The sequence below is a fragment of the Auraticoccus cholistanensis genome (assembly GCF_009742705.1).
In the GTDB taxonomy this organism is placed as follows: Bacteria; Actinomycetota; Actinomycetes; order Propionibacteriales; family Propionibacteriaceae; genus Auraticoccus; species Auraticoccus cholistanensis.
Genome location: NZ_WPCU01000010.1, coordinates 200,096 through 257,766, shown reverse-complemented (window position 1 = coordinate 257,766; position 57,671 = coordinate 200,096). Strand labels below are relative to the sequence as shown.

The following is a 57,671-nucleotide window of genomic DNA, read 5'->3' as shown; positions in this document are numbered from 1 at the left end:
GGCCGTCACGGGCGTGGCCCTGGCCACCACGGCGGTGGGGGCGTCGGTGCTGTCCCGGATCGGCGAGGGTCGCCAGGAGCGGTCCTCGCTCTCGCTGCGGGCCGTCGAGCCCTACCAGCACCTGCTGCCGGTCTGGCTGCAGGACCCGTGGGTGGTGCTGTTCGGACGCGGTGCCGGCTCCTCGCAGCGGGTGGTCAGCGACCTCAGCATCAACGGGCTGCTGGTCCCCACCCCCGCCAAGCTGCTCTTCGACTACGGGCTGGTCGCCGGGGCGCTGCTGCTGGCGCTCGTCGTCGTGGCGCACCTGCGTTCCCCGGTGCCGGCGCTGGGCGCGGCTCTGGTGGTGTCGCTGCTCGGGCTGCAGGGCGCCTCGCAGCCGCTGGTGCTGTGCTCGCTGCTGACCGTGACCCTGCTGGCCCCGGCCGCGCCGCTGGGACGGGCTCCCGCTCCACAGGTCCTCCGCGAGATGGCGGGGACCCGGTGAGCGCCGTGCGCCGTGGCCGCTGGCTGGTCGTCGCCGGCTCCCCGTTCCTGCCCGCCCAGGACGGCGGCGAGCGCGAGCACCTCGGCTTCGTGCGGGCGGCGGTCGACACCGGCCGGATGGCCGGCCTGGTGGTCCCGGTCGACCCCGACCCCGCTGCCGTCGGGCGCGAGGACGACCTGGACGCGATCCGCGAGCTCGTGGCGCCGGCACCGCTGTTCACCACCGGGCGCCGCCGGGGCCTGGTCTCGGCCCTGCACCCGCGGACGCCCTACGTGGTCGCCTCCCGCCCCTGCCCGCCGGACCTGCTGCCGCGGGTGCGGGCACAGGTCCCCGACGCCGACGGCGTGGTCGTCTTCGCGCACAAGTCGACCGCCATCGGACGGGTGCTCGCCGAGGGGCTCGGGCTCCCGGCAGTGCTGCGGCAGCACAACCTCGAGGGTCCGTACCACCGGGCGCTGGCTGCCGCCGCCCGGCCGCCGCGGTCGTGGGCGGTGGCGCTCGAGGCGCTGCGGATCGACCGCGACGAGCGACGGCTGGAGCACAGCAGCTGGTTGCGGGGGATCGCCGACATCGCCGCCGACGACGCGCGGACCCGGGCGAGCCGCTCCGCGGTCCCGGTGCGCCACGTCCCCACCTTTGCGCTCGGCGCCGGCGACCTGGTCACCGACCGCCCGTGGGCGCCGGCGGGGGAGCCGGTCGTGGTCTTCGTCGGCTCCCTGCAGGTCGGCACCAACCACGACGCCCTCGCCTGGTTCGCCGAGCACGTCTGGCCCCGGGTGCGCGAGGAGCTGCCGACGGCCCGCTGGCAGGTGGTCGGCCGCGCTCCGACCGACGCGGTGCGAGCCCTCGTGGCCCGGACGCCGGGGGCGGAGCTCCACCCCGACGTCCCCGACCCGGGGGTCTACCTGCGCCGCGCCGCGGTCGCGGTGAACCCGAGCGTGTCGGGGTCGGGGGTCAACATCAAGGTCGTGGAGTACCTGGCCACGGGCATCCCCGTGGTCAGCACGGTGCGGGGGCAGGCCGGCCTCGGCACCACCCCCGGCCGCGACCTGCGGGCCAGCGACGACCCGGGCGAGTTCGCCCACCACGTCCTGGCCCTGCTGCGCTCGCCGGGGCTCGCGCGCGAGCTGGGCGCAGCCGGCCGGGCCGCCGCCCTGCGGCTGCTCGACGTCGGACCCGGCCTGGACGTCCTGGACGAGCTGCTGCACCCGGCGCCGGCCGTGCCGGCCGCCACCACCCACCACCGAGCCGGGGCGACCCGGGAAGGCAGTCGAGATGATTCCTGAGATCAGCATCCTCATGCCCACCCTCAACGAGGAGAAGAGCGTCGCCGCCGCGGTCCGCTCGGCGCTGCAGCAGGAGGGCGTCGACGTGGAGGTGCTCGTCGTCGACGGCGGCTCGGTGGACCGCACCCGCGAGATCGTCGCCGAGATCGCGGCCGAGGACCCCCGGGTGAGGCTGCTCGACAACCCGCGCTCCATCATCCCCGCCGCCCTCAACATCGGGCTGGCGGCCGCGTCGGGGGAGTTCGTGGCCCGGCTCGACGCCCACTGCTCCATCTCGCACGACTACCTGCGCCGAGGGGTCGACCGGCTCCGCTCCGACCCCGCCATGGCCTCCGTGGGGGGCTGCCGCACCGGCGTGGGGCGCGGCCCCGTCGGCCGCGCCATCGCGCTGGTGCTCTCCAGCCCCGCGGCCATCGGCGACTCCATCAACCACTTCGCCGTCACCGCCCAGCTCACCGACCACGCCTCGCAGGCGGTCACCCGGACCGCGGCGGCGCGGGCGGTCGGCGGCTGGGACGAGCAGCTGCTGGTCAACGAGGACGTGGACTTCGACCACCGGCTGATCCGTGCCGGCCACCGCATCGGCTACGACCCGCAGATGCGCGTCTCGTGGGAGGTCCGCGAGACGCTGCCGGCGCTGGCGCGCCAGTACCGGCGCTACGGCCGCGGCAAGGGGCTGATGACCCGCAAGAACGGCGTGGGGGCGCTGCGGGCCCGGCACCTGGTCCCCCCGGCGGCCGTCGTGGGCGGTGCCGGCGTGCTGCTCGCGGGGCTGCGCCGCCCCGCGCTGTGGCTGCTGGTGGCGCCCTACCTGCTGCTGGTGCTGGCCGCGAGCGTGCAGTGCTGGCGGCGGCGTCCTCGCGGCGAGCAGGTCTCGGCGCTGAGCCTGGTCCTGGGGTTCGTGGTGGTCCACGGCTGCTGGGGCCTCGGGTTCCTCGAGGGGGCCCTGCTGGGCCGCCAGCCCGTGGCCGCGAGCGGCGACGCGCGGGCGCGCCGCTCGGTCACCGCCGGCTGAGCACGGCTCAGCCGGCCGCGGCCACCTCCGCGAAGCGGCGGGCGGCGACCTCGCGGCCGCCGACGAAGGCCCTGCGGGAGAGCAGCCCACGGCAGAGCTGGAGCTGTCCCCGCAGGGTCTCGGCGTCCCGCCGGACGAGGGCCGGCACGCTGCGGGTGACCGCCCCGAGCACCATCAGCCACCGCAGCAGCAGCGACCAGCGGCGGTGGTAGCGGGTCAGGTACCAGGCGAAGGAGGCGCCCCGCAGCCGCAGCATCTCCGCGCTGGGCGCGCCCGAGCGGCCCGCGCCGTGGCTGACCGTGACGTCCTCCCGCAGCACGCACCGCCACCCCCGCCGCCGGGCCTCGCGGCCCAGGCTGACGTCCTCGGCGTAGACGTAGAAGCTCTCGTCGAAGCCGCCGAGCTCGCGGAAGACCCGGGCGCGGACCGCCATGCAGGCCCCGGTGACCCAGTCGACGTCCACGTGCTCACCCGCGGCGGGGCGGGCGAAGAGGCCACCCGTGGGCAGCCGGCGGTGCAGCCCGAGGGCGTGCACGAGCAGCCGGGGCACCGAGGGCTCCCAGCCGCCGACGCCAGCCTCGACGGCCCCCTCGGCGTCGGTCATCGTGGCGGCGTGGGCGAGCGCGGTCGGGTCCTCGGCCAGACCCCGGACCAGCGCCGCCAGGTCGTCGGCGGAGGGGCGGCAGTCGGGGTTGACGAACACCAGGTACTCCGCCTCCGACGCCCGTGCGCCGAGGTTGGCACCGCGGGCGAAGCCGACCCCGCCGCCGTCCAGGTAGCGGGTCCGGGGCCGGGCCTCCACCACGCCGCGCACCCCGTCCACGTCGGCGGAGTTGTCCACCACCGTCACCCGCAGCTCCTCGGGCCAGCTCCGCAGCAGCTCGGCCACGTGCTCCCGGCTGCGGAAGGACACCAGCACCACCTCGGCGGCGGCCAGCGTCCCCGCGGGGTGGGCGGGTGTCCTCGACGAGGGTGACGACACAGCGGCCCCTTCCACGACGTGCGGCACGTGATGTCCTCCGGCGCGTCCAGGCTAGGGGCTCACGCGGGCCGGTGAGGGCGTTTCGGGAGTTCCGCCCGTAGGGTTCGGGCATGCTGCGGATCGGGTTGACCGGGGCCATCGCCTCGGGCAAGAGCACGGCCGCGTCGGTCCTCGCCGAGCTGGGTGCCGTGGTGGTCGACGCCGACGTGCTGGCGCGCGAGGTCGTCGCCCCGGGGTCGGAGGGGCTGGCCGCGGTGCGCGAGCGCTTCGGCGACCCGGTGCTCCGGGAGGACGGCTCGCTCGACCGGCGTGCGCTGGGACGCATCGTCTTCTCCGACGCCGCGGCCCGGCGCGACCTGGAGGCGATCGTGCACCCCCGGGTGCGGGCGCTGGCCGCCCGGCGGGAGGCGGCGGCCGGTCCGGACGCCCGCGTCGTGCACGTCATCCCGCTGCTGGTCGAGACCGGGCAGCAGGACGACTTCGACGTGGTGGTGGTCGTCGACGTCGACCCCCAGACCCAGCTGCGGCGGCTGCAGCAGCGTGACGGGCTCAGCGGCGAGGAGGCCCGCGCCCGCGTGGCCGCCCAGGCCGACCGGGAGACGCGGCTGGGGGCGGCCGACGTCGTGTGGTCCAACGACGGCGACCCGGAACGGCTCCGCGAGCAGATCGTCTCCTGGTGGCAGCAGCCGTTACCGAATTGAGACCTTCCTCCCGGGTGGTCGTCCTGCCGCCGGGACCCGCGGATGCGCCACCCTTTCCCTGGCGGATCCGACCCTCCGCCGCCGCAGACCGAGGAGGTGCCGCGTGGTGTGCCCGCGCTGCCAGACCCAGCTACCTGCCGTCGCCCACTTCTGCCACCACTGCGGGAGCGACGTCCGCAGCACCGACGTGGCCCGGCGCAAGTCGTTCGCCGTCAAGCCCGACGAGCCGGTGGCGTCGTTCTCGCTGGTCTCGACGATCATGCCCCGCGGCGTGTCCGAGCACCCGCAGACCTACAAGCTGGCGCTGCTGATCTCGCTGACGCTCGCGCTGGTCACGGCCATCTTCGGCGCCCTGCCGCTGGCCGTGCTGATCGCGGCCTTCGCCATCCCGGTCGTCTACATCGTCTACCTCTACGACGTGAACCTCTGGGAGGACGAGCCGCTGCCCGTGGTGGCGCTGGCCTTCGGCCTCACCGGGCTGCTGTCGATCGCCTTCACCCTGGCCTGGACGCAGCTGCGTGGCGAGACCTTCCGGATCGGTGAGCTGGCCGGCGGGCTGGGCGGGCAGGCGCCCGGGCCCCAGGTGACCGACTTCTTGATCGCGGCCCTGCTGGTCCCGGTGGTGGGCGAGGCGCTGCGCCAGATCGGACCGCTGCTGCTGGCGCGCCGCCCCGAGTTCGACGACCTCATGGACGGGCTCACCTTCGGCATCGTCTCCGGTGTCGCCTACGCCTGCTTCGACACCGTGGTCAAGCACTGGGACCTGGTGACCGGGGGTTCGGCCGGGCTCGACGAGCCGGGCATGTGGGCCTCGCTGATCTTCCTCGAGGGCTTCGTCAAGCCCGTCGTGATGGGCACCGCCACCGGCATCGCCTGCGCCGAGTTCTCCGGGCTCGGCCGCGGCTACGACGGCTTCACCCCCCGCTACGTCCGCGGCCTGGCGGAGGCGGTGATCGCCAACGTCCTGTACGGCGCCGGCGTGTACCTGTTCAGCTTCCTGCCCGACCCGACCCTGGCCGTGCTGGTCAGCATCGTCTGGGGTCTGCTGATCGCCGCGGTGCTGGTGCTGCGGGTCCGCAACGTGCTGCACCACGGCCTGATGGAGGCCGCCCTCGAGGCGGAGGCCCGTGAGGTCGTGGGCGACGACGCGGAGCTGCACTTCTGCCGCCGCTGCGAGATGCCGCTGGCGCCGCACGCCGCCTTCTGCAACGCCTGCGGGATGGCGCTGCGGGTCCAGCACTCGCTGCACCCGGAGCGGCACGCCGTCCCGGCGGCGGCCGAGACCGCGCCGCGTCAGCCGGCGCCCGCCGAACCGGCCGGTGACGACAGCTTCTACGACCAGGAGGAGCGATGAGCCAGGGTCCCTGGGGCCAGAACCCGCCCCCGCCCGGCCAGCCGCAGGGCCAGCCCCAGCCGGGCGCGCCCCGGCCGGGGTACCCGCAGCAGGGGTACCCGCAGCAGGGGTCCCCGCAGGGCCATCCGCAGCAGGGCTACCCCCAGCAGGGGTACCCGCAGCAGGGACCGGCCCAGGGCTACCCGCAGCAGGGCTACCCGCAGGCCGGCGGCCAGCCGCCGCACGGGTACCCGCCGCAGGGGTACGGGCCCGGCTACCCGCCCGGCGGGCACGGCCCGGGGGGCGCCGGCCAGAGCCGCAGGTCACCCGCGCTGCTGATCGGCATCGTCGTCGCCGCTCTGGTGCTGGTGGGGGCGGTCGGCGGCATCATCTGGGCGCTGACCGGCAGCTCGACCCCCGCGCCGCCGACGCCGACGCCCACCGCGTCCGAGCCGGCCAGCCCCGAGCCCTCGCCCAGCGGCGAGCCCAGCCCCGAGCCGTCCCCGGAGCCCTCCGGAGAACCCAGCGAGGAGCCGTCGGAGGAGCCCAGCGAGGAGCCGGGCGGTGGCGGCGGCGCCGGTGAGGAGGTCGAGGTCGGCCACGGCGTCACGCTCACCCTGGCCGAGGGCTGGGAGGTCACCGAGAGCAGCAACGGGTTCGTCACCGTGGAGAACGGCTCGGAGATCTTCCTCGGCGAGACCGCCGAGGGGCTGCAGGGGGAGTCGGCGACCACGGTCCTCGCCTCCTACCACGAGTCGCTGGGCGAGACCTTCGCCGACATGGAGGTGCTGAGCGCGCCGGAGGACGCCGGCGTCGGCGGTGGCCTCGACTCGGCCGTGGGGGCGGTGATGCTGACCAGCTCGAGCGGGGCCGGCAGCTCCAAGATCATGCTGGTCTCGCTGCTGGCGATCAACGACGACGGCACCACGGCGGTCGGCTCGCTCGCCCTGGCCGACGACGCCAACCAGGAGCAGGCGCTGGAGGACTGGGGCGCGATGACGGTCTCCATGCTGGAGGACCTCTGAGCGACGCCGGAACTGTCGGCGGTCGGACGTAGTCTCGAGGTATGCGTCCGATCGCCGAGCTCCAGCGCCAGGTGGCCCCCTTCAAGGTCGAGAGCGACTTCGAACCCGCCGGCGACCAGCCGGCCGCCATCGCCGAGCTGGAGCGCCGGATCCGGGCCGGCGAGCAGGACGTCGTGCTGCTCGGCGCCACCGGTACCGGCAAGACCGCCACCGTGGCGTGGCTGGCCGAGCGGCTGCAGCGCCCGGTGCTGGTGATGCAGCCGAACAAGACCCTGGCGGCCCAGTTCACCAACGAGCTGCGCCACTTCTTCCCGAAGAACGCGGTCGAGTACTTCGTCTCCTACTACGACTACTACCAGCCCGAGGCCTACGTCCCGCAGACGGACACCTACATCGAGAAGGACTCCTCGCTCAACGAGGAGGTCGAGCGGCTGCGCCACTCGGCCACCAACTCGCTGCTCACCCGGCGCGACGTCATCGTGGTGGCCACGGTCTCGGCCATCTACGGCCTGGGCAGCGCCGAGGAGTACCTCAACCGGATGATCACCCTCCGGGTGGGCGACGAGATGGACCGCGACCTCCTGCTGCGCCGCCTGGTCGACATCCAGTACGCCCGCAACGACCTCGCCGGCACCCGTGGCACCTTCCGGGTCCGTGGCGACACCCTGGAGGTGTTCCCCAAGTACGAGGAGATGGCGGTCCGGGTCGAGTTCTTCGGCGACGAGATCGAGCGGCTCAGCACCATGCACCCGCTGACGGGGGAGGTGCTCTCCGAGGACGAGCAGGTCTTCCTGATGCCCGCCAGCCACTACGTCGCCGGCCCCGACCGGATGGAGGCGGCGATCCGGCGGATCGAGCACGAGCTGGAGCAGCGGCTGGCCGAGCTGGAGTCCCAGCAGAAGCTGCTGGAGGCCCAGCGGCTGCGGATGCGCACCACCTACGACATCGAGATGATGCGCCAGATCGGCACCTGCTCGGGCATCGAGAACTACTCCCAGCCCATCGACGGCCGCGAGCCCGGGTCACCGCCCAACTGCCTCCTCGACTACTTCCCCGAGGACTTCCTGCTGGTCATCGACGAGTCGCACGTCACCGTGCCGCAGATCGGCGGCATGTACGAGGGCGACATGTCCCGCAAGCGGACGCTGGTCGAGCACGGTTTCCGGCTGCCGTCGGCGATGGACAACCGCCCGCTGCGCTTCGAGGAGTTCGTCGAGCGGATCGGGCAGACGGTCTACCTCTCCGCCACCCCCGGCAACTACGAGCTGGCGCGCTCCGACGGCTTCGTCGAGCAGCTGATCCGGCCCACCGGGCTGGTCGACCCCGAGGTCGTCGTCAAGCCGACCCAGGGCCAGATCGACGACCTGATGGGCGAGATCAAGCTCCGCGCCGACCGTGACGAGCGGGTGCTGGTGACGACCCTGACCAAGAAGATGGCCGAGGACCTGACCGACTACCTGCTCGAGAACGGGGTCCGGACCCGCTACCTGCACTCCGAGGTGGACACCCTGCGCCGCGTCGAGCTGCTGCGCGAGCTGCGGATGGGCGAGTACGACGTGCTGGTCGGCATCAACCTGCTGCGTGAGGGCCTCGACCTGCCCGAGGTCTCGCTGGTGGCCATCCTGGACGCCGACAAGGAGGGCTTCCTGCGCAGCGACCGGTCGCTGATCCAGACCATCGGCCGCGCCGCCCGCAACGTGGCCGGGCAGGTGCACATGTACGCCGACAAGATCACCCCGTCGATGCAGTCGGCGATCGACGAGACGAACCGTCGCCGCGAGCTGCAGATCGCCTACAACCGCGAGCACGGGATCGACCCCCAGCCGCTGCGCAAGCGGATCGCCGACATCACCGACATGCTGGCCCGCGAGGACGCCGACACGGCCGAGGTGATGGCCCGGGCCGGCACCAGCCGCAAGCAGCAGCGCTCGCCCGTGCCGGTCGGCGAGGTCGGCACCCACAGCCGCGACCTGGCCCAGATGCCGGCCAGCGACCTGGCGGCGCTGGTGCAGGAGCTGACCACCCAGATGCACACCGCGGCCGGCGACCTGCAGTTCGAGGTCGCCGCCCGGCTCCGCGACGAGATCTCCGAGCTGAAGAAGGAGCTGCGCCAGATGATCGAGGCCCAGCGCTGAGCCGCGCCCGCCGCTGAGGTGGGGCCGGCTCAGCCGCCGACGTAGGCCGCCAGGTGCTCGCCGGTGAGGGTGGAGCGGGCGGCGACGAGGTCGGCGGGCGTCCCCTCGAACACGATCCGGCCGCCGTCGTGCCCGGCGCCCGGTCCGAGGTCGATGATCCAGTCGGCGTGCGCCATCACGGCCTGGTGGTGCTCCACCACCAGCACGGACTTGCCCGAGTCGACCAGCCGGTCCAGCAGGCCGAGCAGCTGCTCGACGTCGGCCAGGTGCAGACCCGTGGTGGGCTCGTCCAGCACGTAGACCCCGCCCGGCTCACCCATCCGGGTGGCCAGCTTGAGCCGCTGCCGCTCGCCGCCCGACAAGGTGGTGAGCGGCTGGCCCAGGCTGAGGTAGCCCAGCCCGACGTCGACGAGCCGGTGCAGCACGGCGTGCGCCGCCGGGGTCCGGGCCTCGCCGGCCCCGAAGAAGGCCTCCGCCTCGGTGACCGGCATCGCCAGCACCTCGCTGATGTCGCGCCCGCCCAGCCGGTGCTCGAGCACCGCCGGCTGGAACCGCTTGCCCTCGCAGTCCTCGCAGGTGGTGGCCACCCCGGCCATCATGCCCAGGTCGGTGTAGATCACCCCGGCGCCCTGGCAGGTGGGGCAGGCGCCCTCGGAGTTCGGGCTGAACAGCGCCGGCTTGACCCCGTTGGCCTTGGCGAAGGCCTTCCGGATGGGGTCCAGCATCCCCGTGTAGGTGGCGGGGTTGCTCCGCCTGGAGCCCTTGATCGCCGACTGGTCGACGACCACCACGCCGTCGCGGCCGGCCACCGAGCCGTGCACCAGCGAGCTCTTGCCCGAGCCCGCCACGCCCGTCACCACGCAGAGCACCCCCAGCGGGATGTCGACGTCGACGTCACGCAGGTTGTGGGTGCTGGCTCCGCGAACGGCCAGCGCCCCGGTCGGCGTCCGCACCGCCGGCTTCAGCCGGGCCCGGTCGTCCAGGTGGCGGCCGGTGAGCGTGCCGCTCGCCCGCAGTCCGGCCACGTCGCCCTCGTAGCAGATGGTGCCGCCGGCGCGCCCGGCCCCCGGGCCGAGGTCGACGACGTGGTCGGCGATCACGATGGTCTCGGGCTTGTGCTCCACCACGAGCACCGTGTTGCCCTTGTCCCGCAGCCGCAGCAGCAGGTCGTTCATCCGCTGGATGTCGTGCGGGTGCAGTCCGATGGTCGGCTCGTCGAAGACGTAGGTGACGTCGGTGAGGGAGGAGCCCAGGTGGCGGATCATCTTGGTCCGCTGCGCCTCGCCGCCGGAGAGCGTGCCCGCCGGCCGGTCCAGGCTCAGGTAGCCCAGACCGATGGCGGTGAAGGAGTCCAGCAGGTGCTGCAGGCCGGCGAGCAGCGGCGCCACCGAGGGCTCGTGCAGCCCGCGCACCCACTCGGCCAGGTCGCTGATCTGCAGGGCGCAGACGTCGGCGATGCTCCTGCCGGCGATCGTCGAGGAGCGGGCCTCGGGGCCCAGCCGGGTGCCGTCGCAGTCGGGGCAGGTGGTGAACGTCACCGCGCGCTCCACGAAGGCGCGGATGTGGGGCTGCAGCGAGTCGACGTCCTTGCTCAGGAAGGAGCGCTGGATGCTGGGCACCAGCCCCGAGTAGGTCAGGTTGATCCCGTCGACCTTGATCTTGGTCGGCTCCCGGTGCAGCAGGTCGTGCAGCTCCCGCTCGCCGTACTCGCGGATCGGCTTGTCGGGGTCGAAGTAGCCGCAGCCGCGGAAGATGCGGCCGTACCAGCCGTCCATGCTGTAGCCGGGGACCTTGAGCGCGCCCTCGTTCAGCGACAGCTGCTCGTCGTAGAGCGCCGACAGGTCGATGTCGGTGACCGAGCCCATGCCCTCGCAGCGCGGGCACATGCCGCCGAGCCGGTTGAAGGTCGCCTTCTCGGCCTTGGTCTTCCCGCCGCGCTCGACGGTGATGGCGCCGCTGGCGTGGACCGAGGGCACGTTGAAGGAGTAGGCGGCGGGCGGGCCGATCCGCGGCTCCGCCAGCCGGCTGAACAGGATGCGCAGCATGGCGTTGGCGTCGGTGGCGGTGCCCACGGTCGAGCGCGGGTTGGCGCCCATCCGCTCCTGGTCGACGATGATGGCGGTGGTCAGCCCGTCGAGCAGGTCGACGTCGGGGCGGGCCAGCGTCGGCATGAAGCCCTGCACGAAGGCGCTGTAGGTCTCGTTGATCAGCCGCTGGGACTCCGCGGCGATGGTCCCGAACACCAGCGAGCTCTTGCCCGACCCGGACACCCCGGTGAACACGGTCAGCCGGCGCTTCGGCAGCTCGATGCTGACGTCAGCCAGGTTGTTCTCGCGGGCGCCGTGCACCCGGATCAGGTCGTGGCGGTCGGCGGGGTGCCTCGTGGTGCCCGCCTCGGTGCTGGTGCTCATGGTCCTCCCGTCTCCGCGGACCAGGGTAGGGCCCGGCCGCCGCGCCGGGGAGCCCCGCGATGCGTGTCGTCCGGGCCCGCCCGCGATGCGCGCCCGGGGGGAGCGCTGCTGTAGTTTGGGGGTAGGAGGGGAGTATTCCTCGGCCTCGGCGTCGTCACCACGGTCAGCTCCCGCGCGTCGGGGCCCCCGGCGCCGTGGACCGGCGCCACGCAGGTGGCCCGGTGGAAGAGACCTCCGAGGCACCTCGACCTCCACCCGGAAGGCAATTCCTGCATGAACGTGCACCTCTACACCTGGGTCATCACCGCGGTGGTCCTGGTCGCCGTGCTGGCGATCGACATCCTCGTCATCGGACGGCGCCCCCACGAGCCGTCCATGAAGGAGGCCGGGCTCTTCGTCAGCATCTACGTGGCGCTGGCCGTGGCCTTCGGCATCGGGGTCTGGGTGGTCTCCGGGCACCAGTACGGCGCCGAGTTCTTCGCCGGCTGGCTCACCGAGTACAGCCTGTCGCTGGACAACCTGTTCATCTTCATCATCATCATGGCCTCGCTGAAGGTGCCCCGGCACCTGCAGCAGTTCGCGCTGATGGTCGGCATCGTGCTGGCCCTCGTCTTCCGCGCGATCTTCATCGCCGTGGGTGCGGTGGCCATCGAGCGGGTGTCCTGGATCTTCTACCTCTTCGGCGCCTTCCTGATCTACACCGCCGTCAAGCTGGTCATCGACTACAGCAAGCACGACGACGAGGAGGACGTCGACAACGCCCTGCTGCGCTTCGCCCGCAAGCGGCTGCCCTTCGTCGACGAGTACCACGGCACCAAGCTGGTCACCCACGCCGGCGGCCGCCGGGTGCTGACCTCGATGGCCCTGGTCATCCTGGCCCTGGGCAGCACCGACCTGCTGTTCGCCCTCGACTCGATCCCCGCGATCTACGGCCTGACCCAGGAGCCGTACCTGGTCTTCACCGCCAACGTCTTCGCGCTGATGGGTCTGCGCCAGCTGTACTTCCTGATCGGCGGCCTGCTCAAGCGGCTGGTCTACCTGTCGCTGGGGCTGTCGATCATCCTGGCCTTCATCGGCGTGAAGCTGGTGCTGCACGCCATGCACGAGTCCGGGCAGTACGCCGAGGCCCCGGTGGTCGGGCCCGCCATGGGCGCGGTCTACGACTGGGTGATCACCCTGCCGGCCGAGGGCGAGGTCCCGATCTGGCTGTCGCTGGCCGTCATCGTCGGCGTGCTGGTCGTCACCACCGTGGCCAGCCTGCTGAAGTCCCGCTACGACCGCAGCACCGCCGACGGGCAGTCCTCGCTGCAGCCCGAGGGCGACACCGACGGCACCACGATCACCGAGCAGGACGTGCTCGAGCCCCCGGCCACGCTGGAGGACGAGCGGCAGGGCGAGCGTCCGCGGCGCAACTGAGCCGACCCGCGTGCGGCGGCGGGGTCACCAGCCCCGCTGCCGCCACTCCTGCAGGTGCGGCCGCTCCCGGCCGATGGTGGTGTCGTCGCCGTGGCCTGGGTGCACCACCGTGTCGTCGGTGAAGTGGCGGAAGACCTTGTGCTCCAGGTGGTCCATCAGCTCCCGGAAGTCCTCCGGGCTCTCGGTGCGGCCGGGGCCGCCCGGGAAGAGGCTGTCGCCGGTGAAGAGGTGGTCTGGCCCGTCCTGGTAGCGGAGCCCCAGCACCACCGAGCCGGGGGTGTGCCCGGGCACCGTGAGGACGTCCAGCAGCCCCCGGCCCAGCGGCACCACGCCGCCGTCGCGCAGCGGCTGCTGCGAGGTCCCGGTGGCGGACTCGACGGCCAGCGCGTCCTCCGCGCCGCAGACCAGCCGTGCGCCGGTGGCAGCCGCCACCTCGGCCAGCGCGCCCAGGTGGTCCGCGTGGCGGTGCGTCGTGACGACCGTGGTGACCCGGCGGTCGCCGATCGTCTCCAGCAGCCGGTCGGGCTCCGCGGCGGCGTCGATCAGCACCGTCTCCCCGGCCACGGTGACCAGGTAGGCGTTGTTGTCCATCGGTCCCACCGACACCTTCACCAGCTCCACCCCCTCGGTGAGCACCAGCCGCAGCGGCGGGCCGCCGGGCTCCACGTGGTTGAGGGGCTCCTGCTCGCTCATCGGGGTCCTTCCGTCGGAGGGTGTCGCAGCCGGACGGGGTCAATGTAGACCGGCCCGTCCCGGCGGCGGTCCCGGCCGGGGCACGGAACTGTCGGAGGGGCCGCATAGCATGGTTCGAGTGAGTGACCGCCTCGTCCCCAGTGACCGTCTCGTCGTCCGCGGTGCCCGCGAGCACAACCTGCGCAACGTGTCCCTGGACCTGCCCCGGGACGCGATGATCGTGTTCACCGGGCTCTCCGGGTCGGGCAAGTCCAGCCTCGCCTTCGACACCATCTTCGCCGAGGGCCAGCGCCGCTACGTCGAGTCGCTGTCGGCCTACGCCCGCCAGTTCCTGGGGCAGATGGACAAGCCCGACGTCGACTTCATCGAGGGGCTCTCGCCCGCGGTCTCCATCGACCAGAAGTCCACCAGCCGGAACCCGCGGTCCACCGTCGGCACCATCACCGAGGTCTACGACTACCTGCGGCTGCTCTACGCCCGGGCCGGGCGCCCGCACTGCCCGGTCTGCGGCGAGCCGATCGCCCGGCAGTCCCCGCAGCAGATCGTCGACCGGCTGATGGCCCTGCCCGAGGGCACCCGGTTCCAGGTGCTGGCCCCCGTGGTCCGCGGCCGCAAGGGCGAGCACGTCGACCTCTTCCGCCAGCTGGCCACCCAGGGCTTCTCCCGGGTCCGGGTGGACGGCGAGGTGCACCAGCTGTCCACCCCGCCCACGCTGAACAAGCAGCAGAAGCACTCGGTGGACGTCATCGTCGACCGGCTGGCGGTCAAGCCCAGCGCCAAGCAGCGGCTGACCGACTCGGTCGAGACCGCGCTCGGGCTGGCCGCCGGGGTGGTCACGGTCGACTTCGTCGACCTGCCCGCCGACGACCCCGAGCGCGAGCGCCGCTACTCCGAGAAGATGGCCTGCCCCAACGAGCACGACATCAACATCGACGAGCTCGAGCCGCGCCAGTTCTCCTTCAACGCCCCCTGGGGCGCCTGCCCGGAGTGCTCCGGCATCGGCACCCGGATGGAGGTCGACCCCGAGCTGGTGGTCCCCAACGACGAGCTGAGCATCGAGGAGGGGGCGATCGCGCCGTGGCAGGGCGCCCACGTCGCCGACTACTTCCACCGGCTCATCCAGTCCCTCGCCGCCACCGAGGGCTTCGACACCTCCACCCCGTGGCGCGAGCTGCCCGCCTCGGCCGTGCAGCTGCTGCTGCTCGGCAAGGGCGAGCAGGTGCTGGTCAGCTACCGCAACCGCTACGGCCGCGAGCGTCGCTACAGCGCCAACTTCGAGGGCGTCATCCCCTACGTGCAGCGCCGCCACGCCGAGGCCGAGACCGACGCCTCGCGCGAGCGCTTCGCCGGCTACATGCGCGAGGTGCCGTGCCGGGCCTGCCGGGGGGCGCGGCTCAAGCCGTCCTCGCTGGCGGTCACCGTGGGCGGCAAGAACATCGCCGAGGTGGCCGACATGTCGATCGACCAGGCGGCCGCCTTCCTGGCCTCGCTGGAGCTCTCCCCGCGGGAGCGCCAGATCGCCGAGCGGGTGCTGAAGGAGATCAACGAGCGCCTCCGCTTCCTGCTGGACGTCGGCCTGGACTACCTGTCGCTGTCCCGCCCGGCGGGCAGCCTCTCCGGCGGCGAGGCGCAGCGGATCCGGCTGGCGACGCAGATCGGCTCCGGGCTGGTCGGCGTGCTGTACGTGCTCGACGAGCCGAGCATCGGGCTGCACCAGCGCGACAACCGCCGGCTCATCGACACCCTGATCCGGCTCCGCGACCTGGGCAACACCCTCATCGTCGTCGAGCACGACGAGGACACCATCCGGGCCTCGGACTGGGCGGTCGACATCGGTCCCGGCGCCGGCGAGCACGGCGGCCAGGTGGTGGTCTCGGGCACCGTCGAGGAGCTCTACGCCAGCGAGGAGTCGCTGACCGGGGCCTACCTGTCCGGCCGCCGCGAGATCGCGCTGCCCGCCGAGCGCCGCCCCCGCACCCCCGGCCGCGAGATCACCGTCCACCAGGCCAGCGAGAACAACCTGCGCGACGTCACCGTGTCCTTCCCGCTGGGCCAGCTCGTCACCGTCACCGGCGTCTCGGGGTCGGGCAAGTCCACGCTGGTGAACTCGATCCTGTACACCGCGCTGGCCAAGCGGATCTACAACGCCAAGGACGTCCCGGGGCGGCACCGGGCGATCACCGGGGCCGAGCACATCGACAAGATCATCCACGTCGACCAGTCGCCGATCGGCCGCACCCCGCGCTCGAACCCGGCCACCTACACCGGTGTCTTCGACAACATCCGCAAGCTCTTCGCCGACACCCCCGAGGCGAAGGTCCGCGGCTACCAGCAGGGCCGGTTCTCCTTCAACATCAAGGGCGGGCGCTGCGAGAACTGCGCCGGCGACGGCACCATCAAGATCGAGATGAACTTCCTGCCCGACGTGTACGTGCCCTGCGAGGTGTGCCACGGGGCCCGGTACAACCGGGAGACGCTGGAGGTCCACTACAAGGGCAGGACGATCGCCGAGGTCCTCGACATGCCGATCGAGGAGGCCCTGGAGTTCTTCGCCCCGATCCAGTCGATCGCCCGCCACCTGCGCACCCTGGTCGACGTCGGCCTGGGCTACGTCCGGCTGGGCCAGCCCGCACCCACCCTGTCGGGCGGGGAGGCGCAGCGGGTCAAGCTGGCCAGCGAGCTGCAGCGCCGCTCGACCGGCCGCACGCTCTACGTGCTCGACGAGCCGACCACCGGTCTGCACTTCGAGGACATCCGCCGGCTGCTGGGCGTGCTGGGCAAGCTGGTCGACGCGGGCAACTCGGTGATCGTCATCGAGCACAACCTCGACGTCATCAAGACCGCCGACTGGCTCATCGACATGGGCCCCGAGGGCGGTTCGCGCGGCGGCCAGGTGGTGGTCGAGGGGACCCCCGAGCAGGTGGCCGCCCACGAGGGCTCGCACACCGGGGCCTTCCTCAAGGAGATCCTGCACGGGCGCTCCGTGCCGGTGCGCGAGGCGCTGGTCGAGGTCGAGTCGGCCGCGGCCCAGCCCGCTCCCGGCCCGGCGGCGAAGAAGTCCGCCGCCCGCCGGTCGGGGCAGCAGGCCGGGAAGGGCGCGGCCAAGGCCCCGGCGAAGAAGACGACGCCGACGCAGAAGACCACGCCGACGCAGAAGGGCACGCCGGCCAAGACGGCGGCCAAGAAGACCGCCAGGGGGAAGACCGCCGCGGCCTGAGGGCCGCGGCGGGGGTCAGCCGACGGAGAGCTGGTCGCCCGAGCTGGTCACCGCCGCGCCCGCGAGCGGCTCCTCGGCCGGGCCCTGCAGCACCGACCCGTCCTCGATCGAGAAGGCCGAGCCGTGGCAGAAGCACACGATCTGCCCCTCGGCCACCTCGCCCACCGGGCAGCCCTGGTGGGTGCACACCTTCGAGAAGGCCCGGAACTCCCCGGGCCGCGGCTGGGTGACCACGTAGTCGGAGTCCTCGAGCACCACCCCGCCCCCCACCGGCACCTCCGCCGCGGGCAGCTGCACCGCCGCAGCCGTGCCGGACGCCGCCGGGGACGTGGCCGGTGCGGAGGGCTGCCGCTGCGACCCGGAGCAGCCCGACAGGGCGCCGCCGAGGGCCAGCGCGGCCACGCCGGTGCCCCGCAGCAGGGTGCGCCGGCTGCTCGCGAAGGCGGGGTGGGTCATCGTCGCTCCTCGGCTCGGGGATCTCCCCGGCGATCCTAGGCGTCCCCGCCACCGCCCCGCGGGTCGGGCGCGGGGGTTCGCGGACGACCCCTTGCAGAACCCCCTCGGGCTGTGATGTCATCCGATCAATCTTCGTGTGAGCGAAGCCCTTCCTGACCAACGTCGCTGCAGGAGGACGCCGATGACGGCGGTGCAGGCACCACCCGAGGGAGCAGCCGGGGTCGCGGCCGCGCCCGTCCAGCTCCCGCGCCCCAGCGGGTTCTCCCACCGGTTGCGCCGCAGCCTGCGACGGCACTGGCAGCTGTACCTGCTGATGGTCGTCCCGCTGGCCTACTTCGTCATCTTCAAGTACGTCCCGATGACCAACACGGTGGTGGCCTTCAAGAGCTACAGCGTGGTCCGGGGCGTGTGGGACAGCCCGTGGGTGGGCATGGCCAACTTCGAGCGGCTGTTCCGCAACCCGGTGTTCTGGACGCTGGTGAAGAACACCCTGCTGCTCTCGGGCTACACCGTGCTGGCCGGCTTCCCGCTGCCCATCCTGCTCGCCCTGATGCTCAACGAGGTGCGGCACCGGCTGTTCCGCAAGAGCGTGCAGATGATCACCTACGCGCCCTACTTCATCTCCACCGTGGTCGTCGTCTCGATGCTGATCCTGATGATGGCGCCCCGGCTGGGCATCGTGACCAAGACCTTCGGGCTCTTCGGGATCGCGGCACCGGACCTGCTCGGCAACCCGGACTACTTCCGGCACGTGTACGTGTGGTCGGATGTCTGGCAGACCACCGGGTACTCCGCGGTGATCTACATGGCGGCCCTGTCGGCGGTGGACCCGGCCCTGTACGAGTCCGCCAAGGTGGACGGCGCCTCCCGGCTGCGGCGGATCTGGCACGTCGACATCCCCGGCATCATGCCGACCGCGACGATCATCCTCATCCTCAGCGTCGGCAACATCATGGCCATCGGGTTCGAGAAGGCCTACCTGCTGCAGAACCCGCTCAACCTGGCCCAGTCCGAGATCATCGCCACCTACGTCTACAAGACCGGTCTGCTCAACGCGGACTTCGGGCTGGCCACGGCCGTCGGGCTGCTGAACTCGGTGGTCAACCTGTTCCTGCTGCTCGTCGTGAACTGGGTGTGCAAGCGCATCAGCGGCAGCGGGCTGTGGTGAGGCGACGATGACCACCACCGCGCTGTCCCGCCGCCGCCGCGTCCTGCCCGACCGCCCCGCCACCCGCATCCGCGAGTCCTCCGTCGACCGGGTCTTCCTGGTGGCCGTCTACCTGCTGCTCGGCGTCTTCGTGCTCGCCGTGCTGCTGCCGCTGGTCTACATCGTGGCCAGCTCCTTCTCCAGCCCGGCGGCCGTGTCCTCCGGACGGGTCTTCCTGTGGCCGGTCGACTTCACCCTGCAGGGCTACGAGGTGGTGCTGACCAACCCCGAGATCCTCACCGGCTACGTCAACTCGCTCATCTACGCCGTCGCAGGCACGTTCATCAGCACCACCCTGACCGTCGCGATCGCCTACCCGCTGTCGCGCAGGGGCCTGGTGGGCAGCAACCTGATCATGGCGCTGGTGCTGGTGACCATGCTCTTCACCGGCGGCCTGATCCCCACCTACCTGGTGGTGCAGGAGCTGGGGATGCTCAACACCCGGTGGGCGCTGCTGCTGCCGCAGGCCATCGCGGTCTGGCAGGTCATCATCGCCCGCACCTACTTCCGCTCCGCCATCCCCGACGAGCTGGCCGAGGCGGCCGAGCTCGACGGCAGCAGCGACCTGCGCTTCCTGTGGTCGGTCGTGCTGCCGCTGTCCAAGCCGATGATCGCCGTGGTGGCGCTGATGTACGCCATCACCCAGTGGAACTCCTACTTCGACGCGCTCATCTACCTCAAGGACCCCGACCTCTACCCGTTGCAGCTCGTGCTCCGCAACATCCTGATCCTCAACTCCAGCGCCGGCGGGGGCGTGGTGGACGTCGCCCTGCAGATGCAGCGGGAGCAGATGGCCGAGCTGCTCAAGTACTCCCTGATCGTGGTCGCCAGCATCCCGGTGCTGCTGATCTACCCCTTCGTCGCCCGGCACTTCACCAAGGGCGTGATGATCGGCGCCGTCAAGGGCTGACCGTCCCCCTCCCGTCCCAGCCGTCCCACCTCCCGAGAGGAACCCAGCCATGACCAACGACCGAGGCCGCCTGCGGACGGCCGCCCGCCGGGGCGGGGCGCTCACCGTCGCCGCCACCGTGGTCCTCGCCGCCGCCGCCTGCTCCGGCTCCGGCGAGCCCACCGAGGAGGAGAGCGTGGGCGGACCCGCCCAGCTCAGCGTCTTCGCCCCGCAGGGTCCCGAGCAGGACCTCGCCACCAACGTGTTCACCCAGCAGCTCAGCGAGCAGTTCGACATCGAGTTCAGCTGGCAGACCACCACCTGGGACGGCGTCCCGGCCGCGGAGAAGCGCAACATCGCGCTGGCCAGCGGCGACTACCCGGACCTGTTCCTGCTGATCCCCTGGGTGGACCAGTTCCGCCCGGCCGACGTGATGAGGCTCGGGCAGCAGGGGGTGGCGCTGCCGCTCAACGACCTGATCCGCGAGCACGCGCCGAACATCCAGGCCGCGCTGGACTCCAGCGCCGACCTGCGGGCCATGTCCACCGCGCCCGACGGCAACATCTACGGCCTGCCGCAGCTGGTGGAGTGCTACCACTGCAGCTACCAGGCCAAGCTGTGGATGAACTCGGAGTGGCTCGAGGAGCTCGGCCTGGACCAGCCCACCACCACCGAGGAGATGCGCGAGGTGCTGCGGGCGTTCAAGACCCGCGACCCCAACGGCAACGGCGAGGCCGACGAGGTGCCGCTGAGCGCCAGCGTCCGCGACGACCTCATCCCGTACTTCATGAACTCCTTCATCTACGACCCGCAGGGCACCAGCGGCAACAACCGCTCCACCCTGGTGCTGAACCAGGGCCGGGTGGACCTGCAGGCCAACAAGGAGGGCTGGCGCGAGGGCCTGCGCTACATCAAGTCGCTGTGGGACGAGGACCTCATCGACCCGGGCGCGTTCACCCAGAACCCCGACGCGCTGCAGCAGATCGGCGACAACTCCGAGGCGGTGATCCTGGGAAGCGCCACCGTGCTGCACCCGGCCATCGCGGTCACGCTCGGCCAGGAGGACGGCCGTGACAAGGACTACGACCCGGTGCCGCCGCTGACCGGTCCGACGGGGGCGGCCTACGCGGCCTACAACTTCCCCTCCGTGCCCGGGGCGACGTTCGTGCTGACCAACAAGGCCTCGGCCAACGACCAGGTGGCCGCGATCAAGATGCTCGACTACATCTACACGACCCAGGGCCAGACCGAGGGCATCCACGGCGAGAAGGGCGTGGACTGGACCGACCCGGAGGAGGGCGACATCGCCCTCGACCCGGCGGTCGAGCCGCTGTACAAGGTGCTGCCGGCCGAGGACGAGGGGACCCCTCGCAACTCCAAGTGGGAGGCGCTGGCCCAGTACAACAACACCCTGGCCTACCGCAACGCGATGGTGGTGCCCGAGGACATCTACGACCCGGCCGGCTACGAGCGCCGGCTGTTCGAGGCCACCCAGCTCTACGCCGGCAAGGAGGACAAGGCCCAGGTGTTCCCGTCCTGGGGCATCTGGGTCGACCCGGCCGACGCCACCGAGATGGCGCAGCTGCAGACCAACATCGAGAACTACGTCACCCAGAACTCGCTGGCCTTCATCACCGGCTCCAAGGACCTCGACGCCGACTGGGACGCCTACGTCCAGGGCTTCGAGGGCCTGCAGCTGGGACGATACCTGGAGCTGCAGCAGGCTGCCTACGACCAGTACCTGACCCGCTGACCACCCCGGACCCGCCAGCTCGAACCCCCTCAGCCAGACCCGCCAGCTCATCCCGCCAGCTCGACCCGCACGAGGAGCCGCACCGTGACCGCACCCCGACCCGCCCTGACCGCCCGCACCCCCGCGCTGACCTGGAACGAGGGCTACCCGCTGGGCAACGGCCGGATCGGGGTGATGGTCCACGGCGAGGCCGCCGAGACGCGCTGGGACCTCAACGACGACACCTGCTGGTCGGGCTGGCCGGGCAGCACCGCCGGCCAGCCGGCCTCCGACGAACCCTCGCCGCAGGTGGTGGAGCGGGTCCGCCGGGCCCTCTTCGACGGCGACGTCGACACCGCCGAGCGGGAGATCCGCAAGGTGCAGTACGGCCACAGCCAGTCCTACCAGCCGCTGGCCGCGCTGACCGTGGTCACCGACCCGGGGACCCGCCTGCTGCACCGCCGGCTGGACCTGTCCACCGGGGTGGCGGCCTGGGCCACCGACGGACCTGCGGGGGAGGGGCAGGTGGCGGGCTTCGTCAGCGCCCCGGCGGGGGCCGTGGTGGGCGAGCACCGCTGGCAGCGGCCCACCGACGTCCGCGTCCGGCTCACCGCCGCCCACGCCGAGTTCGGGCACTGCCGCGCCGACGCCGCGGCGGAGGGGCTGCTGACCCTGGTCAGCCGGATGCCCACCGACGCCTACCCCAGCCACGACAAGAGCGAGGAGCCGCTGCGCTTCGACCTCACCCCGGGCCGGGCGGTCACCGCCGCGGTCGCCGTCCGGGTGGTCACCGACGGGACCGTCGCCGTGCCGGCGGGGGCGGAGGCGGTGGGGCCCGTCGAGCTGGCCGTCACCGGGGCCACCCACCTCACCCTGGTCGCCACCACCAGCACCGACTTCGTGGACGCCGTGACGCCCCCGCACGGGCGGGTCGAGCAGCTGCTGGCCGACGCCGTCGCACGCGCCCGGACCCAGGCCGACCGCGACGTGGCCGAGCTGCGCGCCGAGCACGAGGCGGACCACCGGGCGCTGTTCGACCGCTTCGAGCTGGTGCTCGGTGACGGCACCGACGCCGTGGACGGAGACACCGACGAGCTGCTGGCGCGGGCCAGCCGCGGGGACGTCAGCCCCGCCCTGGTGGCGCTGGCCACCCAGTACGGCCGCTACCTGATGATCGCGGCCTCCCGCCCGGGGTCGCGGGCGACCAACCTGCAGGGGATCTGGAACCGGCTGCTGCAGCCGCCGTGGAGCAGCAACTACACGGTGAACATCAACACCGAGATGAACTACTGGCTGGCGGCGCCGGGCAACCTGCTCGACTGCGCCGAGCCGCTGTACGGGCTGGTCGAGGACATCGCCCGGACCGGCCGCGACACCGCGCGGCGGGTCTACGACCGTCCCGGCTGGGCCGCGCACCACAACGCCGACGTGTGGGGCTACTCGCTGCCCGTGGGCGACGGCGCCGCCGACCCCTGCTGGGCGGCCTGGCCGATGGCCGCCCCGTGGCTGCTGCAGCACCTGGCCGAGCACCACCGCTTCACCGGGGACACCGAGGTGCTGCTCGACCGCGGCTGGCCGCTGGTCGACGGGGCGGTGGAGTTCGTGCTGTCCTGGCTGGTCACCCTGCCGGACGGCACGCTGGGCACCGCCCCCTCCACCTCGCCGGAGAACCGCTTCCGCACCGGCTCGGGCACGGCGGCGGTCACCGTCTCCTCGACCATGGACCTGGCGCTGGCCCGCGACCTGCTGCGCACCTGGCTGCGGTGCGCCGAGCTGCTGGAGACCGAGGGCGCCGCCGGCGGCCGGCGCGCGGCGGACCCGGAGCGCCGCAGCCAGGTGGAGGCCGCGTTGGCGCAGCTGCCGCTGCCGGAGCCGACCGCCCGCGGCAGCTACCCCGAGTGGCACCTGGACCTGCCCGAGGCCGAGCCCACCCACCGGCACCAGTCGCACCTGTTCGACCTGCACCCCGGGGACGCGCTGCACCGCCACGACCCGGCGCACCTCGCCCGGTTCGAGGCCGTGGCCGAGACGCTGCGGCTGCGCGGCAGCCACTCCACCGGCTGGTCGATCGCCTGGCGGGTGGCGCTGCACGCCCGGCTGGGCAACGTCGACGGCGCGGTGGCCAGCCTGGGCCACTACTTCAACCTGGTCGACGACCCCGCCGACGACCGCCGGGGCCGGGTGCACGTGCCGGGCGGGGTCTACCGCAACCTGCTCTGCGCCCACCCGCCCTTCCAGATCGACGGCAACTTCGGGGTGGCCGCCGGGGTGCTGGAGATGCTGCTGCAGTCGCACGAGGTCGACTCCGGCCGCCCGGTGCTGGACCTGCTGCCCTGCCTGCCGCCGCAGTGGTCGTCCGGGTCGGTGCGGGGGCTGCGCGCCCGCGGCGGGCTGGTCGTCGACCTCAGCTGGCGGGACGGGGCCGTGGAGCAGCTGCGTCTCCACCCCGGGCGGGACCAGGAGGTCGTGGTGCTGGCGCCCGGGGCCGCCCCGGAGGTGCTGCGGCTGCGTGCCTCGGAGCCGGTGGTGTGGTCGCCGACGGCGGCGCCGGAGGGTGTCGCCGCCGGGACCTAAGGTGGGCGGGTGGCAGATCCTTCCTCCTACCGCCCCGCGCCCGGGTCGATCCCGCTGAACCCGGGGGTCTACCGGTTCAGCGACGCCCAGGGACGGGTGATCTACGTCGGCAAGGCCAAGAGCCTGCGGCAGCGGCTGAACTCCTACTTCGCCGACCCCGCGTCCCTGCACCAGCGCACCCAGACGATGGTGCGCACGGCGGCACGGGTCGACTGGACGGTGGTGCAGACCGAGGTCGAGGCGCTGCAGCTGGAGTTCGCCTGGATCAAGGAGTTCGACCCGCGGTTCAACGTCAAGTACCGCGACGACAAGTCCTACCCGTGGCTGGCCGTGACCTGGTCGGAGGAGTTCCCGCGGGTGTTCGTGGGCCGCGGCCCCAAGCGCAAGGGCACCCGCTACTACGGGCCGTACTCCCACGCCTGGGCGATCCGCGAGACCGTCGACCTGCTGCTGCGGGTGTTCCCGATGCGCTCCTGCACCAAGGGCGTGTTCCGCAACGCGGCGCAGACCGGGCGGCCCTGCCTGCTGGGCTACATCGACAAGTGCTCCGCGCCCTGCGTGGGCCGGGTGGACGCCGAGCAGCACCGGGCCATCGTCGACGACTTCTGCAGCTTCGTCGGCGGCCAGTCCGGGCCCCTGCTGCGCCGCCTGGAGCGCGAGATGAAGCAGGCCGCGGCCGGCATGGAGTACGAGCGGGCGGCACGGCTGCGCGACGACATCGGGGCGTTGCGGCGGGCGATGGAGAAGAACGCCATCGTGCTCGCCGACGGCACCGACGCCGACGTCATCGCGCTGGCCGAGGACCCGCTGGAGGTCGCCGTGCAGGTCTTCCACGTCCGCGGCGGCCGGGTCCGCGGCGAGCGGGGCTGGGTGGCCGACCGCAGCGACGACAGCACCACGCCGGAGCTGATCCAGGCCTTCCTGGTGCAGCTCTACGCCGACGACGAGGCCCGCACGGCCGAGACCGGGTCCTCCCCGGTGCCGCGGGAGGTGCTCGTCCCCGAGCTGCCCAGCGACCCCACCGTCACCGAGTGGCTGACCCAGCTCCGCGGCTCCAACGTCTCGGTGCGGGTGCCGCAGCGCGGCGACAAGCGCACCCTGATGGAGACGGTGGCCAAGAACGCCGCCGAGGCCCTGGTGCGGCACAAGACCAAGCGGGCCAGCGACCTGTCCACCCGCAACCGGGCGCTGGAGGAGATCCAGGAGGCCCTCGACCTGCCCGAGGTGCCGCTGCGGATCGAGTGCTACGACGTCTCGAACCTGCAGGGGACCGAGGTGGTCGCCTCGATGGTGGTCTTCGAGGACGGGCTGCCGCGCAAGGGGGAGTACCGCCGTTTCGTGATCCGCGGCGTCGACGGGCAGAACGACGTGGCCTCGATGCACGAGGTGATCACCCGGCGGTTCCGCCGGCTGCTCGAGGAGCGCCGCGAGCTCACCAACCCCGACGACCCCGACGGCCCGCTGCTGGTGGACCCCACCACCGGCGCGCCCCGCAAGTTCGCCTACACCCCGGCGCTCGTGGTGGTCGACGGCGGCCCGCCGCAGGTCGCCGCCGCCGAGCAGGCGCTGGCGGAGCTGGGGGTGACCGACGTCGCGCTGTGCGGGCTGGCCAAGCGGCTGGAGGAGGTCTGGGTGCCGGGGGAGGAGTACCCGGTGATCCTGCCCCGCACCAGCGAGGGCCTCTACCTGCTGCAGCGGATCCGCGACGAGGCGCACCGCTTCGCCATCACCCACCACCGGGGGCGGCGCAGCAGGACGATGGTGGAGTCGGCCCTGGACCAGGTGCCCGGGCTGGGCGAGATCCGCCGCAAGGCGCTGGTCGGGCACTTCGGCTCGATCAAGAAGCTGCGGCAGGCCACCCCGGAGGAGATCGCCCAGGTGCCGGGGATCGGGCCGCGGCTGGCGCACAGCATCGCCAGCACGCTGTCCGAGGCGCCGCGTCCGGAGGGCATCAACACCGCCACCGGCGAGGTGGTCGAGGGCTGAGAGCCGGCCGCCCGGCTGCTCAGGCGGTGGCCAGCCGGTAGCCGCGCTTGACCACCGTCTGGATCAGGTCGCGGCCGACGGCCTCACGGACCCGGGCGACGGCGACCTCGGCGGTGTGGGGGTCGCTGGAGTCCCCGGGCAGCACCTGCAGCAGCTCGTCGCGGGACACCACGCCGCCGCGGGCGTCGGCCAGCGCCCGCAGCACCGCCAGCCCGCTGGGGGACACCGGCAGCACGTGGCCGTCCAGCAGGGCCACCGTGCGCCGCACCTGCAACGCACCCGCCCGGGTGGCGACCGCCGTGGTGGCCGCCTGCTCGAAGTGGTGCACCAGGGTGCGCACCAGCGCACCCAGCCGGCCGCGCTCGGGGACCAGCGGGGTGATGCCGGCGTCGCGGAGCGGGCGGGCGGTGACCGGCCCCACCGCGGCGGCGACCAGACCGCCGGCGGCGCAGCGCTCCACCACCGCCGGCAGCGCCCCGGCCTGCTCGGCCGCCGACAGCCAGGCCGCCGCCCCCGGGGCCGAGGTGAACACCACCGCGTCGACCTCCCCGCGGGCCGCGGCCAGCACCGACTCGCCGACCCTGGCCGGGTCCGGCGGCGGCCCCCACCGGTAGACCACCAGGCTGCGGACCTCGGCGCCCGCCGCGGCCAGCTCGGTGTCCAGCCCGTCGGCACCGGCTCCGTGGTGCTGGACGGCGATCTTGCACCCGGTGACGCCCTCGTCCAGCAGCAGCTCCAGGATCTCGGCCGACGTCTCGGACTCCGCCACCCAGTCCGCCTGCAGCCCGGCCGCCTGGATCGCCCCCCGGGCCTTCGGTCCGCGGGCCACGATCCGCGTACGGGCCAGGGTGGCCACCAGCTGGTCGGCCAGCCCGGCCACGTCGGCGGCCTCGATCCAGCCGCGGAGCCCGATCCCGGTGGTCACCACCAGCACGTCGGGCGGGTCGGCCAGCAGGGCCCGCGTGTCGGCCAGCAGCTGCTCGTCCTCCTGGTGGGGGACGATGCTCAGCGCGGGCGCGTGCCGGACGCTGGCGCCGCGGCGGGTCAGCGCCGCGGCCAGCTCGCCGGAGCGGCGGTCGGCGGTGACCAGCACGACGCACCCGGCCATCACCTGGTTCAGCGCAGAGCTCATGCCCCATTCTCTCCCGGACCGCTGCCGTCGCCGGCCGGCGCCGCGGGGGCGAGGGCGTCGACCACCGCACCCACGACCACCACGGCCGGAGCTCCCAGCCCCGCGGACTCCACCTCGGCCACCAGCCGGCCGAGCGGCGCGGTGACCGACCGCTGCCGCGGCGTGCTGCCGTCGGAGACCAGCGCGGCCGGCGTCCGGGGGTCGGCTCCCGCGGCCAGCAGCGTGGCCACGTGGCGGGACAGGTTGGCCACCCCCATCAGCACCACCAGGGTGGCCTCGCCGGTGACCACGGCCCGCACGGCGGCACCGGTCAGCTCGGTGTGGCCGTGCTCCACGAGCACCCCGGTGCTGGTGCCGCGGTGGGTGACCGGCACCCCGGCGAGGGCGGGCACCGACAGCGCGCTGCTGACCCCCGGCACCACCTCGACCGCCACCCCCGCCCGGACGCAGGCCAGCCACTCCTCGCCGCCGCGGCCGAACAGGAACGGGTCCCCGCCCTTGAGCCGGACCACCGTCAGCCCCGCCCTCGCCCGGTCCAGGAGCACCTGGTTGATCTCGTCCTGGCTGACCTGGTGCCGGCCCGGCGTCTTGCCGACGTCGACCACCTCCACCCGGGCGGGCAGCCGGTCCAGCAGCCCGGTCGGTCCGAGCCGGTCGGCGACCACCACGTCGGCGCGGGCCAGCCACCGCTGACCCCGGACGGTGATGAGGTCCTCCGCGCCCGGTCCGCCCCCGACCAGCACGACCCGTCCGGCCGGCCCGGTGCGGGACCGGGCGGGGGAGGGCGTGGACGGCTCCTCCAGGGGCAGCAGCCGGGCGCTGCCCAGACCCCAGCCCGCCTCGTCCTCGCGCGCCCCACCCCCGCCCGGCTCGTCACCCGCCGCGGCGAGAGCCGGCCGGCGGCGCTCGGCGGCGGCCGCCAGCAGGGCCCGGTCGGTGAGCGAGCCGCCGGTCGCGGCCACCACCAGCCAGCAGTCGTCGAGGTCGGCGGCGACGGCGGGGCGCGGCGTCCAGCGGACCCGGCCGGTGCGGGCCAGCTCGGCCAGGTCCTCGCACAGCTCCTCGGCCAGCACCCGCACGTCGGCGTCCTGGTCCAGCAGCGAGGCCGCCGCGCGGGCCGCCGCGGGGCCGCCGCCGGCCACCAGCACCGCCCGCCCGGCGAGCTCCAGCGCCACCAGCGCCACGGCTCAACCCTCCCGCGGGCCGCGGGCGAGCAGCACCACGCCGTCGCGGCACCGCACCGGCCAGGTGCGCAGCCGCCGCGGCTCGCGGCCCTGGGTGTCCAGGCACTCCCCGGTGCGCAGGTCGAAGACCTGCTTGTACATCGGCGAGGCCACCGTCCAGGCCTCGCCGCGGGTGCCGACGATGCCCCGCGACATCACGTTGGCGCCGGAGTAGGGGTCGAGCTGCTGCACCGCCAGCACCTCGTCGTCGACCATCCGGAACAGCGCCACCTGCTCCCCGTCCACCAGCGCCGCCGCCCCCCGCTCGGGGACCAGGTCGGTCAGCCGGCAGACGGCCAGCAGGGACTCGGGTGCGGCATCCAGGCTCATCGGCGGACCTCCAGCTCGGCACCGGCGATCAGGACCGCGCCGCCGGTGCGCTCGGACGGGGTGGCGGGCCGGATCTGGCCGCGCTCGGGGACGTACTGCAGCGACTCGTCGACGTGGTCGGGGGCGTTGACGAAGGCGGTGAACTTGCGCAGCTGCTCGGGGTCGGCCAGCACCGCGGCCCACTCGTCGGCGTAGCCGTCGACGTGCGCGGCCATCGCCTGCTCCAGGTCGGCGCCGATGCCCAGCGCGTCCTCGACCACGACCTCGCGGACGTGGTCCAGGCCGCCGTCCAGCTCCTCCAGCCAGGCGGCGGTGCGCTGCAGCCGGTCGGCGGTGCGCACGTAGTACATGAGGAAGCGGTCCACGGTGCGGACCAGGGTGTCGTTGTCCAGGTCGGCGGCCAGCAGCTGGGCGTGGCGCGGGGTGGCGCCGCCGTTGCCGCCGACGTAGAGGTTCCAGCCCTGCTCGGTGGCGATCACGCCGACGTCCTTGCCGCGGGCCTCGGCGCACTCCCGGGCGCAGCCGGAGACCCCCAGCTTGAGCTTGTGCGGGGAGCGGAGGCCGCGGTAGCGCAGCTCGAGGGCCACCGCGAGCCCGACCGAGTCCTGCACCCCGTAGCGGCACCAGGTGGACCCGACGCAGGACTTCACCGTCCGCAGCGACTTGCCGTAGGCGTGACCGGACTCGAACCCGGCCGCGACCAGCCGCCGCCACACCGCCGGCAGCTGCTCCAGCCGGACCCCGAACAGGTCGATCCGCTGGCCGCCGGTGATCTTGGTGTACAGCCCGAAGTCGCGGGCGACCTCGCCGATGGCGATCAGGCCCTCCGCGGTGACCTCCCCGCCGGGGATGCGGGGCACCACCGAGTAGGAGCCGTCCTTCTGCAGGTTGGCCATCACGTGGTCGTTGGTGTCCTGCAGCGCCGCCTGCTCACCGGCCAGGATGTGCCCGCCCCCGAGCGAGGCCAGGACCGAGGCCACCACCGGCTTGCAGATGTCGCAGCCGCGGCCACGCCCGTGCCGGGAGATGATCTCGCTGAACGTGGTCAGCCGGGTGACCCGGACGATCTCGAACAGCTCCGCGCGGGTCTGCTCGAAGTGCTCGCAGAGCGCCCTGCTGACCGTCAGCCCCGACTTCTCCAGCTCGGTGGTCATCAGCTTCTTGACGCTCGGCAGGCACGAGCCGCAGCTGGTGCCGGCCCGGGTGCAGCCCTTCACGGCGGCGAGGTCGCAGGCGCCCTGCTCCGACACCGCGCACCGGACGGCCCCGGCGGTCACGTTGTTGCAGGAGCAGACCACCGCCTCGTCGGGGAGCTCCAGCCCGGCCGGGCCGGCCGCCGCACCCTCGGGCAGCAGGAAGGCAGCCGGGTCCACACCGAGCCGGCGTCCCACCATCGGGCGCAGGGAGGCGTAGGCGCTGGCGTCGCCGACCAGGATGCCGCCGAGCAGGACCTCGGCGTCGTCGGAGAGCACCAGCTTCTTGTAGACGCCGGCGGCCGGGTCGGCGTAGACGACCTCGAGGGCGCCGGGGGTGGCGGCGAAGGCGTCGCCGAAGGAGGCGACGTCCACGCCGAGCAGCTTGAGCTTGGTGGAGGTGTCGGCGCCGGGGAAGGTGGCCTGCCCGCCGAGCAGCCGGTCGGTCAGGATCTCGGCCATCGTGTACCCGGGGGCGACCAGACCCAGGGTGGCGCCGCGGATGCAGGCCACCTCGCCGACGGCCGACACGTGCGGGTCCTCGCTGCGGCAGGCGTCGTCGACCACCAGCCCGCCGCGGGGGCCGACGGCCAGCCCGGCGGCGCGGGCCAGCTCGTCGCGGGGCCTGATGCCGGCGGCGACCACGACCACGTCCACGTCGGTGCTGGAGCCGTCGCTGAAGGTCATGGCGGCCACCGCGCCGTCGGGGCCCGCGGTGATGGCCGTGGTGGCGGTGCTGGTGCGGACCTCGATCCCGAGCCGGGTGATGATCCGCTGCAGGGCGTGGCCGCCGGCCTCGTCCACCTGCACCGCCATCAGCCGCGGCGCGAACTCGACGACCGTGCTGTGCACGCCCATGGACTGCAGCGCCCCCGCCGCCTCCAGACCGAGCAGGCCGCCGCCGACGACGGCGCCGCGCAGCGGCCGGTCGTGCTGCTCCGCCCGGTCGCGGACCCAGCGCTGCAGCCGGGCGACGTCGTCGAGGGTGCGGTAGACGAAGACCCCGGGCAGGTCGGCGCCGGCGACCGGGGGCACGAAGGCGCTGGAGCCGGTGGCCAGCACCAGCTCGTCGTAGCGGTGCACCTGCCCGGTGGCGGTGGTCACCGTGCGGGCGGCGCGGTCGAGCCCGGTGACCCGGCTGCCCAGGACCAGGTCGACCCGGTCGTCGTCCCACAGCGCGGGGTCGCCCAGGGCGAGCTGCTCGGCGTCGCGGCCGGCGAAGAAGGAGGTGAGGCCGACCCGGTCGTAGGGCGGGTGCTCCTCCTCGCCCAGCACGGTGACGGTGAAGGCCCCGGTGGTGTCGCGCTGCAGCAGCGCCTCCACGAGGCGGTGGGCGACCATGCCGGCACCGACCACCACGAGGCGGCGCGGCCGGTCGGCGGTGGTGTCCGCGGGGTCTGGCGGGGTCTGGTCCTGCACGTCGATCTCCTCGGGCCGGTCCTTCTCCTGGGGCATGTCGGGACGCTAACGAGCCGACGTCACAGCGGCCGACGCCAGCGGTGACACGGCGGTAACGCTCTTCTCACAGCCCGGGCCGGGCTGCGGTGAGGTGCCGGCCGGCACCGGGGCGAGGGCCTCCACGAGGGCGCAGACGTCGGCCCGGCAGCCGCCGCAGCCGGTCCCGGCGCGGGTCCGGGCGGCGACCTCCTCGACCGTGGTGGCGCCCTCGCGGCAGGCCCGGTCGATGGTGCGCCGGTCCACGCCGTTGCACCGGCAGACCACGGCGTCCTCGGCCAGCTCGGTGACCGCCGGGCGCGGGGCGGCCACGGCGGCCAGCGGCGTCAGCAGCAGCCGGGCCGGGTCCGCCGGCACCGGTGTGCCGCGGGTGTAGCAGGCCAGCAGCTCCGCGGCCACCTCGGCGTCGCCGAGGCAGGTCGCCCCCACCAGCCGCTGGCCGGACACCACCACCTCGACGTGCCGGCCGGCGTCGGGGTCGCTCAGCCGCAGGGTCCGCAGCGCCGGGTCGCCGACGCGGGCGCCGGAGACCCCCATGGTGACCACGTCGAGCCCGGCGGCCTTGACCTTGACCACGTCGTCGGCCACCCGGTCCCGCCGGCGGGGGAGGGCTCCCGGCCCGGTGCCGGTGGCCCGCAGCCGCGCGGCCAGCCGGGCGGCCTGCTCCCAGCCCTGGGCGACCAGCCCGGTGGCGCCCTCCGGCGGCTCCGCGCAGTCCCCGACGGCGAAGACGCGGGGGTCGGCCGGACTGGCCAGCCGGTCGTCGACCAGCACCCCGCGTCCCACCGGCAGGCCGGCGGCCCGGGCCAGGTCCGTCCGCGGCTGGGTGCCGGTGCAGACCACCAGCAGGTCCGCCGGCAGCACCGAGGCGTCGTCCAGGTCGAGCCCGGTCAGCCGGCCGTCGCGGGTGCGGACCCGACGGGCGGGCACCCCGGCGCGGTGCTCGATCCCCAGCCGGGCCAGGCTGGCGGCGAGCACCCGTCCGGCCCCGGCGTCCAGCTGGCGGTCCATCAGGGTGGGCGCCGGGTGCACCACGGTGACCGGCAGCCCCCGTCGGGAGAGCGCCACCGCGGTCTCCACCCCCAGCACCCCGGCGCCGAGCACCACCGCGGAGCGGGCCTCGGCGGTGGCGGCCACGACGGCGAGTGCGTCGTCGCGGGTGCGCAGCGCGTGCACCCCCCGCGGCCACGGGTCCAGCCCCGGCAGGGCGGGCACCCGGGCCGCGGCCCCGGTGGCGAGCACCAGGAAGTCGTAGCGGTGCCGGGAGCCGTCGGAGGCGAGCACGCTGCGGTCCTGACGGTCGACGGCGAGCGCCACCGTGCCGCCGTGCACGCGCACCCGCTCCGAGGCGGCCGAGGGCAGCGCGAGCGCCTCGGGCCCGTACTGGCCGGCCACCAGCTGGCTCAGCAGCACCCGGTTGTAGGGCTGCGCCGACTCGGCCCCCAGCACGGTGACCCGGAACCGGCCGCCGTCGCCGTCGGTCAGCTCGGCCGCGAAGCGCGACCCCACCATGCCGTTGCCCACCACGACCACCCGCGTCACCGCGCTGCTCCTTCCACCGGTGCCCCGGCGTGCGGGGCGGGGTCGTCCTCGGCCACGACGTCGACCGCGCAGACCTTGAACTCCGGCATGCTCGAGACGGGGTCGAGGGCGTCGTTGGTGATCTCGTTGACGCTGCCCGCGCCGGCGAAGTGGAAGGGCACGAACACCGTGTCGGGACGGATCGCCGCGCTGATCCGCGCCCGGGCGAGCACCTCGCCGCGGCGGTTGCGCAGCCGCAGCCGGTCGCCGTCGCCGACCCCCAGCCGGTCGGCGGTGAGCGGGTGCAGCTCGGCGAACGCCTCGGGCTGGGCGGCGGCCAGCTCGGGCACGCGGCGGGTCTGGGCGCCGGACTGGTAGTGCTGCAGCACCCGGCCCGTGATCAGGTGCAGCGGGTGGCCGGGACCGGGCCGCTCCTGCGGGCCGCGGTGGTCGACCGGCACCAGGCGGGCCCGCCCGTCCGGGGTGGGGAAGCGGTCCAGGAAGGGCCGTGGCGTGCCCGGGTGCTCCGGCGCCCCGGCCGGGGTGGCGGGGCAGGGCCAGAACAGCGCCTCGGCGCCGTCCAGGCGGGCGTGGCTCAGCCCCGAGTAGTCGGCGCGCCCGCCCGCGCTGGCCCGGGCCAGCTCGTCGAAGACGGCGGCCGGGTCGGTGTCCCAGCGCCCGGGTGCCCGCAGCCGGGCCGCCAGCTCCGCCCACACCTGCAGCTCGCTGCGGACCCCGGCCGGCGGCGGCAGCGCCCGGCGACGCCGGATCACGCGGCCCTCCAGCGACGTCATGGTGCCCTCCTCCTCGGCCCACTGGGTGACCGGCAGCACCACGTCGGCCAGGGCGGCGGTCTCGGAGAGCACGAAGTCGCACACCACCAGCAGGTCGAGGGCGGCGAGCCGGCGCGCGACGTCCCCGGCGCTGGGGGCGCTGATCCGCAGGTTCGCCCCGTGCACCAGCAGCGCCCGGGGTCCGCCGGCGGTGCCCAGCGCGGCCAGCAGCTGCACCGCCGGCAGACCCGGGCCCGGGATGGTGGCCGGGTCCACGCCCCAGACGCCGGCCACGTGGGCCCGGGCGTCGGGGTCGGTGATCGAGCGGTAGCCGGGCAGCTGGTCGGCCTTCTGCCCGTGCTCGCGGCCGCCCTGGCCGTTGCCCTGCCCGGTGACGGCGCCGTAGCCGCTGCCGACCCGTCCGCACAGCCCCAGCACCAGCGCCAGGTTGATCGCGGCGGTCACGGTGTCGGTGCCCTGGCTGGACTGCTCCACGCCCCGTCCGGTCAGCACGTAGGCGCCGTCCCCGCCGTGCACCGGGGCGGCGGCGGCCAGCCGGTGCGCGGCCCGCTCCAGGGCCGCCACGGGCACGCCGCTGACCTGCTCGACGCGCTCGGGCCACCAGGCCGCGACCGCGGCGGCGAGGGCGTCGAGGCCGCTGGTGCGCCCGTGCAGGTAGTCCCGGTCGGCCAGCCCGTCGCGCAGCACCACGTGGGTGAGGCCGAGCAGCACCGCCAGGTCGGTGCCCGGTACCGGCTGCAGGTGCACGCCGTCGTCGTCGGCGGCCAGCGCGGCGGTGGCGCTGCGCCGCGGGTCGACCACGACCAGCCCTCCCCGGGCCCGCACGGCGGCCAGGTGGTTGAGGCTGGGCGGCATGGTCTCGGCCAGGTTGCTGCCCAGCAGCAGCACGGCCTGCGCACCGCGCAGGTCCTCCAGCGGGAAGGGCAGACCGCGGTCCATCCCCAGCGAGCGGTTGGCGGCGGCGGCGGCGCTGGACATGCAGAAGCGGCCGTTGTAGTCGATGTTGGCCGTGCCGAGGGCGAGCCGGGCGAACTTGCCCAGCTGGTAGGCCTTCTCGTTGGTCAGCCCGCCCCCGCCGAAGACCGCCACCGCGTCGGCACCCGACTCGGCCCGGACGGCTCTCAGCCGGGCGGCGAGGTGGTCCAGGGCGGTGTCCCAGTCGACGGCGACCAGCTCGTCGTCGACCCGCAGCAGCGGGCTGGTGAGCCGGTCCGGGGTCTGCAGCAGCGCAGCGGAGGTCCAGCCCTTCTGGCACATCCCGCCGCGGTTGGTGGGGAAGTCGCGCGGGGCGACCTCGACCCCGGTCGGGGTGGGGGTCAGCGACTGGGCGCACTGCAGCGCGCAGTAGGGGCAGTGGGTGGCGACGGCCTCGGTGACGTCCATCGGGCTCAGATCGACTCCCCGGCCAGCGCGGAGCCGGGCCGGCGGTAGACCGCCCAGGTCAGCGCGGCCATCACCAGGTAGGCGATGAGGAAGCACATGATCGCGGCCGCGACCGACCCGGTCGCGGTGGTCGAGACCGCGAACCCGCGGGGGATCAGGAAGCCGCCGAAGGCGCCCACGGCGCCGGCGATGCCGAGGCAGCCGGCCGCCGCCTTGCGGGCCACGGCCACGTCCCCGCCGCGGGCCAGGGCGGTGGCCCGGAAGACCGCGGGGATCATCCGGTAGGTGGCGCCGTTGCCCAGCCCGGTGCCGAGGAACAGCACCATGAAGGAGGCGAAGAAGAGCCCGAAGCTGTGCTGGGCCAGGGCGACCAGGGCGCCTCCCGCGCCTGCCGTGAGCAGCCCGAAGGAGCCGATGGTCACCCGGGCGCCGCCGAGCCGGTCGGCGAGCATGCCGCCGAGGGGCCGGCTCAGGGCGCCGACCAGGGCGCCGAGGAAGGCCAGCGCCGGGCTGGCGCCGACGAACTGGGTCTTGAGCAGGGTGGGGAAGGCGCCGGAGTAGCCGATGAAGGAGCCGAAGGTGCCGACGTAGAGGAAGGAGATGATCCAGGTGTGGCGCTGCGCCGCGGCCAGCGCGAAGGAGCGGTAGTCGGCCCGCACGGAGGCCAGGTTGTCCATGCTCCGCCACGCCAGCACGGCGGCCAGCAGGACCAGCGGCACCAGCACCAGCCCGATCCGCTGCAGCTGCACGCCCGCGCCGATGGTGATGATCGCCGGCACCGCGAGCTGCACGACGCCGGTGCCGAGGTTGCCGCCGGCGGCGTTGACGCCCAGCGCCCGCCCCTTCTCCCGCTCGGGGAAGAAGAAGGTGATGTTGGTCATCGAGGAGGCGAAGTTGCCGCCTCCCAGCCCGGCCAGCGCGGCCACGGCCAGCAGCACGCCGAACGGGGTCCCGGGCCGTCCCACCACCCAGGTCAGGGCGGCCACCGGGAGGAGCAGCAGCAGCGCCGAGACCACCGTCCAGGTGCGCCCGCCGAAGAGCGGGACGGCGAAGGTGTAGGGGATCCGCAGCGCCGCGCCGACCAGGGCCGGCAGCGCGATCAGCCAGAACTGCTGGTCGACGCTGAGGTCGAACCCCGCGGCCGGCAGCTGGGGGACCACCACGCTCCACAGCGCCCAGACGCAGAAGCCGAGGAACTCGCAGACGATCGAGGCCAGCAGGTTGCGCCGGGCCACGGACCGGCCACCGGCGGCCCAGGCGGCCTCGTCCTCGGGGTCCCAGTCGGTCAGCCAGCGGCCCCGTCGGGTCCGGGCCGCCGGGCGGGTGCTGGTCGCCGGTGTCGCCGCCTCGCGGGTGGGTGCGGACATCGCTGCTCCTTCGGACACGTCGCCCGCCCGGTCGGGTCGAGCCGTGCCGAGCCTCGCCGAGCGGTGTTTCGGGTACCGACGGCCCGCGTGAAACAGGAGTAACCATCCCCGCACAGCCGGCGGCCGGCGCTGTGAGAACGGCCCCGGGGGACTGGCACACTGGCCCCGTGACTGAGCTCCGCGTGCTGGTGGTGACCGGGATGAGCGGTGCCGGGCGGAGCACGGCGGCCCACGCGCTGGAGGACCTCGGCTGGTACGTCGTGGACAACCTGCCGCCGGCCATGCTGGACGACCTGTGCACCCAGGTGGAGAAGGCCGGGGTGGAGCGGCTGGCGGTGGTCCTCGACGTCCGCTCCTGGACGCTGTTCGAGCAGCTGCCCACCATGTACGACGACCTGGAGCACCGCGGTCTGCGCCCGGAGGTGCTCTTCCTCGACGCCACCGACGAGACCATCGTCAAGCGGCAGTCCTCGGCCCGCCGCCCGCACCCGCTGCAGGGCGACGGCCGGCTGGCCGACGGCGTCCGGGTGGAGCGCTCGCTGCTGGCCGACCTGCGCTCGGTCGCCGACGTGGTGGTCGACACCAGCGGCCTGAACCCGCACCAGACCGCCAGCCGGGTGGCGCACTTCTTCGCCTCCGAACGGGCCGAGGAGCTGCGGGTGCTGCTGCTCTCCTTCGGCTTCAAGAACGGGGTCCCCACCGACGCCGACATGGTGGTGGACGTCCGCTTCCTGCCCAACCCGCACTGGGTGGCCGAGCTGCGACCGCAGACCGGGCTGGAGCCCGAGGTGCGCGACTACGTGCTGGGCCAGGACGGCGCCGGGCCCTTCCTCGACCAGCTCGAGGGGATGGTCCGGCTGGTCGAGCCGGGGTACCTGCGTGAGGGCAAGCACCACCTGACCGTGGCCATCGGCTGCACCGGCGGCAAGCACCGCAGCACGGCGATGGCCACCGAGCTGGGCCGTCGGCTCTCCGGCAGCACCATGACGGTGCGGGTGCTGCACCGGGACCTGGGGCTCGAGTGAGCACCGCGGCCTTCCGCCCCCGGCCGCGGGTGGTCGTCTTCGGCGGCGGTCACGGCATGGCGGTCAACCTGCGCGCGCTGCAGCACCTCACCGACCAGCTCACCGCCATCGTCACCGTGGCCGACGACGGCGGCTCGTCGGGGCGGCTGCGGCGCGAGTTCGACATCCTGCCGCCGGGGGACCTGCGGATGGCGCTGGCCGCGCTCTGCGACGACGACCCGGTCGGACGCACCTGGGCCGACGTGCTGCAGGCCCGGTTCACCGGGGACGGTCCGCTCGGCGGGCACGCCATCGGCAACCTGCTGATCGCCGGCCTGTGGCAGCAGCTGGAGGACCCGGTGGCCGGGCTGGACATGGTGGCCCAGCTGCTCGGCGCCCGCGGCCGGGTGCTGCCGATGGCCTCGGTGCCGCTGCAGATCGAGGCCGACGTGATCGGGCTCGACCCGGTGGCCCCGGACGAGATCAGCACCCTGCGCGGGCAGGCGACGGTGGCCTCCACCGAGGGCGAGGTGGCCGCGGTGCGGCTGGTGCCGGCGGACCCGCCCGCCCGCCCGGAGTGCCTGGAGGCCATCCGCGAGGCCGACTGGGCGGTGCTGGGGCCGGGGTCGTGGTTCACCTCGGTGATCCCGCACCTGCTGGTCCCCGAGCTGGCCGACGCGCTGGTCACCGCCCGCTGCCGGCGGGTGCTCACCCTCAACCTCAGCCCCGAGGGGGAGACCCGCGGGTTCAGCCCCTCCCGGCACCTGGAGATGCTGGCCGACCACGCCCCGAGGCTGCGGATCGACGTCGTGCTGGCCGACGAGCAGACGGTCGAGGACGACCCGCACCTGGAGTCCTACGTGGCCTCGCTCGGCGGCCGGCTGGTCCGCGCCGACGTGGCGATGCGCGACGGCAGCGCCCGTCACGACGCGCTCCGGCTGGCCGCGGCCTACGCCGAGGTGATGGGGCTGTGACGGCTCGGAGCGGCTACCCCCGGTGTGGCAGGATGCGCGAATGGCGATGACTCAGCAGGTGAAGGCGGAGCTGGCGACCATCGGGGTCAGCAAGCCCTGCTGCCGCCGGGCCGAGGTCGCCACCATGCTCCGCTTCGCCGGCGGTCTGCACATCGCCGCGGGCCGCATCGTGATCGAGGCCGAGCTGGACACCGGTGCGGCCGCCCGGCGGCTCCGCACCGCGATCCTGGACGTCTTCGGCCACCAGAGCGAGATGGCGGTGGTCAGCGGCGCCGGGCTGCGGCGCGGCACCCGCTACGTGGTCCGGGTGGTCAAGGACGGCCACGCGCTGGCCCGCCAGACCGGGCTGGTCGACTCCCACGGCCGGCCCGCCCGCGGGTTGCCCCCGCAGGTGGTCGGCGGCGGGCTGTGCGACTGCGTGGCCGCCTGGCGCGGCGCCTTCCTGGCGCACGGGTCGCTGACCGAGCCGGGTCGCTCGATGTCGCTGGAGGTCACCTGCCCCGGGCCCGAGGCGGGGCTGGCGCTGGTGGGTGCCGCCCGCCGGCTGCAGATCCCGGCCAAGGCCCGCGAGGTCCGTGCGGTCGACCGGGTGGTCGTCCGCGACGGCGACGCCATCGCCGCGCTGCTGACCCGGATGGGCGCGCACGAGACGCTGCTGGCCTGGGAGGAGCGGCGGATGCGGCGCGAGGTCCGGGCCTCGGCGAACCGGCTGGCCAACTTCGACGACGCCAACCTGCGCCGCTCCGCCCGCGCCGCGGTGGCCGCCGGCGCCCGGGTCGAGCGCGCCCTGGAGATCCTCGGCGACGACGTCCCCGACCACCTGCGCGAGGCCGGTCTGCTGCGGCTGCAGAACAAGCAGGTGAGCCTGGAGGAGCTGGGTCAGATGCACACCCCGCCGCTGACCAAGGACGCCGTGGCCGGACGGATCCGGCGTCTCCTGGCCACCGCCGACAAGCGGGCCGCCGAGCTGGGGATCCCCAGCACCGAGGCGAGCGTCAGCCCGGAGCTGCTCGAGGACGCCTGAGGCCGCGAGACGCCCACTTGACGCCTGGTACGAACCAGCCGGGCAACTGGTATATACCACCTGGTGGGCGGTGCGGACGCGGTCGGGAGCGGCCGTTAGGCTGACGACGTCGCCGGGTGCCGCACGCAGCACGTGGCTCCGCGATCCCGCCGATCCACAGCTCGAAGGAGATCGAACGCATGACCGTCAAGGTTGGAATCAACGGCTTCGGCCGCATCGGCCGGAACTTCTTCCGGGCCCTGGTCGCCTCCGGCGCCGACGTCCAGGTGGTCGGGGTGAACGACCTGACCGACAACAAGACGCTGGCCCACCTGCTCAAGTACGACTCGATCCTGGGTCGGTTCCCCGGTGAGGTCACCTTCGACGACACCTCCATCACCGCCGGCGAGCACACCTTCGCCGCCTTCGCCGAGCGCGACCCCGCCGCCCTGCCGTGGGGCGAGATCGGCGCCGACGTGGTGATCGAGTCCACCGGCATCTTCACCAGCGCCGAGAAGGCCCGCGCCCACGTCGACGGCGGCGCCAAGAAGGTCATCATCTCCGCCCCGGCGAAGAACGAGGACATCACCGTGGTGATGGGTGTCAACTCCGACGCCTACGACCCGGCGGCGCACACCATCATCTCCAACGCCTCCTGCACCACGAACTGCCTGGCCCCGATGGCCAAGGCGCTCCACGACGGCCTGGGCATCGAGCGCGGTCTGATGACCACCATCCACGCCTACACCCAGGACCAGAACCTGCAGGACGGCCCCCACAAGGACCTGCGCCGCTCCCGCGCCGCCGCCCTCAACATCGTCCCGACGACCACCGGTGCGGCCAAGGCCGTCTCGCTGGTGCTGCCGGAGCTGAAGGGCAAGCTGGACGGCTACGCGCTGCGCGTGCCGGTGCCCACCGGCTCGGCCACCGACCTCACCTTCACCGCCTCCCGCGAGACCACCGTCGAGGAGGTCAACGCGATCGTCAAGGCCGCCGCCGAGGGCGCCATGAAGGGCGTGCTGGTCTACACCGAGGACGAGATCGTCTCCAAGGACATCGAGACCGACCCGGCCTCCTGCATCTTCGACGCCGGCCTCACCAAGGTGATCGGGGACCAGGTCAAGGTCGTCGGCTGGTACGACAACGAGTGGGGCTACTCCAACCGCCTGGTCGACCTGACCGTGCTGGTCGGCTCCAACCTCTGACCGACCCCTGGGGCGGGGGCGCGGCGCCCCGTGACGGCGCCGCGCCTCCCGCCCCCGCCCCCGACCACCCAAGGAGAACCCGGTGAAGACCCTCGCCGACCTCGGAGACCTCTCCGGCCAGCGCGTGCTGGTGCGCTGCGACCTCAACGTGCCGCTCGACGACAGCGGCGCGATCACCGACGACGGCCGCATCCGCGCCTCGGTGCCCACCCTGGAACAGCTCCGCCGGGCCGGGGCCCGCATCGTCGTGATGGCCCACCTGGGCCGTCCCAAGGGCAAGGTCGACCCCCGCTACTCCCTGGCCCCGGCCGCCGCGCGGCTCGGCGAGCTGCTGGGCACCGACGTCCGCCTCGCGGCCGACGTGGTGGGCGAGTCCGCCCGCCAGGTGGTGGAGGGGCTGGCCGACGGCGACGTGGCGATGCTCGAGAACGTCCGCTACGAGCCGGCCGAGGAGTCCAAGGACGAGGCCGAGCGCGCCGGGCTGGCCCGCCGCTACGCCGAGTTCGGCGACGTCTTCGTCTCCGACGGCTTCGGCGTGGTGCACCGCAAGCAGGCCTCCGTCTACGACGTGGCCCGGCTGCTGCCCAGCGCCGCGGGCGGCCTGGTGCAGGCCGAGGTGGAGGTGCTGCAGCGGCTCACCACCGAGCCGCAGCGGCCCTACGCCGTCGTGCTCGGCGGGGCCAAGGTGTCGGACAAGCTGGCCGTGATCGACAACCTGCTGAAGACCGCCGACACGCTGCTGGTCGGCGGCGGCATGGTCTTCACCTTCCTGGCCGCCCAGGGCCACCCGGTGGGCCGCAGCCTGCTCGAGGAGGACCAGCTCGACACCGTCCGCGGCTACCTGGAGCAGGCCGAGCGCACCGGCAAGCAGATCGTGCTGCCCACCGACATCGTGGTGGCGCCGGCCTTCGCCGCCGACGCGCCGCCCACCGTGGTCGCCGCCGACGCGATCCCGCAGGACCAGCTGGGTCTCGACATCGGCCCGGAGTCCGCGGCCCGCTTCGCCGAGACGATCGCCTCGGCCAGGACGGTGTTCTGGAACGGCCCGATGGGCGTCGCCGAGTGGGAGGCCTTCGCCGGCGGCACCCGCGCCGTCGCCGAGGCGCTCACCCGGGTCGACGGCCTGAGCGTGGTCGGCGGCGGGGACTCCGCCGCCGCGGTCCGCGCGCTCGGCTTCGCCGACGACGACTTCGGCCACATCTCCACCGGCGGCGGTGCCAGCCTGGAGTACCTGGAGGGCAAGCAGCTCCCCGGTCTGGACGCCCTCGAGGGCTGAGCCCGCCTCCCGCACACCCACCCGACTCCCCGCGAAGGACCCTGATGACCCGCACGCCGCTGATGGCCGGCAACTGGAAGATGAACCTGAACCACGTCGAGGCGACGGGGCTGGTGCAGAAGCTGGCCTGGACCCTCAGCGACAAGAAGCACGACCCCGCCCGCAGCGAGGTCGTGGTGCTGGTCCCGTTCACCGACCTGCGCACCGTGCAGACGCTGGTGGAGGGCGACCGGCTGGCGATCGGCTTCGGCGCCCAGGACGTCTCCGCGCACGACTCCGGCGCCTACACCGGCGAGGTGTCGGCGTCCATGCTGGCCAAGCTCAACTGCAGCTTCGTGGCCGTCGGCCACAGCGAGCGCCGGCAGTACCACGGCGAGTCCGACGAGCTGGTGGGCGCCAAGGCCGCCAAGGCGCTGGCCGCCGGCATCACCCCGATCATCTGCGTCGGCGAGGGGCTGGAGGTCCGTCAGGCGGGTCAGCACGTGCCGCACACGCTGGCCCAGGTGGCCGGCGCGCTGGCCGGGTTCAGCGCCGAGCAGGTGGCCTCGGTGGTGATCGCCTACGAGCCGGTGTGGGCGATCGGCACCGGTGAGGTCGCCACCCCCGACGACGCCCAGGAGGTGTGCGCCGCCATCCGCGGCTGGCTGGCCGAGCAGCACGGGCCGGAGGTCGCCGAGCAGGTGCGGGTGCTCTACGGCGGGTCGGTGAAGTCCTCCAACGTGGTCGACATCATGGCCCAGCCCGACGTCGACGGCTGCCTGGTCGGCGGCGCCAGCCTGGTGGTCGACGAGTTCGCCGCCATCGCCCGCTTCTACGACCTGCCGGGCCTGGGCTGACCTGTGCTGTCGTTTGTCCGAATGCCCGTGCCGTGGAGTAAGGTGACTCGGTGACCTGGCCCCAGATGACCGTGTCCATCGTCCTGGTGGTGACGAGCGGCCTGCTCGCGCTGACCGTGCTGCTGCACAAGGGTCGTGGCGGCGGCATGTCGGACCTGTTCGGCGGTGGCATGTCCACCTCGATGGGCGGCACGTCGGTGGCCGAACGGAACCTCGACCGGATCACCATCGGCCTCGGGCTGGTGTGGTTCCTCTCGATCCTGACGCTGCTGGTGCTCTACCGCTGGAGCATCTGAGGCCGTCGGCTGCCGGGAGCCTCCCGGACATCCCAACCCGACCGCCCCGGCGGACGGGACACCCCAAGACTCGAGGAGTTGCGCACAGTGGCTGGTGGAAGCGCCATCAAAGGTAGCCGCGTCGGAGCAGGACCGATGGGCGAGGCCGAGCGGGGCGACGCCGCACCGCGGCTCTACGTCTCCTACTTCTGCTCCAACCGCCACGAGACCCGGCCGGCGTTCGCCGCCGACGTCCAGGCACCCGAGACGTGGGACTGCCCCCGTTGCGGGCTGCCGGCCAACCTGGACTCGGAGAACCCGCCGCCCCCGCCGAAGATCACCCCGTACAAGACCCACCTGGCCTACGTGAAGGAGCGCCGCTCCGACAAGGAGGCGGCCGCCATCCTGGCCGAGGCCCTGGAGGCGCTGCAGGCCCGCCGTGCCGCCGGCGAGGTCATCTACTGAGCTGAGGCACCACCACGCCGCGAGGCCCCGGGGAGCACCCCGGGGCCTCGTCGCGTCCCCGGCCCGTGCCGCCCGCCGGGTCGTGCCGGTCGGCGCTCAGAGCAGCGAGGCGGCGTCCTCGTCGATGAGCCAGACGGTCGCCTCGCGGCCGCGGACCCGGGCGGCCGGCACCTCGAGGTCGCCGTCGTGGGCCCGGCGGACCGCCTCGGCCTTGTCCGCACCGCTGACCACGAACCAGACCTCGCGGGAGCGGTTGAGGGTGGCCAGGCTCAGGCTGAGCCGCTCCGGCGGCGGCTTGGGGGAGTCGTGCACGGCGATCACCTTGGCCCCGGTCGGCGACTCCAGCCCCGGGTGGCCCGGGAAGAGGGAGGCGACGTGCCCGTCGGGCCCGACACCGAGGAGGCAGATGTCGAAGGTGGTCTCGCCCAGCTCGGCGGCGTAGCCGTCGACGGAGTCCTCGATCGAGACGTTGCCGTCCGCGGCCGGCATCGGGTGCACCCGGGACGGGTCCATCGCCAGCGTGGGCGCCAGGATGGCCAGCGCCTCGCCGGCGTTGCGGTCGGGGTGCTCGGTCGGCACCCAGCGCTCGTCGCCCCACCACAGCTCCACGCGGGTGCCGTCGAGGGGGGAGCCGGGCAGCTGCTCGGCCAGCCCCCGGTAGATGCGGTTCGCGATCCGTCCGCCGGTGAGGCACAGCTGCGCCACGCCGTCGGTGGACTGCAGGACGGACAACCTCTCCAGCAGCCGTCCGGCGGCCCCCGTCACCAGGGCGTCGGGGTCGCTGTGCACGATGGTGCGGGTCGACACGGGTGTCTCCTAGCTGCTCGGGGCGGTCGTGGAGGAGTTCTCCTCCACGGTGGCGCTCCCACCAGCACCGGGGCCCTCGGTGGCGGGGGAGGCCGTCGTCTTGCGTGGCGACGTCCGGGGCGCGCCCCCTCGCGCTCCGGAGCGTCGCGAGCCGGGCGCCTGGTCCGGCGCACCCTGCTGACGGGCCGTGCTCTTCCCGGCCGTCTTGCGGGCGGTGCTCTTCTTCTTGCCACGGCCGGGCGAGGCCGCGGCCCGGCCCCGTTCGGCGCGGACGACCAGCGTCCTCGCGGCGGCGCCGAAGATGTCGTCGTCGTCCATCCGCCGCAGCTCCTCGGCGATCAGCTCCTCGGTGTCGCGGCGCTTGAGCGCCACCAGCCGGCGGGGCTGACCCGGCACCGAGTACTCGGCGAGCAGGCCGTCGTCGCGGGTGATCGAGATGTCCCCGGCGGCCGTGGTCAGCCGCACACCGGTGATGCCGGGACCGCGGGTGCCGCGGACCTGCACGTCCAGACCGAGGCGGTTCTCGAGCCAGGCGGCCATCAGCTGCGCGCCGGCGTGCCCGCGCTTGGCCTCGACCGCCGCGGCGGAGAAGGTGGCCGGGTACTGGTCGACCGCCGCGGCCAGCAGCCCGCGCCACGGGGTCAGCCGGGTCCAGGTCAGGTCGGTCTCGCCCGGCCCGTGGTGGGCGGCGCGCTGCTCCAGGGTCGCGATGGGGTGCTGGGTGCCGTCGGCGTCGGTGATCCTGCGGTTGGCCAGCGCACCGATCGGGTCGTCCTTCAGGGAGACGGGCGCCTCCCCGGGCCACCAGGCCACCACAGGGGAGTCGGGCAGCAGCAGCGGCAGCAGCACCGAGGCCGGGTGCTCGGCGACCTCGCCGCGCATCCGCAGCACCACGGTCTCACCGGGCACCTGCTCGCCCAGGTGGATCTCCGCGTCCAGCCCGGAGGTCTTGGTGCTGGTGGAGCTGACCACCAGCAGCAGCCGGCAGGGGTGCTCGCGGCTGGCCGACAGCGCCGCCTCCGCGGCCCGCTGGTAGCCGCGGCCGTCGGTGACGACGATCAGCGTCATGACCATGCCCGTGGTGGGGCTACCGGCGCTGCGGCGGGCCTTGATCAGCGCACTGGCCACCCTCGAGGAGTTGGTGGACTTCAGCTCGATCTTCATCGCTGCCTCTCGGTCTCAGGGACGTCGCCAGGCGAAGCCGTCACGGGCCAGCATGTCGGCCGCGCTCTGCGGGCCCCACGACCCGGGAGCGTACTTCTCGGGCTTGTCGCCGGTGGAGGCCCAGTAGTCGAGCACCGGGTCCAGGATCCGCCAGGACAGCTCGACCTCCTCGTGCTGGGGGAACAGCGGCGGGTCGCCGAGCAGCACGTCGAGGATCAGCCGCTCGTAGGCCTCGGGGCTGGACTCGGTGAAGGCGCCGCCGTAGGCGAAGTCCATGTTGACCTCGCGGATCTCCATCTGGGTGCCGGGCACCTTGGCCCCGAACCGCAGCGTGATGCCCTCGTCGGGCTGGATCCGCATCACCAGCGCGTTGCTGCCCAGGGCCTCGGTGTCGGAGTTGGTGAAGGGCAGGTGGGGGGCCTTGCGGAAGCTCAGCGCCACCTCGGTCACCCGCCGGGCGAGCCGCTTGCCGGTGCGCAGGTAGAACGGCACGCCCGCCCAGCGCCGGTTGTCGATGTCGACCCGGACGGCGGCGAAGGTCTCGGTGGTCGACTCCGGCGAGACCCCCTCCTCCTCGGCGTAGCCGCGCACCTTGACGCCGCCGGCCCAGCCGCCGTCGTAGCGGCCGCGCGCGGTGTGGGCGGCCAGGTCCAGCGGCGGGCGGGCCGCCGCGAGCACCTTCTGCTTCTCGCTGCGCAGCTGGCGGGCGTCGAAGGAGGTGGGCTCCTCCATCGCGGTGAGCGCCAGCAGCTGCAGCAGGTGGTTCTGGATCACGTCGCGGGCCGCGCCGATGCCGTCGTAGTAGCCGGCCCGGCCGCCGATGCCGATGTCCTCGGCCATGGTGATCTGCACGTGGTCGATGTAGTTGCGGTTCCACACCGGCTCGAACAGCTGGTTGGCGAACCGCAGCGCCAGCATGTTCTGCACCGTCTCCTTGCCCAGGTAGTGGTCGATGCGGAACACCGACTGGGAGGGGAAGACGCTGGAGACGATCCGGTTGAGCTCCTGGGCGCTGGTCAGGTCGTGGCCGAAGGGCTTCTCGATCACCACCCGGTTCCACTGCCCGCCGCGCTGCTCGGCCAGGCCGTGGCGGCGCAGCTGACCCACCACCTCGTCGAACAGACCCGGCGGGATGGACAGGTAGAAGGCGTGGTTGCCGCCGGTGCCGCGCGCCTCGTCCAGCTCCAGGATCGTGCGCTTGAGCTCGTCGAAGGACTCGTCGCTGTTGAGGTCGCCCGGCACGAAGCGGATGCCCTCGAGCAGCTGGCGCCACACCTCCTCGCGGAAGGGCGTCCGGGCGTGCTCCTTCACCGAGTCGTGCACGATCTGGGCGAAGTCCTCGTTGACCCAGTCCCGGCGGGCGAAGCCGACCAGGGCGAAGCCCGGGGGCAGCAGGCCCCGGTTGGCCAGGTCGTAGACCGCCGGCATCAGCTTCTTGCGCGACAGGTCACCGGTGACGCCGAAGATGACCAAGACGCACGGACCGGCGATCCGCGGCAGCCGGCGGTCCTGGGGGTCCCGCAACGGGTTGGGACGGTTCGGGTCGAGCAACGGCGTCTCCTCTTCTCGGGACCGGACGTGCTGGGAGGTGTCGGGACGCCTCAGGAGGCGCTGATCGCCTCCTGCACCGTCCCCACCAGCTCCTCCCAGGAGTCGGCGAACTTCTGCAGGCCCTCGTCCTCCAGCACCTGCACCACGTCGGCGAAGTCGACTCCCACCGACTCCAGCGCGGCCATCGTCTCGCGGGCCTCCTCGGCCTGCGCCACGACGCGGTCGCCCACGACCTCGCCGTGGTCGTCGAAGGCGTCCATCGTCTTCTCCGGCATGGTGTTGACCGTTCCGGCGGTGACCAGCTCGGAGACGTAGAGGGTGTCGGGGTAGTCGGGGTTCTTCACCCCGGTGGAGGCCCACAGCGGCCGCTGCGGGCGGGCGCCCTTCTCGACCAGCGCCTTCCAGCGGGGGCCGAGGTCGGGGTCGTCGGCGACCGAGCGGAAGAGCTCGTGGGCCAGCCGGGCGTTGGCCACCGCGGCCCGGCCCTTGAGCGCCCGCGCCTCGTCGGTGCCGATGGCGTCGAGGCGCTTGTCGACCTCGGCGTCGACCCGGGAGACGAAGAACGAGGCGACGGAGTGGATCCGCGACAGGTCGTGGCCGGCCTCGGCCGCGTCCTCCAGACCGGCGAGGTAGGCCTCGATGACCGCCCGGTAGCGCTCGAGGGAGAAGATCAGCGTCACGTTCACGCTGATCCCCGCCGCGATGGTCTGCCGGATGGCCGGCAGCCCCGGCACGGTGGCGGGGATCTTGATCATCACGTTGGGACGGCCCACCCGCTCGCGGAGCTGCCGGGCCTGCGCGACGGTGCCCTCGGTGTCCATGGCCAGGGCCGGCTCGACCTCGATCGAGACCCGGCCGTCGACGCCGTCGGTGTCCTTGTTGACGGGAGCCAGCACGTCGCAGGCGGCGCGGACGTCGTCGGTCGTGATGGCGGTGATGGCGTCGTCGACGGCCTCGCCCTTGAGCTCGTTGAGCTGCGGGCCGTAGCTGTCCCCGCTGGAGACGGCCGAGGCGAAGATCGTCGGGTTCGTGGTCACCCCGACCACGGACCGCTCGCCCACCAGCCGGGCCAGCCCGCCGGAGGCGATCCGCTCCCGGGACAGGTCGTCCAGCCAGATCGACACGCCGGCCTCGGCCAGCCGTGCCAGTCGCTCACCCATGATCAGTCCTCCTGCGCTCGAGTCACTCACTTGCGCTCATTGGTACCCAGGGTCTCGGGGTTCTCCGCGTCGTCGCCGACGTCGGCCGGGCCGGACTTCGCCCGGTGCGCAGGCGTCGTGCCGGGGGAGCGGGTCAGCTCCTCGGCGGCGGCCAGGCTCTCGCGGGCGCACGCCACCACGTGCTCGGCGGTGAAGCCGTACTCGGCGAACAGGGTGCCGGCCGGGGCGGAGGCGCCGAAGTGGTCGATGCCGATGGTGCGGCCGGCGTCGCCGACGAGGTCGCGCCAGCCCTGCGGCACGGCGGCCTCGATGCTGACCCGGGCCTTCACCGACGGGGGCAGCACCGAGTCGCGGTACTCGTCGTCCTGGGCGTCGAACCACTCCCGGCAGGGCATCGAGACGACGCGGGCCGCGATCCCCTCGGCGGCGAGCTGCTCACCGGCGGCGACGGCGTGCTGGACCTCCGAGCCGGTCCCGATCAGCAGCACCTGCGGCTCGCCGTCGCCGAAGTCCTTCAGCACGTAGGCGCCACGGGCGACGCCCTCGGTGGTGGCGAAGCCGTCGGTGCCGCGGGGGAACACCGGCAGGTTCTGACGGCTCAGCGCCAGCCCGGCGGGACGGTCGTTGTTGCGCATCACCGCGGCCCAGGCGGCTGCGGTCTCGTTGGCGTCGGCCGGGCGGACCACGTCGAGGCCGGGGATCATCCGCAGCGAGGGGAGGTGCTCGATCGGCTGGTGGGTGGGGCCGTCCTCGCCGAGACCGATCGAGTCGTGGGTCCACACGTAGGTGACCGGCAGGTTCATCAGCGCGGCCAGCCGGACGCTGGGGCGCATGTAGTCGCTGAAGGTGAGGAAGGTGCCGCCGAAGGGGCGGGTGCCGCCGTGCACGGCGATCCCGTTCATGATCGCGCCCATGGCGTGCTCGCGGATGCCGAAGTGGAGCACGCGGCCGTAGGGGTTGCCGCTGAACATCTTCGAGGAGCGGTCGGCGGGCAGGAAGCTGGGAGAGTCCAGCAGGGTGGTGTTGTTGGACTCGGCCAGGTCGGCCGACCCGCCCCACAGCTCGGGCAGCTTCTCACCCAGGGCGTTGATCACCGCGCCGGAGGCCTTGCGGGTGGCCACCCCCTTGGGGTCGGCGTCCCAGCTGGGCAGGTCGGCGTCCCAGCCCTCGGGCAGGTCGCGGGACTGCATCCGCTGCCACAGCGCGTGCCGCTCGGGGTTCTGCTCCGCCCAGGCGTCGAACCGCTGCTGCCACTCCTGCTCGGCGGCGCGGCCACGCTCGGTCAGCTGGCGGGTGTGGGCCAGCACCTCCGGCTCGACGGCGAAGGTCTGCCCGGGGTCGAAGCCCAGCACCTCCTTGGTGGCGGCCACCTCGTCCTCGCCGAGGGCGGCGCCGTGCGCCTTACCGGTGTTCTGCAGGTTCGGGGCCGGCCAGCCGATGATGGTGCGCAGCTGGATGAAGGAGGGGCGCTCGGTCTCGGCGCGGGCCGCCTCCAGCGCCTCCGCCAGGGCCGCGACGTCCTCGACGTAGCTGCCGCCGCTGGTCCAGTCCAGCGTCTGCACGTGCCAGCCGTAGGCCTCGTAGCGGGCGGCGGTGTCCTCCGAGAGGGCGATCACCGTGTCGTCCTCGATGGAGATCTGGTTGGCGTCGTAGATCAGCGTCAGGTTGCCGAGCCGCTGCGTGCCCGCGAGCGAGGAGGCCTCGCTGGAGATGCCCTCCTCGATGTCGCCGTCGGAGGCCAGGCAGTAGATCTGGTGGTCGAACAGCGACTGCCCGGGTGCGGTGTCGGGGTCGTAGAGGCCGCGCTCGCGCCGGGCCGCCATGGCCATCCCCACCGCGTTGCCGATGCCCTGGCCGAGCGGACCGGTGGTGACCTCGACGCCGTCGGTGTGGCCGTGCTCGGGGTGGCCGGGGGTCTTCGAGCCGTGGGTCCGCAGCGCCTTCAGGTCGTCGAGCTCGAGACCCCAGCCGCCGAGGTAGAGCTGGATGTAGAGGGTGAGCGCTGAGTGGCCGCAGCTCAGCACGAAGCGGTCGCGTCCGGGCCAGCGGGGGTTGGCCGGGTTGTGCACCATCTCCTTCTGGAAGAGCTGGTAGGCGACCGGGGCCAGGCTCATCGCCGTGCCGGGGTGGCCGTTGCCGGCCTTCTGCACGGCGTCGGCGGCCAGCACGCGGACGGTGTCCACGGCGCGGGCGTCCAGGTCGGTCCAGTCGGCGGGGTGGACGGCACTGCCCTGGGTGGTGGTGGACATGGCTAGGCGTTCCCTTCCTCCGGTGAACCCCCGCGTCCCGGGGGTGTCGGACGCTCGTGGGTGAGCTCTCCGGGCCAGCCTAGTGCGCCCCCGCTCCGCTGCTCCGCGCGCCCCGGCGGGTGACGGAGACCACCCCGGGGGAGCCTGCCGCGAATCGTCCTCCGGGGAGGCCAGCCCCTAGACTGCTTCCGGTTCCGAGGGTGAGAGGGTCATGGTGGCGAGCCTGCAGCACGCGACGCGCGACGTCGAGCAGACGCTCGCTCCTGCCCGGGTCCGCGACGTCGTCTCGGCCTACGTGGCGCTGACGAAGCCGCGGATCGTCGAGCTGCTGCTGGTCACCACCGTGCCGGCGATGTTCCTGGCCGCCGGAGGCGTGCCGAGCCTGTCCCTGGTGCTGCTCACCCTGCTCGCCGGCGGGCTGGCCGCCGCCAGCGCCAACGCCTTCAACTGCGTGCTGGACCGTGACATCGACGAGCTGATGCGCCGCACCCGACGCCGGCCGCTGCCGCGCCACCAGGTGGGCACCGCCCAGGCGGTGGTGTTCGCCTCCGTGCTGGGGCTGGCCTCGACGGTGGTGTTCGTGGCGGCGGTGAACTGGTTGTCGGCGCTGCTGGCCCTGGCGGCCAACGCGTTCTACGTCTTCGTCTACACGATGTGGCTCAAGCGCCGGTGGTCGCAGAACATCGTCTGGGGCGGGATCGCGGGCTGCTTCCCGCCGCTGATCGGCTGGACGGCGGTGACCGGGGAGCTGTCGTGGGCGCCCTGGGTGCTGTTCGCCGTGGTCTTCTTCTGGACGCCGCCGCACACCTGGGCGCTCGCCATCCGCTACCGCGCCGACTACGCCGCCGCCGGCGTGCCGATGCTCCCCGTGGTGCTGCCGGCACCCCGGGTGACGCTGCGGATCCTCGTCTACACGGCGGTGACGGTGGTCGTCAGCCTGCTGCTGTGGCCGGTGGCGGGCACCGGCTGGCTCTACCCGGCGGTCGCCGCGGTGCTGGGCGCCGCGTTCCTGGTCGAGGCCGCCCGGCTGCACAGCCGGGCCCGGGCCGGGCTCGTCGACGCCGCGCTGAAGCCCATGCGGCTGTTCCACTGGTCCAACAGCTACCTGGCGCTGCTGTTCATCGCCGCGGCCGTGGACCCGCTGCTGCGCTGACCGCAGCAGCACGCCGGTGCCCGGTCGTGCGCCGGCCCGTCGGCCCGTGCGGCCGCGCGGGGAATTGCCTCCGATATCGGGAACGGCCGGCGACGTGCAAGCCGGAATAGGTGCCGTTATCCGATCGTGACCTTTCCGACCGGTTCGTCGGAACGCCAGTCGGCTTCTGTGTGAACAATTCCTCCCCGCCACTTGCCCGACCGTGAGGAATACCGATAGGAATCGGCCTGAACGTCTGTCTGAAAACAGAAGGCGTCAGTTGCGGTCGTGCTGCACCCCCGTCGAACACGTCTCCCGTGGGTGGGCCTTGACCGGACCACTGGAGGAGATTCGTGAGCAGTCGGGCGAGGACGACCCACCCCCGGTCACCGGGGAACGCATTCGGCACCTGGACCCGCAGCGGCGTGGTCGCCGCCACGGCGGCCGCACTGGTCGCCTCGTCGTTCGCGGCTCTGCCGGCCGCGGCGGCGGAGGGCGAGACCATCACCGGGTCCGCCTGGCAGGACTACGACGCCAACGGCGTCTTCGACACCTACGAGCAGCCGCTGGCCGGCATCGAGGTCTACGCCTACGACTCCGAGGGCAACGTCGCCGGCCCGGCGACCACCGCCGCGGACGGCACGTACACCATCGCCACCACCTCCGACGCGGAGCAGTGGCGCGTGGAGGCCGACGTCCCCGACACCGCGGAGTGGGAGGCCTGGCGCGAGTCCGCCTCCGGCGCCGACAACCGGTCCACCGTCCAGTTCGTCACATCCGTCCCGTCGACCGAGGTCGACTTCTCCTTCCAGGTGCCCAGCGCCTACGTGGAGAACAACCCGCTCGTCTACACCCCCATCGTCCGCTACGGCACCTACGACTCGACCGAGTACGGCAGCGCCACCGACACGGGCGCGTCCTTGATGCGTTGGGACGCTCAGAGCGAGGGCGTCTGCAATGCCAACCCGTGGAACGACTCCTGCGAGGTGCCGACCGTCGCCAAGGTCGAGTTCCAGGAGGTCGGTGCGACCAACGGGTCGGCCTGGCAGCGGCCGCAGGTGCTGGGCGAGCCCGGCAAGATCTTCACCGCCGCCTACTACCGGCGACACTCCGCCTTCGGTCCCGGTGGGATGGGAGCGATCTACCAGGTGGCTCCGGACGGCTCGGACTGGTCCACCTCCGCGACCGCCTCGGCTTCTCTGTACGTCGACGTCACCGATCACGGAATCGACCTGGGTGAGGAGTACCCCAGCGGCCTCGGCCAGGACGCCCACGGCATCCGTCCGCACGCGACCGCCGACAACCCCAGCTACGACTGGGGCCGCGACACGCACGCCTGGTACAAGGTCGGTCGGACCGGGCTGGGCGGCATCGCCTTCTCACCCGACGAGGCGTCGCTCTTCGCGGTGAACCTGCACAACCGCTCGCTGATCGCCATCGAGACCGGCAGGCCGGCGGCGACGACGCCCTCCTCGGTCGAGGAGATCGCCCTCGGGGGCGACTGGGCCACGGTCAGTGGTGACCACGCAGACCCCGGCGACCTGCGCCCCTTCGGTCTGAGCAGCAACCCGTTGACGAACGAGATGTACCTCACCGCGACGTACACGGCGGAGACGAGCGGAGACCGCTCGCAGCTGGCGGGTTACGTGTTCGCCTTCGACCCGAGCGACCTGACTGCCGGTGCACCCGTCGACCTGCGCCTCATCGCGGACTTCCCGCTGAGCGGGTCGCGGACGGCCACCATCGACGGGAACGACCCCCATCCGTGGTCCACCGACCCCGCTGACGTCACGTACTACGCGCTGGGCAACCCCGATCCGGACGTGAACGGCCACTACATCTACAACCAGCCGCAGGTCGCCACAGCGCAGTACCTGCACGGGGACCTCATCATCGGCATCCGCGACCTCAGCGGCGACCTCTTCGGCGCCAACGGCGCAATGGCCACAGGTGACCTCAGCGACACCCGGACAGTCGGTGCCGGCACCGCCCGTGGCAACGTGCTCATGGCGCGTCCCTCGGGTTCCGGTACGTGGGACGTGGAGTGCAACGCGGACAAGACCCCCGGGTCCTACCCAGGTGCAGGCACGTTCCCGCAAGACACCAACTTCACCTGCGGCGGCGAGAGCTACTTCGACGCCAGCTGGGGAGTCGACGCCACCTCGGCGACCGAGTCCCTTGGCTCCATCGTCGTCATGCCCAGCCGGGAGGACGGCATCCTCTCCACCGGCATCCACGTGAACAGCGCCTTCACCGGCTACGCCTTCCAGATGGGGACGCGTCGGCTGTACCAGGCGACCGGTCAGCACCAGGACCCGCGCGGGGCAGTGATCGAGCAGATCAACACCGACCCCGAGGAGTGGGCTCCGGTGACGGCGAAGGGCAACGGCATCGGTTCGATGTCCATCATGGCGTCGGCGGCGCCGATCGAGATCGGCAACTACGTCTGGCTCGACATCGACAAGAACGGCGTGCAGGACCCCGATGAGCCCCCGGTGGAGGGCGCGACGGTCAACCTGTACGCAGCGGATGAGAACGGCAACCGCACCGGTGACCCGATCGCGACCGTGCTGACCGACGAGCTCGGCCAGTACTACTTCACCTCCGCCGAGCACGGCGTCCGGGCCCAGACCCGGTACGTCATCGGTGTGGACAACCCCGCTGACTTCGCCGACGGCGGTGTGCTGGAGAACTGGGTGCCCACCACCCCGGACACGGGTGCTGAGAACAGCCTGGACCCCGACCGCAACGACTCCGACGGCCTCGTCGACGAGGCGAACGGCTTCCCGTACGCCGACGTCGACACGAGCGACGCCGGCACCGGTTTCCTCGGCGAGAACGACCACTCCTTCGACTTCGGCTTCTGGTACTGGGCGCCGGCGTTCGAGAAGGAGCTGGTCTCGGCGACGGAGAACCCCGACGACGACGGCACCTGGGACATCGTCTACCGGCTCACGGTGACGAACGAGGGTCCGTCCTCGGGTGAGTACGACCTGTCCGACGACCTGACCCAGCTGGGGGAGGGCATCCTCCTGCAGGGCGCCTCCGCATCCGGCCCCGAGGGCGTCGACCTGCCGGCCGACGTGGAGCTCAACGAGGGCTTCGACGGGTCGGAGGACCAGCTGGTCATCGCCGACGTGCCCATCGACGGCGCGGGGATGACCTTCGACGAGGAGTCCGGTGAGTGGGAGATGGGCGAGTCCGTCACCCACCAGTACCAGGTGACCGCGCAGGTGCGTCTGGAGACCGACGCGGACGGCGTCGTCGTCCCGCCGGTGGAGAACCTGACCTGCCAGCCCGCCGCCGGCGGGGGCTCGACCCCGGGCCGCGGTGCCTACAACGCGGCCACGCTGTCCCCCGACGGCTGGGACGACCTGGTCGACGACGCCTGCCCCTCGCTGCCCTTCGTGGACATCACCAAGGTGCTGGACGGTGAGCCGACCCCGGTGGCCGGGGAGCCGGGCATCTGGGAGGTGCGCTACCTGCTGACGGTCTCCAACCCGTCCGAGGTCGACACCGACTACGACCTCACCGACGCCTTCCGCTTCGGCGCCGGCATGACCCTCGTCGACGGTTCCGCGACGGTGGCCAGCACCGACCCGGCCGGGATCGAGGTCTCCTCGACCTGGAACGGCGTGGACGACACGTTGGTGGTGAGCGACGAGCCGATCGCCGCCGGTGGGCAGCACGTCTACTCGGTCACGGCCCGGTTCGCCCTGGACCTGGCCTCCGTGCCCACCGAGCCGGTCAGCAGCGACTGCCAGCTGGGCGCCGGCGAGGACGGCACCGGGCTCCGCAACGACGCCGGGGTCTCCTTCAACGGCTACGAGAACGTCGACGACGCCTGCGCCGAGACGGGTGAGCCGCAGATCGACAAGACCGTGGTCTCGGCCGAGCCGGTCGGCGACGGCCGGTGGGAGGTCGTCTACGGCGTCGAGGTCTCCAACCTGGGTGTCGAGGCGACCGAGTACGACCTGGACGACGAGCTGCGCTTCGACCAGAACGTGACGGTCGAGTCGGCCGAGGTCACCCAGGCACCCGACGGTGTCACGCTGGCCGACCCCGCCTGGGACGGCGCGGCGCAGCAGCGGGTGGCCGAGGACGTCGCGCTGCTGGGCAACGACGACGAGGGCTACGCCCCGCACGTCTACCAGCTGACCGTGGTCGCCGAGGTGCCGGTCGACCTGGTGGCCCAGGGCGGCATCGCCGTCTGCGCCGAGGGTGAGGGCAGCGAGGAGCCGGCGGCGCTGAACAACCGGGCCTCGATCGACCTGGTGGACGAGCGGAGCAAGTCCGACGTGGCCTGCCCGCCGCTGCCGTCCTTCGAGCTGACCAAGACCGCGACGTCGGCCCCGGTGGCCGGTCAGGACGACACCTTCACCATCGGCTACGACGTGGTGATGACCAACACCGGTGCGGCTGCTGGTGAGTACGACCTCTTCGACCGGCTCGACTACCCCGAGGGTGTCGAGGTGACCGACGTGACCGTCTCGGAGACGGTGCCGGCCGGTCTGGCGGTGCTCGAGGGCTTCACCGGTCAGGGCGAGGAGGAGCAGGCCGAGGAGAACCAGCTGGTCGACGACGTCGAGCTCGCCGCCGGTGCGTCGCACACCTACCGGGTGACGGTGACCTTCGAGGTCGACGTCGACTCCGACGCCATCGACCCGGCGCAGTTCGGCTGCGAGGTCGAGCCGGGCGCCGAGGGTCCGGGGGGTCTGCTCAACGGCGCGGTCGCGGACCACAACGACCTCGAGCTCGAGGCCGAGGTCTGCAACCCGCTGGAGCCGAAGGGCGACCCCGCCCTGGACAAGAAGGTGCTGCTGCCGGGGGAGACCCTGGACGACGCCGGTGAGGTCACCGACACCCTCTACGACGGCAACGGCGACCCGCAGCCCCGGCTGGTGAGCGTCGGCGACGTGATCCAGTACGGCATCGTGGTCAAGGGCCACGACCGGTTCCCCTCGACCGACGTCTTCGTCGAGGACCCGCTGCCCGCAGGCGTGGCCTACGCCGGCGACCACGTCGCCAGCAAGGGCAGCTACGACGGCAGCGTCTGGCAGATCGGCGACCTGGCCGCTGGTGAGGTGGTCACGCTGCTCATCGACGTGACCGTGCAGCCCGCCGAGGACGGCACGATCGTCACCAACGTCGCCCAGCTGAGCGGCAACGGCAAGGAGATCGAGGACGACCCGAAGAACCCCGGCAAGGACGGTGGACGCAACACCGATCCCGACGACGGCTACGACGAGGTCGACATCACCGTCCGCAGCGGAGACCCGACCCTGGACAAGAAGGTGCTGCTGCCGGGTGAGTCGCTGGACAGCGCCGGTGAGGTGACCGACACGCTCTACGACGAGGACGGGAACCCCCAGCCGCGTGAGGTGGCGGTGGGCGACCGGATCCAGTACGGCATCGTCGTCGAGGGTCACGACACCTACCGCTCGGTCGACGTCCGCGTCGACGACGTGCTGCCGGCCGGGGTCGACTACGCCGGCGACTACGCCGCCAGCCAGGGCGAGTACGACGGCAGCGTCTGGACCATCGGCACGCTGGAGCCGGGTCAGGTCGTGACCCTGGTGATCGACGTCGAGGTGGGTGACGTCCCCGCCGGGGAGATCGTCACCAACGTGGCCCAGCTGCACGCCAACGGCAAGAAGGTGGCCGACGACGGCGAGCGCGACGGTCGCAACACCGACCCGACCGACGGCTGGGACGCCGTGGACATCACCGTGGTGGAGGAGCCCGGTGAGGTCGGCGGCGGTGACGACGGCCGCGGTGACGACGGCGACAGCGGTGCGGGCGCCGGGGGCGGTTCGCTGCCCGACACCGGTGCTCCGGCGGTGCTGCTGCCGCTGCTGGCCGGGCTGGGCCTGGTGGGTGCCGGTGCCACGCTCGTGGTCCGTCGCCGACGGACCGGAGCCAGCCTCTGACCCTCGGTCCGAGACAGCCTCATCCGCAGGGATGTCGGCCGCGACCCACGCGGCCGGCATCCCTGCGGTCGTTCCCGGGTCACCGTGGCCGGGCGCGCCGGGACCCAGGGTCGGCGTGCACCGGCACAGCCGCGGCAGCTGGCTCGGTGTCGCAGGCAGCAGCCGGCACGGCGCATGGTGGCAGTGCTGCCTTCTTGCCTCGGCGCATGCTGCGACGGGGATGCGAGGGCGTGCTGGGCACGCGAGCACGACGGCGGCACCCTCGAACCACCGGGTGTCCGAGCCTGACGCCGCGCGGCGCTCGCCGCAGGAGGGCTCTGCTGACTGCGCGCGCGGGTGAGGTCCCCGATCAGCCGGTGGGGACCGGGTCGCGTTCTCGTGGGCGGGCGACCGGTGGGAGCGTGATCGTCCAGGTGCGTGGTGCCGTCGCGGTTGCTGGCGGTGGCGGTCCGGTGGTGCTGCCGGGGGTGGTGCCGTCGGGGCCGCGGGTGAAGCGCAGCCCGTGCGGGCTGGTCCACAGGTAGCGGCCGAGGGCCGTGCGTCGGTAGCGCCAGCCGTGCAAGGTCCTGAGCCGGTGGTGGCGCCGGCACAGCGGGGCGAGGTTGTCGGTGGAGGTGGTGCCGCCGGCGCCGAAGGGGACGATGTGGTCGGCGTCGGTCGACCAGGCCGGGTCCCCGCCCTCGCCCCGGGTGCGTCGGGG

At 73.2% G+C, this 57,671-nt stretch carries 41 protein-coding genes (2 of these 41 running past the window's edge); 24 read left to right on the top strand and 17 right to left on the bottom strand.

Annotated features, from left to right (window positions below; all coding sequences use genetic code 11):
• The 3 genes in view from GC722_RS14710 to GC722_RS14700 are tightly spaced (each overlapping or abutting the next) and all read left to right on the top strand, a layout consistent with a single transcriptional unit that may run on beyond the window.
• Positions 1 to 484: the 3' portion of a hypothetical protein gene (locus tag GC722_RS14710; RefSeq protein WP_156611418.1), read on the top strand. It extends 761 nt beyond the left edge of the window; 484 of the gene's 1,245 nt are visible here — the last part of the coding sequence; its start codon lies beyond the left edge, outside the window; its stop codon occupies positions 482 to 484.
• Positions 481 to 1,770 (top strand): glycosyltransferase, encoded by a 1,290-nt coding sequence (locus GC722_RS14705; protein WP_156611416.1) that lies wholly within the window; start codon positions 481 to 483, stop codon positions 1,768 to 1,770. Before GC722_RS14710 ends, GC722_RS14705 begins: the two co-directional genes overlap by 4 nt.
• Positions 1,760 to 2,785: a glycosyltransferase family 2 protein gene (locus tag GC722_RS14700; protein ID WP_156611414.1), complete on the top strand. Its 1,026-nt coding sequence runs from the start codon at positions 1,760 to 1,762 to the stop codon at positions 2,783 to 2,785. Before GC722_RS14705 ends, GC722_RS14700 begins: the two co-directional genes overlap by 11 nt.
• Positions 2,786 to 2,792: 7 nt before the next feature.
• Here the strand turns inward: GC722_RS14700 and GC722_RS14695 are convergent, their stop codons facing one another.
• Complete coding sequence (locus GC722_RS14695; protein ID WP_197430185.1) at positions 2,793 to 3,767, bottom strand: glycosyltransferase family 2 protein; 975 nt, start codon at positions 3,765 to 3,767, stop codon at positions 2,793 to 2,795.
• Positions 3,768 to 3,877: 110 nt separating this feature from the next.
• Here GC722_RS14695 and coaE point away from each other — a divergent pair, with 110 nt between their 5' ends.
• The 4 genes from coaE (at position 3,878) to uvrB (ending at position 8,961) form a co-directional block, all read left to right on the top strand.
• The gene (gene coaE, locus GC722_RS14690; protein WP_156611413.1) at positions 3,878 to 4,468 is read left to right on the top strand and encodes a dephospho-CoA kinase; all 591 of its coding nucleotides are present in this window, start codon (positions 3,878 to 3,880) and stop codon (positions 4,466 to 4,468) included.
• A 103-nt stretch (positions 4,469 to 4,571) separates the two neighbouring features.
• Positions 4,572 to 5,822, top strand: coding sequence for a zinc-ribbon domain-containing protein (locus GC722_RS14685; protein ID WP_331714883.1), 1,251 nt, complete (start codon positions 4,572 to 4,574; stop codon positions 5,820 to 5,822).
• The gene (locus tag GC722_RS14680; RefSeq protein WP_156611411.1) at positions 5,819 to 6,826 is read left to right on the top strand and encodes a proline-rich domain-containing protein; all 1,008 of its coding nucleotides are present in this window, start codon (positions 5,819 to 5,821) and stop codon (positions 6,824 to 6,826) included. Before GC722_RS14685 ends, GC722_RS14680 begins: the two co-directional genes overlap by 4 nt.
• Positions 6,827 to 6,867: 41 nt before the next feature.
• Positions 6,868 to 8,961: an excinuclease ABC subunit UvrB gene (gene uvrB / locus GC722_RS14675; RefSeq protein WP_156611409.1), complete on the top strand. Its 2,094-nt coding sequence runs from the start codon at positions 6,868 to 6,870 to the stop codon at positions 8,959 to 8,961.
• A gap of 29 nt (positions 8,962 to 8,990) precedes the next feature.
• Here uvrB and GC722_RS14670 read toward each other — a convergent pair whose 3' ends face one another.
• Complete coding sequence (locus tag GC722_RS14670) at positions 8,991 to 11,372, bottom strand: ATP-binding cassette domain-containing protein (RefSeq protein ID WP_156611406.1); 2,382 nt, start codon at positions 11,370 to 11,372, stop codon at positions 8,991 to 8,993.
• Between the two features lie 273 nt (positions 11,373 to 11,645).
• On the opposite strand from GC722_RS14670, the gene GC722_RS14665 reads away from it, so the two are divergent.
• A complete protein-coding gene (locus GC722_RS14665; protein WP_156611405.1) occupies positions 11,646 to 12,788 on the top strand; it encodes a TerC family protein in 1,143 nt (380 codons plus the stop codon).
• A 24-nt stretch (positions 12,789 to 12,812) separates the two neighbouring features.
• Here the strand turns inward: GC722_RS14665 and GC722_RS14660 are convergent, their stop codons facing one another.
• Positions 12,813 to 13,481: an MBL fold metallo-hydrolase gene (locus GC722_RS14660; RefSeq protein WP_156611404.1), complete on the bottom strand. Its 669-nt coding sequence runs from the start codon at positions 13,479 to 13,481 to the stop codon at positions 12,813 to 12,815.
• Between the two features lie 109 nt (positions 13,482 to 13,590).
• Here GC722_RS14660 and uvrA point away from each other — a divergent pair, with 109 nt between their 5' ends.
• Positions 13,591 to 16,698 carry an excinuclease ABC subunit UvrA gene (uvrA, locus tag GC722_RS14655; protein WP_156611402.1) on the top strand — a complete coding sequence of 1,036 codons (3,108 nt, stop codon included), beginning with the start codon at positions 13,591 to 13,593 and terminating at the stop codon, positions 16,696 to 16,698.
• Positions 16,699 to 16,713: 15 nt separating this feature from the next.
• Here the strand turns inward: uvrA and GC722_RS14650 are convergent, their stop codons facing one another.
• Positions 16,714 to 17,154, bottom strand: a complete 441-nt coding sequence (locus GC722_RS14650) for a Rieske (2Fe-2S) protein (protein ID WP_156611399.1) — start codon at positions 17,152 to 17,154, stop codon at positions 16,714 to 16,716.
• 181 nt (positions 17,155 to 17,335) lie between these two features.
• On the opposite strand from GC722_RS14650, the gene GC722_RS14645 reads away from it, so the two are divergent.
• The 5 genes from GC722_RS14645 to uvrC all read left to right on the top strand — a co-directional run bounded on the left by GC722_RS14645 (position 17,336) and on the right by uvrC (position 25,542).
• A complete protein-coding gene (locus GC722_RS14645; protein WP_156611397.1) occupies positions 17,336 to 18,322 on the top strand; it encodes an ABC transporter permease in 987 nt (328 codons plus the stop codon).
• Positions 18,323 to 18,329: 7 nt separating this feature from the next.
• On the top strand, positions 18,330 to 19,271 hold the full coding sequence (locus GC722_RS14640; RefSeq protein ID WP_156611395.1) for a carbohydrate ABC transporter permease: 942 nt from the start codon (positions 18,330 to 18,332) through the stop codon (positions 19,269 to 19,271).
• Positions 19,272 to 19,320: 49 nt separating this feature from the next.
• A complete protein-coding gene (locus GC722_RS14635) occupies positions 19,321 to 21,003 on the top strand; it encodes a type 2 periplasmic-binding domain-containing protein (protein ID WP_156611393.1) in 1,683 nt (560 codons plus the stop codon).
• Positions 21,004 to 21,087: 84 nt separating this feature from the next.
• Positions 21,088 to 23,556, top strand: a complete 2,469-nt coding sequence (locus GC722_RS14630) for a glycosyl hydrolase family 95 catalytic domain-containing protein (RefSeq protein ID WP_156611391.1) — start codon at positions 21,088 to 21,090, stop codon at positions 23,554 to 23,556.
• A 9-nt stretch (positions 23,557 to 23,565) separates the two neighbouring features.
• Complete coding sequence (uvrC, locus tag GC722_RS14625; protein WP_331714882.1) at positions 23,566 to 25,542, top strand: excinuclease ABC subunit UvrC; 1,977 nt, start codon at positions 23,566 to 23,568, stop codon at positions 25,540 to 25,542.
• A gap of 19 nt (positions 25,543 to 25,561) precedes the next feature.
• Here uvrC and GC722_RS14620 read toward each other — a convergent pair whose 3' ends face one another.
• The 7 genes from GC722_RS14620 to GC722_RS14590 are packed head-to-tail and all read right to left on the bottom strand — an operon-like array spanning position 25,562 to position 35,940.
• Positions 25,562 to 26,674 (bottom strand): uroporphyrinogen-III synthase, encoded by a 1,113-nt coding sequence (locus tag GC722_RS14620; protein ID WP_231747886.1) that lies wholly within the window; start codon positions 26,672 to 26,674, stop codon positions 25,562 to 25,564.
• Positions 26,671 to 27,858 carry a uroporphyrinogen-III C-methyltransferase gene (gene cobA / locus GC722_RS14615; protein ID WP_331714881.1) on the bottom strand — a complete coding sequence of 396 codons (1,188 nt, stop codon included), beginning with the start codon at positions 27,856 to 27,858 and terminating at the stop codon, positions 26,671 to 26,673. Before cobA ends, GC722_RS14620 begins: the two co-directional genes overlap by 4 nt.
• A 3-nt stretch (positions 27,859 to 27,861) precedes the next feature.
• Positions 27,862 to 28,227 carry a nitrite reductase small subunit NirD gene (gene nirD, locus GC722_RS14610; RefSeq protein ID WP_156611389.1) on the bottom strand — a complete coding sequence of 122 codons (366 nt, stop codon included), beginning with the start codon at positions 28,225 to 28,227 and terminating at the stop codon, positions 27,862 to 27,864.
• Positions 28,224 to 30,875, bottom strand: a complete 2,652-nt coding sequence (gene nirB, locus GC722_RS14605; RefSeq protein WP_156611387.1) for a nitrite reductase large subunit NirB — start codon at positions 30,873 to 30,875, stop codon at positions 28,224 to 28,226. The genes nirD and nirB overlap by 4 nt, the downstream gene beginning before the upstream one ends.
• 9 nt (positions 30,876 to 30,884) lie before the next feature.
• Entirely contained in the window at positions 30,885 to 32,417 is a 1,533-nt protein-coding gene (locus GC722_RS14600) for an FAD-dependent oxidoreductase (RefSeq protein WP_197430184.1), read from the bottom strand.
• Positions 32,414 to 34,573, bottom strand: a complete 2,160-nt coding sequence (locus GC722_RS14595) for a molybdopterin oxidoreductase family protein (protein ID WP_156611385.1) — start codon at positions 34,571 to 34,573, stop codon at positions 32,414 to 32,416. The genes GC722_RS14600 and GC722_RS14595 overlap by 4 nt, the downstream gene beginning before the upstream one ends.
• Before the next feature lie 5 nt (positions 34,574 to 34,578).
• Positions 34,579 to 35,940, bottom strand: a complete 1,362-nt coding sequence (locus GC722_RS14590; RefSeq protein ID WP_156611383.1) for an MFS transporter — start codon at positions 35,938 to 35,940, stop codon at positions 34,579 to 34,581.
• A 167-nt stretch (positions 35,941 to 36,107) separates the two neighbouring features.
• Here GC722_RS14590 and rapZ point away from each other — a divergent pair, with 167 nt between their 5' ends.
• The 8 genes from rapZ (at position 36,108) to GC722_RS14550 (ending at position 42,978) form a co-directional block, all read left to right on the top strand.
• Positions 36,108 to 36,965, top strand: coding sequence for an RNase adapter RapZ (gene rapZ / locus GC722_RS14585; RefSeq protein ID WP_331714880.1), 858 nt, complete (start codon positions 36,108 to 36,110; stop codon positions 36,963 to 36,965).
• Complete coding sequence (locus GC722_RS14580; protein WP_331714879.1) at positions 36,962 to 37,918, top strand: gluconeogenesis factor YvcK family protein; 957 nt, start codon at positions 36,962 to 36,964, stop codon at positions 37,916 to 37,918. Before rapZ ends, GC722_RS14580 begins: the two co-directional genes overlap by 4 nt.
• Before the next feature lie 40 nt (positions 37,919 to 37,958).
• On the top strand, positions 37,959 to 38,942 hold the full coding sequence (whiA, locus tag GC722_RS14575) for a DNA-binding protein WhiA (protein WP_156611382.1): 984 nt from the start codon (positions 37,959 to 37,961) through the stop codon (positions 38,940 to 38,942).
• A 179-nt stretch (positions 38,943 to 39,121) separates the two neighbouring features.
• A complete protein-coding gene (gene gap, locus GC722_RS14570) occupies positions 39,122 to 40,126 on the top strand; it encodes a type I glyceraldehyde-3-phosphate dehydrogenase (protein WP_156611380.1) in 1,005 nt (334 codons plus the stop codon).
• Between the two features lie 82 nt (positions 40,127 to 40,208).
• Entirely contained in the window at positions 40,209 to 41,402 is a 1,194-nt protein-coding gene (locus tag GC722_RS14565; protein WP_331714878.1) for a phosphoglycerate kinase, read from the top strand.
• A gap of 44 nt (positions 41,403 to 41,446) precedes the next feature.
• On the top strand, positions 41,447 to 42,238 hold the full coding sequence (gene tpiA, locus GC722_RS14560) for a triose-phosphate isomerase (RefSeq protein ID WP_156611378.1): 792 nt from the start codon (positions 41,447 to 41,449) through the stop codon (positions 42,236 to 42,238).
• Between the two features lie 65 nt (positions 42,239 to 42,303).
• Entirely contained in the window at positions 42,304 to 42,534 is a 231-nt protein-coding gene (gene secG, locus GC722_RS14555; RefSeq protein WP_156612044.1) for a preprotein translocase subunit SecG, read from the top strand.
• Between the two features lie 87 nt (positions 42,535 to 42,621).
• Positions 42,622 to 42,978: an RNA polymerase-binding protein RbpA gene (locus GC722_RS14550; protein ID WP_331714877.1), complete on the top strand. Its 357-nt coding sequence runs from the start codon at positions 42,622 to 42,624 to the stop codon at positions 42,976 to 42,978.
• 96 nt (positions 42,979 to 43,074) lie between these two features.
• Here GC722_RS14550 and pgl read toward each other — a convergent pair whose 3' ends face one another.
• The 5 genes from pgl to tkt are packed head-to-tail and all read right to left on the bottom strand — an operon-like array spanning position 43,075 to position 49,909.
• Entirely contained in the window at positions 43,075 to 43,785 is a 711-nt protein-coding gene (gene pgl, locus GC722_RS14545; RefSeq protein WP_331714876.1) for a 6-phosphogluconolactonase, read from the bottom strand.
• Between the two features lie 9 nt (positions 43,786 to 43,794).
• Positions 43,795 to 44,949: a glucose-6-phosphate dehydrogenase assembly protein OpcA gene (locus GC722_RS14540; protein WP_156611374.1), complete on the bottom strand. Its 1,155-nt coding sequence runs from the start codon at positions 44,947 to 44,949 to the stop codon at positions 43,795 to 43,797.
• A 15-nt stretch (positions 44,950 to 44,964) separates the two neighbouring features.
• Positions 44,965 to 46,500, bottom strand: coding sequence for a glucose-6-phosphate dehydrogenase (zwf, locus tag GC722_RS14535; RefSeq protein ID WP_156611372.1), 1,536 nt, complete (start codon positions 46,498 to 46,500; stop codon positions 44,965 to 44,967).
• A 50-nt stretch (positions 46,501 to 46,550) separates the two neighbouring features.
• The gene (tal, locus tag GC722_RS14530; protein ID WP_197430183.1) at positions 46,551 to 47,660 is read right to left on the bottom strand and encodes a transaldolase; all 1,110 of its coding nucleotides are present in this window, start codon (positions 47,658 to 47,660) and stop codon (positions 46,551 to 46,553) included.
• A 26-nt stretch (positions 47,661 to 47,686) separates the two neighbouring features.
• Complete coding sequence (gene tkt / locus GC722_RS14525; RefSeq protein WP_156611370.1) at positions 47,687 to 49,909, bottom strand: transketolase; 2,223 nt, start codon at positions 49,907 to 49,909, stop codon at positions 47,687 to 47,689.
• Positions 49,910 to 50,120: 211 nt separating this feature from the next.
• On the opposite strand from tkt, the gene GC722_RS14520 reads away from it, so the two are divergent.
• Both GC722_RS14520 and GC722_RS14515 read left to right on the top strand, forming a co-directional pair.
• Entirely contained in the window at positions 50,121 to 51,062 is a 942-nt protein-coding gene (locus GC722_RS14520) for a heme o synthase (RefSeq protein WP_156611368.1), read from the top strand.
• Positions 51,063 to 51,466: 404 nt separating this feature from the next.
• Positions 51,467 to 56,971, top strand: coding sequence for an SdrD B-like domain-containing protein (locus GC722_RS14515; protein WP_156611366.1), 5,505 nt, complete (start codon positions 51,467 to 51,469; stop codon positions 56,969 to 56,971).
• A gap of 349 nt (positions 56,972 to 57,320) precedes the next feature.
• Here GC722_RS14515 and GC722_RS19350 read toward each other — a convergent pair whose 3' ends face one another.
• Positions 57,321 to 57,671, bottom strand: partial view of an HNH endonuclease signature motif containing protein gene (locus tag GC722_RS19350; protein WP_331714874.1) — the 3' portion only. 111 nt of this gene lie beyond the right edge of the window; the window shows 351 of its 462 coding nt (coding positions 112–462); its start codon lies beyond the right edge, outside the window — the gene reads right to left on this strand; its stop codon occupies positions 57,321 to 57,323.

Coding starts and splice junctions, on each gene's coding strand:
- GC722_RS14650 (WP_156611399.1), bottom strand. CDS start 17,154: ATGACCCACCCCGCCTTCGCGAGCAGCCGGCGCACCCTGCTGCGGGGC.
- nirB (WP_156611387.1), bottom strand. CDS start 30,875: ATGCCCCAGGAGAAGGACCGGCCCGAGGAGATCGACGTGCAGGACCAG.
- GC722_RS14620 (WP_231747886.1), bottom strand. CDS start 26,674: ATGAGCTCTGCGCTGAACCAGGTGATGGCCGGGTGCGTCGTGCTGGTC.
- GC722_RS14660 (WP_156611404.1), bottom strand. CDS start 13,481: ATGAGCGAGCAGGAGCCCCTCAACCACGTGGAGCCCGGCGGCCCGCCG.
- GC722_RS14670 (WP_156611406.1), bottom strand. CDS start 11,372: ATGAGCACCAGCACCGAGGCGGGCACCACGAGGCACCCCGCCGACCGC.
- GC722_RS14645 (WP_156611397.1), top strand. CDS start 17,336: ATGACGGCGGTGCAGGCACCACCCGAGGGAGCAGCCGGGGTCGCGGCC.
- GC722_RS14595 (WP_156611385.1), bottom strand. CDS start 34,573: ATGGACGTCACCGAGGCCGTCGCCACCCACTGCCCCTACTGCGCGCTG.
- GC722_RS14665 (WP_156611405.1), top strand. CDS start 11,646: ATGAACGTGCACCTCTACACCTGGGTCATCACCGCGGTGGTCCTGGTC.
- GC722_RS14520 (WP_156611368.1), top strand. CDS start 50,121: ATGGTGGCGAGCCTGCAGCACGCGACGCGCGACGTCGAGCAGACGCTC.
- tpiA (WP_156611378.1), top strand. CDS start 41,447: ATGACCCGCACGCCGCTGATGGCCGGCAACTGGAAGATGAACCTGAAC.
- GC722_RS14540 (WP_156611374.1), bottom strand. CDS start 44,949: ATGAAGATCGAGCTGAAGTCCACCAACTCCTCGAGGGTGGCCAGTGCG.
- coaE (WP_156611413.1), top strand. CDS start 3,878: ATGCTGCGGATCGGGTTGACCGGGGCCATCGCCTCGGGCAAGAGCACG.
- tal (WP_197430183.1), bottom strand. CDS start 47,660: ATGGGTGAGCGACTGGCACGGCTGGCCGAGGCCGGCGTGTCGATCTGG.
- GC722_RS14635 (WP_156611393.1), top strand. CDS start 19,321: ATGACCAACGACCGAGGCCGCCTGCGGACGGCCGCCCGCCGGGGCGGG.
- GC722_RS14590 (WP_156611383.1), bottom strand. CDS start 35,940: ATGTCCGCACCCACCCGCGAGGCGGCGACACCGGCGACCAGCACCCGC.
- uvrA (WP_156611402.1), top strand. CDS start 13,591: ATGGTTCGAGTGAGTGACCGCCTCGTCCCCAGTGACCGTCTCGTCGTC.
- nirD (WP_156611389.1), bottom strand. CDS start 28,227: ATGAGCCTGGATGCCGCACCCGAGTCCCTGCTGGCCGTCTGCCGGCTG.
- GC722_RS14680 (WP_156611411.1), top strand. CDS start 5,819: ATGAGCCAGGGTCCCTGGGGCCAGAACCCGCCCCCGCCCGGCCAGCCG.
- uvrB (WP_156611409.1), top strand. CDS start 6,868: ATGCGTCCGATCGCCGAGCTCCAGCGCCAGGTGGCCCCCTTCAAGGTC.
- secG (WP_156612044.1), top strand. CDS start 42,304: ATGACCGTGTCCATCGTCCTGGTGGTGACGAGCGGCCTGCTCGCGCTG.
- tkt (WP_156611370.1), bottom strand. CDS start 49,909: ATGTCCACCACCACCCAGGGCAGTGCCGTCCACCCCGCCGACTGGACC.
- gap (WP_156611380.1), top strand. CDS start 39,122: ATGACCGTCAAGGTTGGAATCAACGGCTTCGGCCGCATCGGCCGGAAC.
- GC722_RS14640 (WP_156611395.1), top strand. CDS start 18,330: ATGACCACCACCGCGCTGTCCCGCCGCCGCCGCGTCCTGCCCGACCGC.
- GC722_RS14700 (WP_156611414.1), top strand. CDS start 1,760: ATGATTCCTGAGATCAGCATCCTCATGCCCACCCTCAACGAGGAGAAG.
- whiA (WP_156611382.1), top strand. CDS start 37,959: ATGGCGATGACTCAGCAGGTGAAGGCGGAGCTGGCGACCATCGGGGTC.